This window comes from Nocardia sp. NPDC055321 (assembly GCF_053645575.1).
This window is the reverse complement of record NZ_JBSHMS010000023.1, coordinates 1-57,671: the sequence shown is the minus strand read 5'-3', so window position 1 is coordinate 57,671 and position 57,671 is coordinate 1. Positions and strand designations below refer to the sequence as shown.

Here is a 57,671-nt window from a genome sequence, read left to right as displayed (position 1 = left end):
CGGCTGCTGCAGTCCTCCTCGGTGAGCTTCGACGCCTCGCTCCTGGACATCTTCGTCACCCTGGTGCTCGGCGCGCAGCTCGTCGTCCCCAAACCCGATGCCTTCCGCGACATTCGCTACCTCGCCGATCTCATCGCCCGCCACCGCGTGACGGTGCTGCACCTGATCCCCTCCATGCTGAGCACGCTGCTGCTGTTGCCCGAGGTGAGCGAATGGCGTGCCCTGCGCCAGGTTCCGGTGGGCGGCGAGGCGCTGTCCGGCGAGGTCGCCGACCGGTTCGCCACCGTCTTCGACGCGGAACTGCGGAACCACTACGGCCCCACCGAGGCCGTGGTCTGCGCGACCCACATGCCGGTCGAGGGCCCGCAGGGCACGGGCATCGTGCCCATCGGCGTGCCGAACCAGAACGTGCACGCCTATGTCCTGGACGCGGCGCTCGGTCTGGTGCCCGCCGGTGTCGTGGGCGAAATCTATCTGGGGGGTGCGCAATTGGCGCGCGGCTACCTGGGCCGTCCCGGCGCCACCGCCGAGCGATTCGTCGCCGACCCGTTCACCCCGGGCGCGCGCCTGTACCGCACCGGGGATCTGGCCCGCCGCAACGAGTTCGGCGAGATCGAGTTCGTGGGCCGGGCCGACGAGCAGGTCAAGGTCCGCGGCTACCGCATCGAACCGGGCGAGGTCGAAGCCGCGCTGACCTCGCATCCCACGGTCGGGCACTGCGTGGTGACGGTGATCCGGGATCCGGCCGACGGACCGTCGCTCGCGGCCTACCTGGTCCCCGCGGCCGGGCGGGTCGTCTCGGTCGACGCGGTCCTCGCCCACGCCGCGACCGTGCTCCCGGACTACATGCTGCCCACCGCCTTCGCGGTCATCGACGAGATTCCGCTGACGGTCAACGGCAAGCTCGACCGGCGGGCGCTGCCCGCACCGGTGACCGCCGCCGCCCACCGTTCGCACCGCGCCCCGGCCACCGCCACCGAGCGCCGGGTGTGCGAGATCTACGGTCAGCTCTTCGAACGCCGGGGCGTCGGCGCGGACGACTCGTTCTTCGATCTGGGTGGTCATTCGCTGCTGGCGGCCCGGCTGGTCGCGCGGATTCGCGCGGAGTTCGGCGTGGAGTTCGAGGTCCGGGTCATCTTCGACGCGCCGACTGTCGCCGAACTGGCGGCCCTGCTGGTCGCGCACTTCCGTACCGAGTTCGACATCGATCTCGACGCCGCGGCGGCGCGCGACGGCGCCGCCGCGGCGATCCCGAGGCCGACCGGCACACCGAACACCGGAACCTCGGCGTGCGCGCCCTGAGCGCCGCACGCTGACAGACCCCGGGTCGCCGCCACCGGCTGGGGCGGCGGCGACCCGGGCCTGGACGCTCAGTGCGTGATGAGCTGCCAGTCGTCGGGCAGATGCGACGCCGTCACCCGATCGCCCTCCACCGCCAGGTCGATCAGCGCGCCGCCGAGCCGCAGATCGGTGAGCTCGATCCGCCCCCAGCGCGCGGGCAGATGCGGCAGCACCGTCAGCGAGCGGCGCGGCACGTCCGGATCCAACCCGAGGAACGAGCGCACCAGCAGCAGCGGCGCGGCGCTGGCCCATGCCTGCGGGGAGCAGGAGGTGGGATAGGGCACCGGCGCGGCGAACTTGGAACGCGGGAAACCGCAGAACAATTCGGGCAGCCGGCCGCCGAACGCGGCCGCCGCGTCCCACAGTCCGTCGGCCAGTCGGGTGGCCAGGTCGATGGCTCCCGGGATGTGCCGGTACTTCAGCAGCCCGGCGACCCCGATCGCGGTGTCGTGCGGCCACACCGACCCGTTGTGATAGCTCATCGGGTTGTACGCGCCCATCCGGGAAGACAGTGTGCGCAGGCCGAATCCGCTGTCCATGTCCCCGGCGGCGAGCCGCTCGATCACAATGGCCGCGTGCTCGTCCGAGACGATGCCGGACCACAGACAGTGCCCGATATTGCTGGTGAGCGCGTCCAGCCGGCGTTTGTTGCCGTCCAGGGCCACGGCGAACCAGCCCTTCTCGGGCAGCCAGAACGCCTCGGCGAACTTGGTGCGCAACTCCGCGGCCCGATCCCGTAGGTGTCCGGATGTGGTTGTGTCACCGAACTCCTCGGCCAGATCCGCGCGCGCCAGCAGGGCGGCGTACACGTAACCCTGCACCTCGCACAGCGCGATCGGCGGTTCGGGCAGGTGACCGAGCACGTCGTTGATGCCGTCGAAACTGTCCTTCCAGCCCTGGTTGATCAGGCCCCGGTCGGTGGCGCGCCGATACTCCACGAAGCCGTCGCCGTCCCGATCGCCGTAGTCGGCGATCCAGGCCAGGGCCGCGTCGGCGGCGGGCAGCAGCGCGCGCACCGCCTCCACGTCCGCGCCCCATCGTCGAGCCTGCGCCAGCAGCATGACGAAAAGCGGTGTCGCGTCGATGGTTCCGTAGTAGGTCTCGCCGCCGAGCACCTGCCCGCTGGCCGGCCCGCGCCGCATCTCGTGCATGATGCGCCCGGGCTGCTCCTCGGTGAGCGGATCCTGTTTCGTCCCTTGCATTTCCGCGAGCTGCTGCATGGTGCCCACCGCGAGTCCGACGTCCAGCGGCAGCGCCATCCACGCGGTCAGCAGCGAATCGCGGCCGAACAGCGTCATGAACCACGGCGCGCCCGCGGCCACGAAGGGCCGCCCGCCGCGGGTCTCGTCGTGGATCTGCAGTGCGCCCAAATCGCTTTCGGTGCGGCGCAACACCCGGGCCAGATGTGGATCGGAGGCGGTGACGTTGGTGGCGGTATCGCGCCACGCCGCGATCTTGCGACTGGGCTCGCTGAGTTCGTACTGCTCACCCGTGCGCGGCGGCGAGTGCACCGACTGGCCGCCGTGCGTCGGCTGGGCCAGGATCTCGGTCTGCCAGCTCCCACCGGCCGGGACCACCACCCGCCACGACAGCGAACCGGGCAGCACCACCGGGGTTTCCGAGGACGAGACCGCCAGCCCGCGGGTCCGGTCCGCGCGATCGTTCAGCAGCAACTCCACGTCGGCGACCATGATCTCGGCCCGCGCGCTGGCGGTGCGGCCCTCCTTGACCGCGAACAGGTCGACGAAGTCGGCGTCGATGTGCAATTGCAGGTCCAGGGCGGTGGTTTCGCGCCCCAGGTTCTCCACCGTGATCGTTTCCCGGAGCCCGTCGGCGACCAGGCGCTCCCGGACCACCAGCACGGTGCTGTCGGCGGCGCCGGCCCGCGGGGGCCGGCGCAGTATGAACCGGGCGGTGAAGGCCTCCGGGTTCAGCACCGAGAGTGGTTCGGGCCGTTGCCCGTCCAGGCGCAACTCCCAGCGGGAGAGCACCCGGGCGTCGCGGTAGAACAGGCCGTACGGGGTGCCCGGTTCCACGTCGCCGAGCCGGTCCGATAGACAGAAGGTGCTGCTCTCCACCAGGGTTACCGCACCGCTGAGTCCGCCCAGCGCCGAGGGTTCACCGGTGTTCAGAGCGGCCGGGGCCTCTCCGTTCATAAGAGCCTTCCTGTGTCGTGTCCACGCCCGGCCCGGGTGGCGTCACCGATTCGGCGGCATGGATTGTGGTGCGGCATCGGCGGATCGGGCGTGCACGACGGGGATCCGGTTGCCGCGGTGGTGGTCACGGGCGCGCAGCACGCGGTGATAGATCTCCTCGTACCCCCGGCCCAGGGTGTCCGCCCCGAAGTGCGCGGCCACGTGATCGCGCATGGCCCGCGGATCGTAGGTCCGCACTTCCTTGATGGCGGTGGGGAGTTCGCTCGGATCGTCGCAGACGCGCCCCGTGACGCCGTCCACGATGACCTCGGCGACCGCGCCTCCGCGCAGGGCGACCACGGGCGTGCCGCAGACCATCGCCTCGATCATGACCATGCCGAACGGTTCCTCCCAGCGGACCGGGAACAGCAGGCAACTCGCCCCGGCCAGCAGTGTGCGTTTGGCGGCGGCGTCGGCCATTCCGAACATGCGATCGCGTTCGGTGAGCAATGGCCTTACCGCACTGTCGAAATACCTCATCTCGGGCGGTTCGGCGCACTTTCCGGCGAGGATCAGCGGGATGTCGGCGGCGTGCGCGGCCTCCAGTGCCAGATGCGGCGCCTTCTCCTCGGTGAACCGGCCCAGGAACAGAGCGTAGTCCTGTTTCTCGGGCTGGAAGGGCCAATCCGGGACACGGAGCGCATTGTGCACGCGTCCAACCCAATTCAGGTCCGGCGCCAGCACGCGCTGTCGATCGCTGATGGCCACCAGGTGCGCGTCCGAGCCGAGCGCGCGATAGTACGGGTACGGATCACCGGTGACCGGACCGTGGACGGTCACCACGGTCGGCAGCCCGAGCGCGCCGTAGGCGGGCATGTTCAGCGGTCCGGCGAAGGTGTGGTCGTGCACCAGGTCCAAGCCCTCCAGCAGCGCGAGTTCCTCGATGGCGTGCCGAACCTTCAACGCGTGCAGCACTTCCGGGAAGGGATTGCCCAGGCCGTCCGATTGGATCTCGTCCCACAGCGAGACCAGCCTGCCGCGGGTGCCGTTCACGCCCGCGCCGAACAGCGTCACCCGGTGCCCGCGATCGCTGAGCGCGTCGACCAGATCGGCGACCACCGCTTCCACGCCGCCGTACGCCTTGGGTGGTATGTCGAAATACGGTGGGACCACCATGGCGATGCGGAGCTGTTCCCTGTCGGGGAGCGGGAATTCGAATGCGGCAGTTGCCGGGCCGGGCGTCACGTACTCCGTGCGCATAGCCCCTCCTTCCAGAACGCGAGCGTCGACGCCCGGTGTGCGCGGGGCATCGAGACAGGTGATCGTGGTCCGGGAAGACGGCGCGACGACTACAGCACCATTGGTGGGGTCGTCACCGTCGGTCGTTCACGGTGAGACCAGGATCGAAAGGTCCGCCGGTTCGCGTCGTCGCGACGGGCGGCCACTGAGTGATTTCCACAATATCGCCGGAGATCACACATTTCGGGCAGATCGTAATGTTCCGCCGTTTATTCGGAGAAAGTTCAGGCGGCGAAGTCGACGGGATCGCTCGGGTCGTCCAGGTCGAATTCGGAAACATGTGCGGCATTGGTAGATTCGGCCACGTCGAAGACGAGCCAGCCGTCGGCGTTCCAGTGACCGCGCGCACCGGTCGGGTAGATTCGGCCATCGGGGGCAAAGGGATCCGCGAGTGCGGCGATGCCGGAATCGGCCGCCAGCGCCGCGCCGCCGAGGTACACGTCCCCGGTCACGCCCGGCCCGACCAGGCCCAGCGCCGCGTCGAGCACCAGCACCCGCGCGCCCGGAATGGGGCGCAGCCGTCCGGTGCCGTCCAGCGGGCCGCGCGCGGCGACACCCGCGTATTCCGGTGCGGTGTACGCGAACCCGGCCACCGATCCCGGCGCGATGGAGCCGAGCAGGCCGGAAAGAATTGCCGGGCAGCCGGTTCCGGTGATGTCCCAGCGCCGCACGGTCGGCAGCGCCGGCGCGGGGCGGTCGGCGAGCGCGGCCAGGGTGTGCGCCTCGGCCACCACGTGGGTGGCGGCGCAGGTCGAGATGAGTTCGGCCAGGGCGATCGGATCGTTGCGCTGGGCGGCGGTCGCCAGCACGAGGGTGGCGCCGTCGGCGAGTGCCGCCAGCAGTTCCACCGCGGCGTCGGCGCAATCCCAGGTCGTGGCGAACAGGCGTACGTCGGCCGAACCGTAGGCGGGATCCACCCGCACCGAACGACAGTCCGCGACCACGGCCCGCCGATCGTCGGCGGCGGCGGCCAGCGCGGCGGGGGTCAGCGTGATGCCGGGGGAGTCGAGGATCAGCGGCGAGTCGGTGGCGGCGGCGTCCGCGATATCGCGGAACAGCCGGGCCAGGCCGTCGAGCGAGGGGCCCGCGCTGCCGAGCGCGCTGCCGTCGAGGCAGCCATACAACTCGGCGTAGGTCAGGATGTGCCCGCCGTAGCGGACCGCGGTGCGCACCATGGGTACCCGGCGGCCGGAGTCGATCAGCTTCGTCACCGGCGGCACGTCGTAGAGCTCGACGCCGTTGGCCCACTCGTCCACGAGCCGGTGCCGCTGGACAGCGGTCAGCGCCGGCACCACTTGCTCCATCGCAATCACCCTCGGGACAAATATCTTGATCAACAACTGCACAACGACTGCGCAACTACTTATGCAACCCTAACCTAACGGTTGTGGAACACGATAGGCACACCTAACGAGAATCGAACCGGCAACATGCCGCCGTATCCGGATTGATAATTAGGCTAGGCTCACCTCCGGCTCTCCCGTGCGGGATTGAGCTTTTCTACTAGGAGAGGTCCATCGATGAAGTCGGTCCGCAGTTCACGCGGTTGGACGCGGGCGGCCGTCGCCGCCCTCGCCGGCGCACTCACCCTCGGATTGGCCGCCTGCGGTAGCGGGTCGGACGAAGCCGGTGGCGGTGGCGAACCCGTCACCATCGCCCACGCCCAGGGCGAGACCACCATCAACGGTGTTCCCGAGCGCGTCGTCACCCTCGGCAACCAGTGGCTCGATTCCGCCCAGGTGCTCGGCGTGCAGCCGGTCGGCTACATCGACAACGTGGCCGTGATCGGCAAGGGCGTCACCCCCTGGGAGCCGGAGTCGCTGAAGCAGGCCAAGGCCCTGGACACCACCGGCAACGTGGTCGAGCAGGTCGCGGCGCTGGCCCCGGACCTCATCCTGGTCGACGCGTTCCTCGCCGACGCCAAGATGTACGGCGATCTGTCCAAGGTCGCCCCGACCATCCCGAGCCTGTCCAAGGACGCCGTCGGCGCCTGGCCGGATCAGGTGCGCGCCCTCGGCAAGGTGCTGCACAAGGACGAGGCCGCGGAGAAGGTCGTCACCGATCTCAACGCGCGCATCGAGGCCATCGGCAAGAAGAACCCGACCCTGGCCGGTAAGACCTTCGTCAGCAGCTGGCTCGCGAGCCCGGCGCAGCTGATGGTGCTCACCGATGCCAAGGATCCCTCCGCCGCGCTGTTCACCCAGCAGGGCATGACCGTTCCGGCCGGGCTCGCCGCCCAGGGCGGCACCGGCGGTCGCCTGTCGCTCTCGCCCGAGCGCCTCGACGAGCTGAACGCCGATCTCGTGCTGGCCGGCTACTCGCCCGGCATGGACGAGAAGTGGAAGCAGCTCCCGGGTTACAACGAGCTGCCGTCGGTGAAGAAGAACTCCCTGGTCTTCCTGACCGTGCAGGAGATCACCGCGGTGAACCAGCCGACCCCGCTGTCCCTGCCCTACGTGCTGGACAAGCTGGAGCCCGCCTTCGCGAACGCCGCCAAGTAGGCGCCGCCCGCGTAAGGTTCGACGCCATCGCTTGACGGACTGCAGTTCTGTCGATACCGCTCGAACACACCCGCAACGCGCTGTGTGCAGGCGCCACCCGACTTCCGATCCCGGGTGGCGCCCTGTCGTTTGAATCCGCCGTGCCGGGCCAAGTTCACCGGCCTGATCGCGATGCAGCGCCGAGCCCTCGAGACCCTCGGGGCTCCCGCGATGGTGCGCGAACTCTCCGGCGGCCCACCCTCTTCCGAGGTCACCGCCCTGCTCGGTCACCTCGCCGCCGACGGTCCTCGTAGCTCACGCGCTACTTCGTGCTTTACATCCAACGAGTTTGTCTATGCTGGCCAGAGCGGCAATGCGGAGGAAGCTGCCACGCTGCTGGCTAGATACCTGTCTAGCTCGATACGCATCGGGACACTCGCCAGGCCGAGGAGGAGCTGTGAGCGCCGCACTCGATTTCAACTCGGCATTCGGCCACGGCCCCTACACTGCTGACGACCTGCACAATGGCCCGGACGAGGGTAAGGGCTTCGAGCTGTGGAACGGGTGGCTGATCGAGAAGATGTCGCCGTCTGGGCGTCACAATCGAGTGAGTCGGGGGCTGCGGCAGCTCTTCATCGGCGCCGCACAGCGTGCCGGCGCCGAGGTCTTCGTCGACGGCGGCGAATACGAGTTCCAGCTGCCCGTGGGTATCCGCAAGCCCGACGTCTTCATCCTCGACCGAGCAGCCGAGCGTGCGGCGGTGGAAGCCGACGACGTGTACTTCGATCCGGCCGACCTGTTCCTCGTCGCCGAGGTCGTCTCCCGTCGCAGCGGGAGCGAGGTGCACGACCGCAAGGTCAAGCGTGACGAGTACGCGGCGGTGGGCATCCCGCACTACTGGATCGTCGACTTCCGCCCCGAACTTCGCATCGAAGCCCTGGACCTCGTTCGCGGCGCCTACGGCAACAGTCGGGTTGTGACAGGCGACGAACTCCTCACGGTCCATCGGCCTTTCGACATTTCCATCACTCCGAACGCCCTGCTGAACCTCGGTCTCTAACCATGTCGTACGTGGCTGGGAACATCGGGGCATGAAGGTAGTCGGGGATGATGTTCGGGCGGCGGCGCTGGCGCTGCCGCAGGTTCGGGAACTGTTCGAGTGGGAGATGCCGACGTTCCGGGTGGCGAAGAAGCTCTTTCTGACGCTGCCGGACGGGGAGACGTCGATGGCCGTCAAATGTCCCATCGCCGAGCGGAACGAGCTGGTGCTGGCCGAGCCGAAGAAGTTCTGGGTCGCCGCGCACGAGGCGGGCGGGGCATGGGTCCGGGTCCGGCTCGAAGCGCTGGACGACCTCGACGAACTGGCGGCCATCGTGCTCGATTCCTGGCGGCAGGCCGCCGCGCCGAAGCTGCTGGAGGAACTCGCCGAACGGTGAGAACGCGATACGGCACCCGAGCCGCGGCCCGGGTGCCGTCGATCCGCCGGGCAGTCGCCTAGAGCGCGACGCGCTTGTCCGGCGCCAGGAACAGTTTGTCGCTCTCCACCACCCCGAAGGTGGTGTAGAACTCGGGCAGGTTCCGCACGATCTGGTTGCAGCGGAACTCGTTGGGGGAGTGGGTGTCGGTGAGCAGCTCCGCGGTGATCTCGGGGGTCTGGACCTGCCGCCAGCCGCGCGCGTACGACAGGAACAGATCCCGGAAATCGGGATCGGCGTTGCCGTCACGCTGCTCGGCCACCCGGTAGGCGGCCAGCGCGATCTGCAATCCGCGCAGATCGGCCAGGTTCTCACCGAGCGTCAGCTTGCCGTCGACGTGCTCGGGCGGTTCCAGCCCCTCGGGCACCAGCACGTTGTACTGGTCCACCAGCTTCTGCGCGGTCGCGTCGAACGCCGCGCGGTCGGCCGCGGTCCACCAGTCCCGCAGATTGCCGTCGCCGTCGTACTTGGAACCCTGATCGTCGAAGCCGTGCCCGATCTCGTGCCCGATCGTGGTGCCGATCCCGCCGTAATTCACCGCGCGCGTGGCATGCACATCGAAATTGGGCGACTGCAAATACGCTGCGGGGAAAGCGATTTCATTGTTCGGCGGCGAATAGTAGGCATTCACCGTCTGCGGGCTCATGCCCCATTCGTCCTTGTCGACGGGCTTGCCGAGCCGATCGTTGGCCCGGCGGGATTCGAAGGCCGACATAGCGAGCATGGATTCGACGAGTTTGCCCCGGGTGATGGTGAGCTTGGAGTAGTCCTCCCACTTGTCCGGGTATCCGATCTTGACCCGCATCTTGTCCAGCTTGGCCAGCGCGGCGTCCTTGGTGGCCTGGGTCATCCACGTCGAGTTCCGGAAGTCCTCGCGGTAGGCGGCGAACAGATCGTCCACCATCCGCTTGATCTCGTCCTTGGCCTCGGGCGGGAAGTGCTTCTCCACGTACAGCTTTCCGAGCTGCTCGCCGAGCATGTCGTTGACCGCGGACACCCCGTACTTCCAGCGCTCGGGCCGCTCCTGCTGCCCGGCCATGACGGTGCCGAAGAAATCGAAGTTGGCGTCGTTGATCCGCTGCGGCAGGTACTTCGCGAAGCCGCGCACCAGCGAGATCTTCAAATACTCACGCCAGACCGCGATGTCGACCTCGCTCCACAGTCGCGCCGCCGCCGGAATGTACGACGGCTGCCCGACCACGATGTCCGCGAACAGCTCCTTGGGCCGGTCGGAGTTGCCCAGCAGCCACGGCTCCCAGTCGAAACCCTTACCCAGCTCGGTCAATTGGGTCCAGGTCATGCGGTTGTACGTGGCGTTGGCATCGCGCATGCGCACGCGATCCCAGTGCTCGGCCGCGATCCGGGTCTCGAGGTCGAACACCCGCTGCGCGATGCCGGCCGCGTCCGCGAAACCCGCTCCGGCCGCGATCTTCTCGAGGTAGACCCGGTAGGCCGCGCGCTTCTCCGCGTGCTCGGGCTTGCTGTAGTAGTCCTGCTCCAGCCCGATCCCGGACTGCCAGACCGAGGGAATGTAGCTGTCGGAATCCTTGCGATCGATGCCGATGCTCAGCGAGACCAGCCCGCCCAGCGGCAATTCCCCCATGACCCTGGCCAATTCGGGCTTGCCCGGCGCCTTGTCGATCTTCTCGAACAACCCCTGCAGCGGCGTCATGCCGAGCTGTTCGATGGTGTCCCAGTCCACGCGCGCGTCGTACAGGTCGCGAATCTGCTGCGCCTCGGACCCCGGCTCCGGGTCGGAGATGCCGTCGATGATGGCCCGCAACTGATCCTGGGTGCGTTCGGCGATCTCCCCGGTGGTGCCGTACGCGACCTTGTCCGGCGGCAGCTTGTACTCGCGCAGCCACTTACCGTTGACATGCCGGTACAGATCGTCCTGCGCCCGCACCGCCGTATCGGCCCCGGACAGATCCGGCCCCGTCAGCGCGCGCGGCGCCTCGTCCTTCGAACACGAAGCGAGCGCGGCCGCGGCCGGAACCAGCCCCAGGGCGATGAGAAAAGCACGGCGGTCGATCCGCGCCGGACCCGACGAACTCACGTGTGGAACCCTCCCGGTAGCCGAAATTGCTGGCTCGAGGCTACCGGGGATACGGGAACCGCGTCAGAGAGTCACGCGCCGGTCGGGCGCCAGGTACAGCTGGTCGCCCTCGTGCACGCCGTAGGTGTCGTAGAACTCGGCGAGATTGCGCACCACCTGATTGCACCGGAATTCGGCGGGGGAGTGCGGATCGTTCGCGATCTGATTCTCCAGCGCCTCGGTCGTCATATCGGTGCGCCAGGTCCGCCCCCACGACTCGAACATGGGCCGGAAGTCCGGATCGTCCTTACCGTCGCGCTGTTGAACCAGCCGATAGGCCGCCAGCGAGATCTCGAGCCCGCGCAGATCCGCCAGATTCTCGCCGACGGTCAGCTCGCCGTTCACATGCTGATCCGCGGGCAGGCCCTGCGGCACCAGCGCGTTGTACTGCTCGATGAGCTGCTTCGTCTTGGCCTCGAACGCGGCCTTGTCCTCCGGCGTCCACCAGTCCTTCAGGTTGCCGTCGCCGTCGTACTTGGAGCCCTGATCGTCGAACCCGTGCCCGATCTCGTGTCCGATGACCGCTCCGCCGGCGCCGTAGTTCACCGCGGCCTGCGCGTCGGGGTCGAAGAACGGCGGCTGCAGGAACGCCGCGGGGAACACGATCTCGTTGACGGCCGGGTTGTAGTAGGCGTTCACCGTCTGCGGCGGCATGCCCCACTCGGTCTTGTCGACCTTCGTGCCGAGCCGGTCGAACATGCGGCGTGCGTCGAATTCGTTTGCCGCGATCAGGGATTCGATGAGCTTTCCGCGCGTGACGGTGAGCTTGGAATAGTCCTCCCACTTGTCCGGGTACCCGATCTTGGCGTCGATCTTGTCGAGTTTGACGATGGCGGCCTCGCGGGTCGGCGGCGACATCCAGCCGGAATTACGGAAGTTCTCGCGGTAGGCGGCCTTGAGGTCGTCCACCATCTCCAGCGCCCGCTGCTTGGCCGAGGGCGGAAAGTGCTTGTCCACGTACAGTTTTCCGAGTGCCTCGCCGACCGTGCTGTTGACGGTGGAGATTCCGGACTTCCACAGCTCCGGCCGCTGCCGCAACCCCGCCATCTGTTTGCCGAAGAAGTCGAAGTATGGATCGGAGACGTTCTTGGGCAGGTAGTTGGCGAACTCGCGAACCAGCCCCAGCTTCAGATAGTCCTTCCAGAGCGGCAATTCGGTCTCGGCCCACAGGTCCGCGGCGCCGGTCACGAAGGACGGCTCGCCCACGTTCACCGTGGCGAACAACTCCTTCGGCCGCTGCGTGCTGCCGACAAGCCAGGTGTCCCAATCGAATCGAGGTCCGAGCGCGACCATGTCCGACCAGCTCATCGGGTTGTTCGTGGCGTCGGTGTCGCGGGTGCGCACGTTGTCCCAGTGGAATCCGGCGATGCGCGTCTCGAGGTCCACCACCCGGTCGGCGAGGGCGTCCGGGTCGGCGAATCCCGCGCCGGCCGCCATCGCGCGCATGCAGGTCCGGTACCCCGCGAGCTGTTCGGCGTTCTCGGGCCTGCGGTAGTACTGCTCGCCCAGGCCGAGTCCCGACTGCACGACGTACGGCTGATAGGCGTTGGAGTTCGACGGATTCGCCCCGACCCCCAGCCCGATCAGCCCGACCCCCGGCAGGCCGCCCATGACCTCCGCCAGTTCGGGCTTGCCCGCGGCCTGATCGATCCGGTCGAACAGCCCGCGCAGCGGCGTCATGCCGAGCTTCTCGATCTCGGTCAGATCCATGCGCCCGTCGTACAGGTCCCGGATCCGCTGCTCGTCGCTGCCCGCACGCGGGGTGTGAATGCCCTCCACGATCTCCCGCAGCTGCTCCTCGACCCGGTCGTTGACCTCGTCGAACGTCCCGAACGAAACCTTGTCCGGCGGCAGCTGGTACTCGTCGAGCCATTTGCCGTTGACGAACCGGTACAGATCGTCCTGCGGCCGGACGGCCGGGTTCGACCCCGACATATCCGGCCCGGCCAGCGTCTTCTTCTGGTCGTCGGGCGAACACGCGGGCAGCAGCGCCGTCGCCGGCAGCACCCCCAGCGCGATCAGGAACCTACGGCGATCGAGAGCGAAGGGGCGCTCATCACTCAACGCGAATCTCCTCTACCGGGGAAAACGGCCATTGCTGAGACGTTGCCGAACCGACGCTAGTGGCTGACCCTGAGTGCGAGCTGAATCGTCGATCCCCCGGCTTGTCCCGGAACCCCCTACCCGATTTCACTCCCACCTGCGGCTTGGCTACACTTGACCGGTTGCCTGCGGGACCTGTACCCGCAATCCGGCCGCGAACCCCCAGTGGTCGATCGGGTTTCCGATCGCAGAACCGCAGGTAGGCGCGCGTTCGGTGGGTAACTGACCATGCTCGTCGGGTCGGCAATCCGGCGCGCATTTCGTCCAGGTCTAGGAGGAGCTGAAGTGATTCAGCAGGAGTCGCGACTGCGCGTCGCCGACAACACGGGTGCCAAGGAGATTCTCTGCATCCGCGTTCTCGGTGGTTCGGCGCGTCGCTATGCCGGTATCGGCGACATCATCGTCGCCACCGTGAAGGACGCCATCCCCGGTGGCAACGTCAAGAAGGGCGAGGTCGTCAAGGCCGTCGTCGTGCGCACCGTCAAGGAGCGTCGTCGCCCGGACGGCTCGTACATCAAGTTCGACGAGAACGCCGCGGTGCTGATCAAGCCGGACAACGATCCGCGCGGCACCCGCATCTTCGGCCCGGTCGGCCGTGAGCTGCGTGAGAAGAAGTTCATGAAGATCGTTTCGCTCGCTCCGGAGGTGCTCTGACCATGAAGGTGCACAAGGGCGACACCGTGATCGTCATCTCGGGTAAGGACAAGGGCGCCAAGGGCAAGGTCATCACGGCCTACCCGGCGACCGGCAAGGTCCTGGTCGAGGGCGTCAACCGGATCAAGAAGCACGTCGCGAATTCCGCGAACCAGCGTGGCGCCAGCTCGGGCGGCATCGTCACCCAGGAAGCGCCGATCCAGGCCTCCAACGTGATGGTTGTCGACTCCGACGGCCAGCCGACCCGCGTGGGTTACCGCACGGATGAGAACGGCAAGCGCGTTCGCATCTCCCGTCGCAACGGGAAGGACATCTGAGATGACTTCTACCGATAACAAGGTGCAGCCGCGCCTGAAGGCGCGCTACCGCGCCGAGATCAAGGACGCGCTGCAGAGCGAGTTCAACTACGACAACGTGATGCAGATCCCGGGTGTCGTGAAGGTCGTCGTGAACATGGGTGTCGGCGACGCCGCCCGTGACGCGAAGCTGATCAACGGTGCGGTCGCCGACCTCACCCTGATCACCGGCCAGAAGCCCGAGATCCGCAAGGCCACCAAGTCGATCGCGCAGTTCAAGCTGCGTGAGGGCATGCCGATCGGCGCGAAGGTCACCCTCCGCGGCGACCGCATGTGGGAGTTCCTGGATCGCCTGATCTCCATCGCGCTGCCCCGTATCCGCGACTTCCGCGGCCTGTCGCCGAAGCAGTTCGACGGCAACGGCAACTACACCTTCGGCCTCTCGGAGCAGTCGATGTTCCACGAGATCGACGTGGACAAGATCGACCGTCCGCGTGGTATGGACATCACCGTGGTGACGACCGCGACCAACAACGAAGAAGGTCGCGCCCTGCTCAAGCACCTCGGCTTCCCGTTCAAGGAGAACTGAGAATGGCCAAGAAAGCCCTCGTCAACAAGGCCAACGCCAAGCCGAAGTTCGCGGTGCGCGCCTACACCCGTTGCCAGCGCTGCGGTCGCCCGCACGCTGTCTACCGCAAGTTCGGCCTGTGCCGCATCTGCCTGCGCGAGATGGCCCACCGCGGCGAACTCCCGGGCGTGCACAAGTCGTCCTGGTGACGTAGTCCCTTCGGGGACAGCACATCTGAATCAGCGAAAGCCCTCCCGAGTCCGCTCGGGAGGGCTTTCGCCGTGCTGGTGGAATCACACCGCGATCAGCGTGAGCAATGGCTCCAGCCCTTTGGAATCGTCGGCTTACTCATCGAGTCGCTCTTCGCTGAAGGCGGCGTCGATCTCCGCCCGCTCTTCCACTCCGCTGCCGCTGCGCCCGATGCGCGCCAGCACGGCCTCGAGTTCGGTGACCGTGAGGTCTCGGGTCGGGACGATCGGCCGCAGCTCGCCGACCGGCCGTCCGTTGCGGGTGATAACGAAGTCCTCACCGGCTGCCAGGGCGTCCAGCACGCCGGCACTGCCCGTGCGCAGCTCGGCTTGGGTGATAGTGCGGGTCATCCCACCAGGATGGGTCGGGATGCCGAAGCGCTCGCCGTATTCGAAGAATATTGACCAGGTGAGTCTTGGTCTGCGTTGATCGTCCCGCCGGGACAGATATCACGTATATTCGAAGTAGATATCTCATATATCAAGGAGGTCGGGCCGTGTCCAAACTGCTGATCGACGTCGATGACGAGGCTCTCGCCGAGGCGCAGCGTCTGCTCGGAACCGCGACCAAGAAGGACACCGTGAACGCCGCCCTCATCGAGGTCGCGCGGCGGATCAAACGCGCCAAGGCGCTCGCCGAACTAGCCGAGATGGGGGAGCGGGGTGACTTCGACATCCTGCTGGAGAAGGGCGCCCGCCCATGATCCAGTATTTGATCGATACCTCCGCGTTGGCGCGGCTGCTCACGAACCCGTCGATTCGCAAGGCCTGGCAGGAGCCGATCACCGCGGGCGTGGTGGCCATCTGTGATGTCGCCGAAGTCGAATTCCTCTTCAGCGCAACTTCATTGGCGGATCGACTGCGCAAGAAAGAGCTCTTGACCGAACTGTTCGGATGGGTGGTCGTGCCCGAAGATGCGTGGTCCAGGGCCCATCGAGTCCAGCAGTCCCTCACCGAACAGGGCCACCATCGCAGCGCAGGCGTCGCCGACCTGCTGGTGGCGGTCACCGCCGCCGCGAACAACCTGACCATCCTCCACTACGACCGCGATTTCGACACCGTCGCCGGCGTGACGGGCCAAGCCACGCAATGGATCGCGGCCCCGGGCTCCGTCTCCTGACCTGGGAGCCGAGCCGGAAGGGTGGCCGCAGCGAACGATCGAACTCAGAACGCAAGCTCGGACCAGGGAATGCGGATGGGGAACGGATAGTCGAATTCGATTCCGTCCGTGTCGGATCGGGTCCACTCGCCCGCGAGGATGTAGTTCGCCGGCCGCAACGGGCGAACGCCATCGACCAGCCGGCCCGGTTCGAGTTCGAGTGCGTGGGCTTGGACTCGGGCGATCGCGCTGGTGTCCGGGTCGAGTGAAACCTCCCAGTACCAAGGGATTCCGGCGCTGGCGTAGCGAGCCTTCTTCGCGCCCATCTCTGGTGGAGTGTTGGACGGGAAAGGACCTCGCCCGCCAGGAGCGTGTTCGCGGCCCGTATGTCCTGGTACGGCGACGAAAGGCACTGGAAGATCAGGAAGTCCGGTGTGAGGAAGTTGGACTTTCCGGTTCCGTCCAGGAATACGTTGTTCTTCGAACCCAAGCGCCAGCACTGTTCAGGGTGTTCCGACATCCATTCGCGCGCGCAACGCTCCAGCGCGTTCGTGATGCGACGGGTGAACGTCTGATGCTCGACCGGTTCACGGTGTAGCCCAGATGACCCTGCCATCCCACAGCTCGATTTGTTCGGCGACCTCTTCGGGGAGTTGGCCGAGTTCCTCCCACGTCAGGAACTCTGGAACGTCGGGATGGTTCCCGCCGGAAGCTGCCATTTCAGCAGCGTAGATCGACATGACCGCCTGCTCGCGGAGTCCGACGATGGGGACGGTTTCGTCCGGATTCCGGCTGCCCTGCCGTCCCGTCGAGCCTCTGGCCGGTGGTTGTCACTCCACCGCGGTTGGATACGAGGGATCCCCGCTGCGTCGCTGGTGCCAAGTGGTCAACCTTCCCGGCGTGTGCCGCAAACCTCGCGATTCAGTCATCGGCCTATGCTCTCCTCCGACGAGAGGAGAGACATATGCGTATCGGCATTCTGCTCAACGAGGGCCGTGGCCCCGACGCTCTGGCGCGCCTCACCGACGAGGTCGCCGAAGCCGCCGCGGACGGCTTCGCCTCGGCTTGGTTGCCGCACATCTTCGGCCTGGACGCGCTCACCGCCCTCGCGGTCGCGGGCAGCCGGGTCCCCGGCATCGAGCTGGGCCCCGCGGTCGTCCCCACCTACCCGCGCCACCCGGCCGCGCTCGCCCAGCAGGCCCGCACCACCGCCCTGGCCCTGGGCCCGAACCGCCTGACCCTCGGCATCGGCCTGTCCCACAAGATCGTCATCGAGAACATGTTCGGCCTCGACTACGACCGCCCAGCCCGCCACATGCGCGAGTACCTCGAGGTCCTGACCCCGCTGCTGTCCGGCCAGCCCGTCTCCTTCGAGGGCGAGACCCTCCGCGCGAACGTGGCCCTGTCCACCCCCGCCGAAGGCGAAATCCCGGTCCTACTGGCGGCTCTCGGCCCGCACATGCTCAAACTCGCGGGCCGCGCGACAGCGGGCACCATCCTCTGGATGACGGGCCCCACCACGATCGCCGACCACATCGCTCCCCTGATCAGCGAAGCCGCCGCCACCGCGAACCGCCCCGCCCCCCGAATCGTCTGCAACCTCCCCATCTGCGTAACCGACGACCCGGCCCCCGCCCGCGAGGCTGCGGGCAAGGCGTTCGCCGTCTACAACACCCTCCCTTCCTACCGCGCGATGATGGACCGCGAAGGCGCTTCCGGCCCAGCCGATCTCGCGGTGATCGGCACCGAGGAGGAGGTGGCGACCCAGCTCGCGGCAATCTCCGCGGCCGGCGCAACGGATTTCGTCGCCAGCGTCTACACCCGCGCCGATACCCGGACCCGGAAGTTCCTCTCCGCCTACGCATCCGACACGAAGGCGTAGTCCCGGACCGACCCTCGCCCCTGCCGCCACCGGATCGCGCGGCAGGGGCGATGTGCTGTCCCGGTCCGCTCCGAAGCCACGTCCCGGGGTCCGAGCACTGCCCGAACCCCGGGGGTGCGAAGTATGAACCTGCTGGCCACGGCATATTTCCGAGGCTGTAAGTTGTCAGAGCTTCGACGCATGACCAGAGACGGGGAGGGATCGTGGCACCTGACGCAGACGCGTCCGGCGGGGAGTTCCAGGTAGTCCCCTCCGAAGTAACCGACGCGGGCAGATACCTGCAACTCACCGCCGAAGAGCTGATCACCGGCGTCCGCTCCCTGGACACCGACGTCACCGCCCTGCTGACGACGTGGAAAGGCAGCTCCGCCGATCACTACCGCCACGGCTGGGACGAGGTCCGCGAAGGCGCGACCGAGATTCTCGAGGCCCTCGCCGCGATGGCCGACCTCCTGGGTGTCTCCGCCACCACGTACACGGATGTCGACGAAGCGAACGCGGGCTCCCTCCTGAATCTGCCCTGACCCACGCCACGAGCCGGAAACCCACCGCGCCGAATCGCCAACAACCGCGCGCCCGAACCGCCACACTTCACAACCACCAGGGGAAACAGTGACCAGCTCCCAAGCCTTCCAGGCCGACCTGTCCGAGCTGGAACACATCGCCACCCGCGTCTCCGCCTTCGCCGCGTTCCTCACCGACAGCCTGTCCGGCCTGGAACAACGCATCGGTACGGTCCAGCAGACCTGGACCGGCCCCGCCGCCGTCGCTCAGTCCGCCGCCTTCGAGAAATGGCTGGCCGGAGCCGCTGACGTCGCCACCGGCATAGCGGACATGAAACAGGCTGCAACCGAAGCCCACTCCCGCTACTCCACCGCTGTCGCCACGAATCTGGCGATGCTGGGCCGGGGATGACAGACCCGCCGTGACCACTTTCAACGTCGACCCCGAGGTCTATGCGACGTCGGCGACCACCCTCAATACGGCCGCGTCGGATTTTCACAAGGTCGTCCAGTCACAGCGCGAAGCACTCGCCGGCACCGAGGACATGGGCGGCACGGTCGGCGCCTGCGGCGAATGGGCCGCGTCCTACGACATCGTCGCCTGGGACGCGTACAGCCTGGCGAGTTCCCTGATCCAGGCCATCGACAACTACGCGGGCATCCTGCAGCAGGCGGGATACAACTACGCCCTGGCCGACTACAGGGACGGCACCGGCAGAGATGCACCGGCGGCACCCGCTGCTCTTCCGATGGCCTGGAGCACCTGCCCCGTACCGCCGCCGTCCGCCGGCGGCCCCGGAAGCGGCTTGGCCGATGACGGTTTCGAACTCGCAAGTCAGGCGGGAGTGCCGATTCCGGACGGTGATCCGGACAAACTACAGAAGGCCGCCGATGCCTGGGCTGCACTTGCGGGCCACGACAGCATTGTCGGATTGTCCGCGAGAATCGACGCCGTAGCGAAGAGCTTCGAAGTCGTTACGTCGCCGGACGTATCGTTCATCGATGAGGACCTCCGCGAATTGAGAGACGCGGCGGAGAGCATCTGCACCACGTTCGGTGATATCGCGCAGTCCTGTCGTGATCAGAAGGCCGCGGTCGAGGACATGCGTTCTCGGCTGAAAAGCCTTCTGACAGAACTTGCCCGGGACGTCGCGCAAGAAGTGGCGGTCAGTCTCGTATTCTCCGCAGCCGCCGGCGTTCTGACCGCTGGATTCGGAGCTGCCGCTGTCGCAGCCTATCGAGTGGGCAAGATCGCGCAGAAAGTGCGGGCATACGCGTCGAGGATCAAGCACATCGTCGACACCGTCAAACTCCTGGACAAGGTGAAGGTGAAGAACCCGCCGACCACAATCCGGGGAAAACTGCAGCGCTTGATCGACCTCACCAAGAAGGCACGTCAGCTCGGAATGCCCGAGCGCCCGAAGCATGTTCCCTCCGACTGGGAAGTCCGCCTGGCCAACAATGGTGAAGGTTGGGTGTGGCAGAAGCCGGGTTCTGTCAAGGACGCTAATATGTTCCGCGACGCTCTGCCCACGGACAGGTACCCCAACGGGTATGTGCGCTTCTACAACGAGCAGGGCCAGGCAATCGATCTGGATGGCAAGCCGACTGGCAAAGCGGCCACACACATACCCAAGAATGCCGATGGAACGTATCCGAAACCCCCGGGCTGGTGAGTATGGAGCTGAAGATCATTGGACATCGTGTTTCGGCGGTGAATGTCGGATACACGGTGACCATTGAGCTGGGACCGCATGCGGAGTTCGACGTGAAGATCGAGAGCGACCTGATATTTCGTACCCCGGCTGGTGAATCTCGTCGTATCGCGTCCGATGACTTCTCCTCGATCAGCTCCGAACTCGACGCGCTCGTGGGGTCGACGATCGTGAGCGCCAACGCCGATGAGAGTCAGGGGCTGACCGTCCGAGTGGACACGGGTGCCGAGCTGCACGTCCCTGTCGATCCCGACTTCGAGGCGTGGACCGTGGTGGGGGTCGACGGTTCTCGGGTCATTTCACTGCCGGGCGGCGGTTTTGCGATCTGGGACGCGCGGACCTAAGGCTGTGAGCCACCCCCGGATTCGCGACTACACCGACTACCCCGAACTGGCGGGTCTGTATCTCAAGGACAGTTATGTGCTCGGCATATTCGAACTGCCGAACGAAGTTCGGTTCGACCTCGAAGCCGTACTCACCCGGCAGCATCCCGCATACCACGACCCCCTGCCCGGCGAGCAATACTGCTATGCCAAGGGGAATCTGGTCTTCGCCGAAGTCACCGAGGTGCAGTGGCTGTCCCGATCCGGCCGGCAGTTCACCGATGCGACCGGCGAAGTGGATCTCGGCAATATCGACGCACTCAGCAATGACGACGGAGTCTTCGCGGTGGAGGGTGATTGGGGCCGGGTCCGCATCCGCAGCGATTCCGCTCCCCGCTTCGATCTCTCGTGAATCTCCCGCAGCGCCGCAGCCGTTCCTTGGGACGCACCCATCGCGCGCGCCGACAGGCAGCAACTATTCAGTTGACCATCAGTTGGAATCCCCCTCTCGCTCAGCTGATCTCCCTGATACTGGGGTGATGGCACAGCCGGGTGATAGTCGATCCAACGGGAACTCGGAGCCCACGAGCGCGGGGCAGCGGGCGGGTGGGGGAGCGAAGGCGCTCGGAATCATCGTGGTCGGAGCCGGTATCGCGGGACTCGCTGCCGCGCAGGCGCTTCGCAAGCTCGGCCACGCAGTCACGATCGTCGAGGCCCGGGACCGGATCGGCGGGCGGATCTGGACCGACGCCGAGGGCGTCGACCTGGGCGCGCACTGGATCCATGGCACCGAGGGGAACCCGCTCACCGAGCTGGTGGAGCGGCTCGAGATACCGTTCAGCTACGTCGGCGGGGACAGCTCGTACACGGGTGGATTCGACAGCCTGACCCTGTTCGGCCCGGAGGGCGTCGTCACGACCCCGACGGCGAAGAGCCGCACCCTCGCCCTGGCGGACCAGGTCCTGCACGAACTCGAGCAGCGGGCCGAGATCGCCCGCCGGCGTGGACATCCGGACATGTCCCTGGCCAGCGTCCTCGACGAGATCCTCGCCGCGGGCGAGCATTCCGCGCAGGACGAGCAGGCCATCCGGTACCACCTGAACGTGATTCTGCGCGAAGACGTCGCCGAGGACCCCGACCGCCTGTCCTTCAAGTACTGGGAGGACGGCTACCGCGTCTACGGCTACGGCGACAGCGTCTTACACGGCGGATACCACTCGGTCATCGCCTCCCTCGCCGACGGCGCGACGGTCGAACTCGGCACCCCGGTAAGGCGAATCGCGTTGAGCGACAGCCACGTACGTGTCATCACCGACAGCAAAGTCCATGAAGCCGACAAGGTCCTGATCACCGTCCCGCTCGGCGTCCTGAAGTCCGGAGACGTGCTGTTCGACCCGCCCCTGCCGGACCGCAAACAGCAGGCCCTGGCCCGCCTCGGTTTCGGCACCCTCAACAAGATCGCCCTGCACTACGACGAAAGATTTTGGCCCGCAGAGCAATACGTCTTCGGCTACCTCTGCCGCGAAACCGCGAGCTATCCCACCGTCGTGATCAGCATGTGGAAATCGCACGGCAGGCCGATCCTGGTCCTGCTGCTGGGCGCGTCCCTGGGCAGGGACATGGAATCCTGGCCCGACGCACAGGTACACGACTACGCGACCACGGTCGTGAACGACATCTTCGGCGCGAATACCCCAGCACCGAAACACATTTCACGCACCGCCTGGAACTCGGACCCCTACGCCCGCGGCGCCTACGCCTGCATCGGCGTCGACGCCTCCCCACGCGATCTCGACACCCTCGCCGAACCCGTCGCCGACCGCCTCTACTTCGCCGGCGAAGCCACCAACAGCTACCACTGGGGCTGCGTGCACAGCGCCTACGAGTCCGGTCTGCGCGAAGCCGCCCGCATCACCGGCGACTCCTCGCTCTACAGCCCGCCCGCCACCGAAACCGCCCGCCGCCAGCGCCGCGACATCGAACGCATGAAACGCTTCGCCCGCATGCGGATCGGCCATCTGAGCCACGCCCGGATCCGCGAGCGCATGGCCTGCCTCGCCGACGGCGTCGATCCCTTCGGCGTCCGCCTCTTCGCGCCCCTGGTCGACACCGACCTGGAAACCCTCGCCTCGATGTTCGACGAAATCGCCTACGACCCTGGCGATTCCATCTGCCGCGAGGACGACGCCGCCCACGGCGTCTACGTCATCGCCGAGGGTGAGGTGGAAGTCGACTTCGGCGGGGTCTACGAACGCGCGATCATGTCCCGCGGCGCGGTCCTGGGCGGCCACGACCTATTCATCGACGCCAGAACCGCGACGGTCACCGCGACGACCCGCGTCCGCCTCTACTACCTCGACCACTACCGCTACAAAACGTTCCTCTACGCCTTCCCCGATGTCATGATGATGATGCTCACCGACTTCGTCACCCGCTGGGAACAGCTCGAGGACGTGCTGGGCGCGGCAACCCTGGCCGGCGCGCGCCGGATCATCCAGAGCCGCCGGGCCCCCACCCCCGAGTCCTGACCGCGCGGGCGAAGCGGCGGGCCCGAACGCCGGGGGTTCCGATGATTCGACGCGCGGTCATGGCCGTACTACCGCTGCTGTTCGTAACCGGTTGCGGGGGAGGAGAACCCGAGCCGAGCTTCTGGCTCACCGCCCCCGGCAACGACGATCAGCGCCTGGAGGCGATGCGCCGCACGCGCGCGATAGACCCCTGCGCCCTGCTGCCACGCGCGCAGCTGGAGAAACTCGGCACCCTGCTCTCGGTCTCGACCAAGGGCCCGGAATCCTGTGCGGCCGTGCTGGATTCCACCGACCGAAACACCGGTACGGCCCTGACCTGGTCGGCGTTCGTCGGCACGACCACCTCCGACGGCCGCATCACCCGGACCACCGTCGCGGACGTCCCGGTGGAACTCCTGGACGCCGACCTCCCCGCGAATTTCGAGTACAGCCGCGACTGCATCGCGAAGGCGCAGTTCCCCGCCGGCGTGACCCTGCGGCTCCAGGTGCGGACCCCGTCCGCCGGAAATCCCTGCGACCTGGCCACCCGGCAACTGGCCCCCGCCATCGCCGAATGGCAGCGCGAACCGGCCCAGGGCACCTCGCCCGACACCGTCCGCACGGTCCTCACCGGCGTCGACCCCTGCGATGTCCTGTCCGCACTCGGCGTCGACCCCGCGACCGCGGACCGCAGCCTGCGCAGCTGCGAGTTCACCTACCGGGACACCCCGATCGCCCTGCACTACGACTACATGGAACGCGGCCTGGTCACCGGCACCGAGCCCGTCGATCTGAACAGCAGGCATGCCGTCTATCGCGAAGCCCCCGACACGCCCGAGCTCTACACCATCTATTCCGCCGTCGTCGGTCCCGAGATCAACCCCTCGACCGCCGACCCGCTGGTCGGTCCCCTCGTCCCCTCGATCCTCATCTCCGGCCCGGACGACGAAGTGGTGCGCGAGGTTCTGCGCCGAACCCTCACCCTGTTCCCCTGAATCGCCGCCGACCCCGATGACGGCCGTCATCGGCCCCGACACCTACCCGTCGACCGCTGATCTGCTCTTCGGCCCCCGCGTACCCACGGTGAGCGTGACCGGCAAGCACGACGAGGTTCTCACCGAAGTCCTGCGTCGCACGCTGACCCTGCTCCCCTGACGCGCGGACGAGCGGCGCTGCGACACACCCGGCCCCAGCCCACTCTTTCGGTCCGTGCCAGCCCCACGAAGTACGGCTATGTGGAGCATGTGATTTTCACTACTGTTCTCGGCGTCGGCCGCTCGGCCGCACGCGCGAACAGGGGAGTGTCATGATCAACCGGGCAGCGAAAACCTTTGCGGCGGTGGGCCTGGCGGCCTTCCTGGCCCCGGCCCTGCTCGCCCCGCCTGCCTCGGCGAAGGTCTTCTCGATCAGCGCCAGCGGCGGCCGCGAGTACGCGGCCTGCACCGTCGAAGCAGGTGGCTGTGGCATTTCAGTCATTCTCTCGGGCGCTGACCGCGCCGAGCCGGTCACCGTCAAGATCAATGACACCGTCCTGGCGGTATGCACCCCCTTTCTCGACGAGGACTACGGATACTGCAATCTGGGCTGGAACCCGCCCGCCAACGGCAAATACACCATCTCCGCGTCCCAGGGCGGACAGACGAAAACGGCGGTGCTGAACGTCCCGGGTAATGTCGGAACCGGTGTGATGCCCGGATCGGCGGACCCCGTGTCCTGGCTGGGTGGCGTCCTGACCGGCTCGGTGGGCTAGACCTCGGCCGGTGCCGCCGCTTTCAGCTTCCCCACCCCGATTTGGCGTGCTCAGAGCGCTTGTCTACACTGAACCGGTTGCCTGGGCACACCTATGTCCGCACGCGTCGTCGTAGCGGCGTTGCTCCAGGTGGCAAGCGAATGATCCGGTCGGGCAATCCCGGCTGGACCGCCCCGAATTGTCGTAGGCCCACGACCGCCGATCTCAGACGGTGCTGGATGGGAACCGCGGCGAGAAAGGTAACGGTCAACCCATGACCATGACTGATCCAATCGCAGACTTCTTGACCCGTCTGCGCAACGCCAACTCGGCGTACCACGATCAGGTGAAGGCGCCCCACTCGAAGATCAAGGTGAACATCGCCGAGATCCTCAAGCGTGAGGGCTACATCGCCGATTACCGCATCGAAGACGCTCAGGTCGGCAAGGCCATCGTCGTCGACCTCAAGTACGGCCCGAGCCGTGAGCGCAGCCTGCAGGGCGTGCGTCGCGTCTCGAAGCCCGGTCTGCGTGTGTACGCGAAGTCCACCAACCTGCCCAAGGTTCTCGGCGGCCTCGGCGTGGCGATCATCTCCACGTCCGCTGGTCTGCTCACGGACCGTCAGGCCAAGCAGCAGAGTGTAGGCGGGGAAGTCCTCGCCTACGTCTGGTAAGGGAGGTAGGAACAATGTCGCGTATCGGTAAGAAGCCGATCCCGGTTCCCGCCGGCGTCGAGGTGTCCATCGACGGCCAGAACATCGCGGTCAAGGGTCCCAAGGGCACCCTGTCGCATGTCGTCGCCGAGCCGATCACCGTCGCCCGCGCAGAGTCCGGCGAGCTCGAGGTCGTTCGTCCGAACGACGAGCGTCAGAATCGCGCCCTTCACGGCCTGACCCGCACCTTGGTCTCCAACATGATCGAGGGCGTCACCAAGGGCTACGAGAAGAAGATGGAGATCTTCGGCGTCGGTTACCGCGTGCAGGCCAAGGGTTCGAACCTCGAGTTCGCCCTGGGCTACAGCCACCCGGTGCCGATCGAGGCTCCCGAGGGCATCACCTTCGCGGTCGAGGCTCCCACCAAGTTCTCGGTGTCGGGTATCGACAAGCAGAAGGTCGGCCAGATTGCCGCGGTGATCCACGGCCTGCGCAAGCCCGACCCGTACAAGGGCAAGGGCATCCGCTACGCCGGCGAGGTCGTTCGCCGCAAGGTCGGAAAGACGGGTAAGTAAGCCATGGCACAAACTGAGAACCAGAAGCTCCGGCGCAAGCCGAAGGGCACGGATGCCTCGACTCGCCGTCGTCTGTCGAAGACGCGTCGTCACTTCCGTCTGCGCAAGAAGATCGAAGGCACCACCGTGCGTCCGCGCCTGGTGGTCAACCGCTCCTCGCGCCACATCCACGCTCAGCTGATCGACGACTCGGTGGGCAAGACCATCGCGTACGCGTCGACCATCGAGGCCGATGTGCGCGCCGTCGAGGGTGACAAGTCCGCCAAGGGCGCCAAGGTCGGCGAGCTCATCGCCGCCCGCGCCAAGGCTGCCGGCATCGAGGCGGTCGTGTTCGACCGTGGTGGTCACGACTACCACGGCCGTATCGCGGCGCTCGCGGATGCCGCCCGTGAAGGTGGGCTGAAGTTCTGATGATCAACACTGCAAACGGAAGGAACGTCTGATGCCGGGACGTCAGCGGCGTGACGGCGGAAACAACGGTCCCGCCGGACAGAACAACGGACCTGGCGGCAACGACCGCGACAACCGCGGCCGTGGCCGCGGCGACCGTCGCGATCAGCAGCAGGCCGAGAAGAGCAACCAGCTCGAGCGCGTAGTCGCGATCAACCGCGTCTCCAAGGTCGTGAAGGGTGGTCGTCGCTTCAGCTTCACCGCCCTCGTGATCGTCGGTGACGGCAACGGTCTGGTCGGCGTCGGCTACGGCAAGGCCAAGGAAGTTCCCGCGGCCATCCAGAAGGGTGTCGAGGAGGCTCGCAAGAGCTTCTTCCGCGTCCCGATGATCGGCTCCACCATCACTCACCCGGTTCAGGGTGAGGCGGCGGCCGGTGTCGTCATGCTGCGTCCGGCGTCGCCCGGTACCGGTGTGATCGCCGGTGGCGCGGCTCGTGCCGTGCTGGAGTGCGCTGGTATCCACGACATTCTGGCCAAGTCGCTCGGTAGCGACAACGCCATCAACGTCGTGCACGCCACCGTTGCTGCCCTCAAGATGCTGCAGCGTCCCGAAGAGGTTGCCGCCCGTCGCGGTCTCCCCATCGAGGATGTGGCTCCTGCGGGCATGCTGCGTGCACGTGCGGGACAGGGAGTCTGACATGGCAGATCTCAAAGTGACCCAGACCAAGAGCTCCATTGGCGCCCTGCGTAACCAGCGCGAGTCGCTGCGGACCCTCGGCCTGCGTGGCATTCGCCAGACTGTCGTCCGCGAGGACAACGCGCAGAACCGCGGTCTGATCAACGTCGTGCGCCACCTCGTTCAGGTTGAGGAGGTTTAAGCATGACCATCAAGCTGCATCACCTGCGTCCTGCCCCCGGTTCCAAGACCGAGAAGACCCGTGTGGGTCGCGGTGAGGGTTCCAAGGGCAAGACCGCGGGCCGCGGTACCAAGGGTACGAAGGCTCGCAAGAACGTTCCGGTCCGCTTCGAGGGCGGGCAGATGCCGATCCACATGCGTCTGCCCAAGCTGAAGGGCTTCAAGAACCCGTTCCGCACCGAGTACCAGGTCGTGAACGTGTCCGACATCGCCCGTCTGTTCCCCGAGGGCGGCACCATCGGCAAGGCGGAGCTCGTCGCCTCCGGTCTCGTTCGCAAGAACGAGCTCGTGAAGGTGCTCGGCGAGGGCGAAATCGGTGTGGCCGTTCAGGTCTCCGCCGACAAGTTCTCCGGCTCGGCCACCGAGAAGATCACCGCCGCCGGTGGCACCGCCACCGTTCTCGGCTGACGGTAATCTGAAATCAGCGACACCGGGTGAGCGCAGAGCTCACCCGGTGTCACTGTTAGAGTTCAAGTGTTGTCTGCCAACACTGTCATGGGGATTCGGCGTTCCGTCGTTGTAGCCATGGCCTGACCCATGTCGTTCGCCAGGAGGATCTGTGCTTTCCGCCTTCGTGTCGGCTTTCAGGACCCCGGACTTACGGCGGAAGATTCTCTTCACGCTGGGGCTGATCGCGCTCTACCGGATTGGCGCTGCGCTGCCCTCCCCGGGTGTCGATTACCAGAGCATCCAGAAGTGTGTGGAGTTGGTGAACGGCGGCGACTCCGCCGGCATCTACCAGCTCATCAACCTCTTCTCCGGTGGTGCGCTGTTGCAACTCTCGGTGTTCGCGATCGGCATCATGCCGTACATCACGGCGAGCATCATCATCCAACTTCTTACGGTCGTCATTCCGCGGTTCGAGGAACTGCGAAAAGAAGGCCAAGCGGGTCAGAGCAAAATGACCCAATACACCCGATACCTCTCGATCGCCCTGGCGGTCCTGCAGGCGACGGGTCTGGTGGCGCTCGCAGCGCGCGGTCAGCTGCTGCGCGGGTGCCCCGAGGACATCCTGGCCGATACCTCCATCTTCGGCATGATCATCATCGTGCTGGTCATGACCGCGGGCGCCGCCCTGGTCATGTGGTTCGGCGAGCAGATCACCGAGCGCGGTGTCGGTAACGGCATGTCGCTGTTGATCTTCGCCGGTATCGCGGCGCGCATCCCGGCCGAGGGCAAGATGATCCTCGACAGCCGCGGCTGGGGCGTGGTCGGCATGGTCGCCGCCGCCGCGCTGGTCGTGATCGTGGGTGTCATCTTCGTCGAGCAGGGTCAGCGCCGGATCCCGGTGCAGTACGCCAAGCGCGTGGTGGGTCGCAAGATGTACGGCGGCTCGTCGACCTATCTGCCGCTGAAGGTGAATCAGGCGGGCGTCATCCCCGTCATCTTCGCCTCGTCGCTGTTGTATCTGCCCAACCTGCTCGCTCAGCTCACCCAGGACACCTCCGGTGGCGAGATGTCCAAGTGGCAGGAGCTGATCCAGAAGTACCTGGTCAACCCGAGCAACCCGGTCTACGTCGGCATCTACTTCGCGTTGATCGTGTTCTTCACCTACTTCTACGTCGCGATCACCTTCAATCCGGAGGAGCGCGCGGACGAGATGAAGAAGTTCGGCGGCTTCATCCCGGGCTACCGCCCCGGCAAGCCGACGGCCGACTACCTGAACTACGTGCTGAGCCGGATCACCCTGCCCGGGTCGATCTACCTCGGCGCGGTCGCCGTGCTCCCGAACCTGTTGCTGGGCATCGGCGCCGACAGCGGTGTGCAGAACCTGCCCTTCGGCGGTACCGCGGTGCTGATCATTGTGAGCGTGGGCCTCGATACCGTGAAACAGATCGAGAGCCAGTTGATGAATCGAAATTACGAAGGGTTCCTCAAGTGAGAGTTGTTCTGCTCGGACCGCCGGGTGCCGGCAAAGGCACGCAGGCCGTCCTGCTGTCGGAAAAGCTTGGTGTACCGCACATCTCCACCGGGGATCTGTTCCGTGCGAACATCGGCCAGCAGACCGCGCTGGGCCGCGAGGCGCAGAAGTACATGGACGCCGGGGATCTGGTTCCCAGCGATGTGACCAACCGCATGGTCGAGGCTCGCATCGCCGAGCCGGACGCCACCAATGGCTTCGTGCTGGACGGCTACCCGCGCACGGTGGATCAGGCCGACGCCCTGGAGAAGATGCTGAAGGAGTCGGGCCATTCGCTCGACGCCGTGCTCTGCTTCGTGGTGGCCGAGGACGTCGTGGTCGAGCGCATGCTGGCGCGCGGCCGCGGTGACGACACCGAGGAGACCATCCGCAACCGCATGCGCGTCTACCGCGAGGAGACCGAGCCGCTGCTGGACCACTACGACGGTCTCGTCGTGTCGGTCGAGGGCATCGGCGAGATCGCCGACGTGAACGCGCGAGCGCTGTCGGCGCTGGGTCGCTGAATGGTCTTCGGCCGCAAGAACAAGAAGGTGGTGCCGTTCCGCACCGCCGGTGAGTTGGACGCGATGGCGGCGGCCGGCGAAATCGTCGGCCGCGCGCTGGTGGCGGTGCGCAATGCCGCCAAGCCCGGGGTCTCGACCCTGGAGCTGGACGAGGTCGCCGAGCAGCTCATCCGCGAAGCCGGAGCGATCCCGTCCTTCAAGGGCTACAACGGCTTTCCGGGTTCGATCTGCTCGTCGGTGAACGACCGCGTCGTGCACGGCATCCCGACCAAGGACGACGTCCTGGCCGAGGGTGATCTGGTGTCCATCGACTGCGGCGCGATTCTCGATGGCTGGCACGGTGATTCGGCGTGGACGTTCGGCGTCGGCACGATCATCGAGGCCGATCGCCTGCTGAGCGAGGCGACCCGGATGTCGATGGAGGCCGGCATCGCGGCGATGATCGCAGGCAACCGCCTGACCGACGTCTCGCACGCGATCGAGCTGGGCACCCGCGCGGCCGAGGTCGAGCACGGCCGCTCCTACGGGATCGTGGACGGCTACGGCGGTCACGCGATCGGTCGCAAGATGCACATGGATCCGTTCCTGCCGAACGAGGGCGCTCCCGGCAAGGGTCCGCAACTGGTGGTCGGCTCGGTGCTGGCGATCGAGCCGATGCTCACCCTCGGCACGACGGAAACCGTGACCCTCGAGGATGATTGGACCGTGGTGACCAGCGACGGCACCCGTGCCGCGCATTGGGAGCACACGGTCGCGGTGACCGAGGATGGCCCGAGAATCCTGACGCTCCGGCCGGAGTAGATCGAACCTGTTCGCGAACGCCGCGACCCGATTCCGGGTCGCGGCGTTCGGCGTTTCACCCCTTGCTCAGGTGTCGGCCGAATCCCGGTTTGCCCGGTGTGTTGCTCGCCATTAGTTTGAGGCGAGAACGAGTTCTACCGAGGAGGGGTATGTCCCGACGATCCATGCGCGGGCATAGCGGAGACGATGCACGAGGCGAAGTTCAGGGCACCGCGCCCGAGCAGGACCTGGGTGCGCACCGCACCACGTACGTTGCTCGGAAATTGCAGGATCGGCTCGATCTGTTCGAGCACGGCGCGACCTATGTGAACGGCGCGGAACCGACTGTGACGCGAGTGGTGCGTTACGACTCGGCGCTGCTGTGGCAGCAGATAACTCAGGTTCGGGACGATCGCGGCCCGCACACCGACTACCGCTACCTGATCACCGATACCGAGGGCTTCGAGATCGAACTGACTCAGGCGATGCCGGGTGTGCGGGAGTGGGGTCCCGAGCTGGCCCGGGCTATCGCCACCCATCAGGCACCCGGGGCGCTCGAATCCCTGCGTGCCGGTGGACGTGTCGAGTTCGGGGACTGGTGGATGAGCTCGGCGGAGTTCGGTGCGGGCACGAAAAGCTTTGCCCTGCAGGATGTCCACGCTTACCGCCTGGTGCAGGGTGTGGTCACGGTTGAGGCAGGGGCCAGTACGCGTCTCAACCGGCATGTGCACGAGATCCCGAATTTCCTTGTGTTTCAGTACCTGTTGCGCGAGTTGCGCCCGGATCTGCCGGAAAGCGCGGGTTCCGCCTTCAACTCGGTGTTGTCGGTACGTGGGATGAACAAGGTCTTCGCAGCCGTGGCGGTGGCTGGATTCGCCTTCGCCTGCCTGACGAGCTGGCCCGTCGACAAGTCCGAACTGTGCAGTCGGCTGGCGAGTCTGCAGCAGGCGGCCGGTGATCTCAACGATCCGCTGGAGAAATTGAGTGACGCGGCCGGGAACTTCCGAGGGGATCGACAGCACGCCATCCGGGTGGAGGGCGACAAGCTGAGCGGTCTCGAGAGCACGGGTTCCAGCAAATCCAGCGGTCTCCCGAGTGATGGCACGGATGTCATCTATATCGAGACCGCCGAACTCAACAAGGCGACCGTCACGATCCGCCGCACCTGCAACGCCGATCCGTTCTGAGGAGGGTGTCCATGAACCGCGATCCCCAAAGTCTCTTCTTCGCCGCGTCGACACTCGTGTTCGGTCTCCTGAGCTTGTTCCTGACCGCCAGTTGGGCGGTGCCGATCGTCGTATTGGTTTTGGGGACAGTAGGTCTCGTCGCGGCGCTGATCCGGCCGTCCCTCGGTATCGACTCGGAGCCCGAGGACCAGGAGGAGCAATGGGACGAGCCGGTGGAGCCTCCGCGTCGGAGGCGGTCCGCGGTGCGTCCGAGGTTGTTGAGTTCGGCCACCGAGGAGCGGCTGGCTCCGCCGGAATAGGGCGCACACGTTGGTGACACAAGTGAGAGTCCTCCGGCGAGGAGGCGTCGTGGGCTATCGCGTCCGAGGACGGTCCGGCCTGATGCGCCGCGGCGACATCGTCCCAATCGCCGCGCTTCCGTCTACGCGATCCGAATGTGTTTGACGCCCACCAGGGCTCGCCGCAGCCGCCCGCGCAGCGGCCCATCGGTGTTGGGTGTAAGCGTCACTCCGGCCGAGGCGGCGATCCGATCGGCGATCTCCGGTATGCCGATGTGATCGGTCTCGATGTGCTCCCCGAACTCGTTGCCGCGCAGCCTGTTCAGGCAGCGGTCGACCTGCGCGACCGCCCAGCTCTCGTTTTTCAGCCCGAACAGCTCCCGCTCCTTCAACCGCCGCAGCACCGTCGCCCGCTCGGCGAGCAACGCGAAATGCCGCACGTCGTGCCCGATCTCGCGCAGTCGCCCCACGGTCTCGGCAAAGTACGCGGGCTCGACCACCGTCATGGGCGCGATAACCACTCCGTCGTGCTTGTGCAACACCAGGTCCAGCACCTCGACGACCCCCTGCCGCCAAGCGGTCAAATCCTGAAAGTCCTCCCGCAACTCCCGCGGCATCGTCCGGTGCAGCCCGAACCCCACCATCTCGGGGTCGCACACGACACTTCCGGCCAGCCTCCGATGCAGCTCGAACGCGGTCTGCGTCTTGCCCCCGCCGAACGGCCCGTTGATCCAGATCAGCATCCCGCCACCCTAGGCGCGCTCCCGCCCGGCCCGCCGAAACTGCCGGTCACACGCTTCGCATGGGCGTCGCGCGCAGGACACGCTCGACCAGCCGACGTCCATCCTGATCCGTGTGGCGGGAGAAGTTCGAGACCGTCGCGGTCACCCTTCCAGCATCAGCGTGACCGGCCCGTCGTTGGCCAGTTCCACGTGCATGTGCGCCCCGAACCGCCCGGTGGAGACGGTCGCGCCCAACTCCCGCAGCGTCGCGGCGAAGAGCTCCACCAGCGGCTCGGCCACCGCCCCCGGCGCGGCCGCGTTCCAGGAAGGCCGACGCCCCTTCACGGTGTCGGCGTACAGCGTGAACTGGCTGATCACCAGGATCGGCGCGCCCAGGTCGGCGGCCGACCGCTCACCCTCGAGGATCCGCAGCCGGAAAAGCTTGTCCGCCAGCGCCTTCGCAGTGGCCTCGGTGTCGCTGTGCGTGACCCCGACCAACGCCACGAGCCCGTGTGGGACGCCAACAGCCCCGGGGTCGATCGCACCGACAACTTCCCCGTCAACGCTGACCCGCGCCGAGCTCACCCGCTGCACCAGTACTCGCACCCGCTGATCTTCGCAGCAGGCCAGGGCCTACTTCGGGGCAGGGTGGGACCCGAGTCGGCCGGCCGATCAGCGTGGCTGCCCCTACTTCTCGGGGCGGCGGAACGAATTTCCCTCTGCGCCATCGGTAGTTCACGAAAGTAGGCTGTGCTGGATCGAACTGTTGGAAACGGGCGGAGTGGCAGTAGATACCGATGGCACCTGACAACAAGGACAACACAGCGTGGGCCGGCCTGCGGAAGGCAGCCGAGGCTCCGGGCGGAGCGGTGAAGTTCCATCCGACGGCGGCGAAGGCGGGATTCAACGGGGCCACCACGCTGCTGACCGAGTTCCGGGCCTTCCGGGATATGGCGACGACCGGCAAGCTGAACAACATTCCGACGATCGGCACCGTCCCGATGCGCTCGGGTGAGCTGCTGGCGCTGGCCTACAGCAGGCAGGGTGGGTATCTGCTGGACCTGTTCGATATTCAGGTCGACACGCTCACCAACATGGCCGAGACCTTTCGGGCGGCGTCGAAGGCGTTCGCGGAGTCCGAGAAGACCTCCGTCGATGATTTCAACGCGATCAAGGACACGGCCATCCCCAAGGTCTCGGCGAACCTGGACACACCCAAACCCGCGGACTACAAGCTCTCCTACGACCCGCCGAAGCTGCCGGATCGGCTGAAGAACTACAAGGGGGACAAGGACACCGAGACGGTGTTCGCGGAAGAGAACGCCGATGCCATGCTCTGGAAGCCGCTCTACGACCTCGGGGTGGAACTTCAGCCGCAGACCTACCGCGCGGCGAGCAAGCTGTGGAACGACATCGCAGGACTCGTCGAGTCCAGGGTCAAGAACTTCACAACCATGATTCAGACGTGGGACAAGAACGACAACTGGCGGGGGAGCAGCGGCAATGCCGCGCGAGCCGCGATCAAGCAGTACGCGCTGGATGTAGATCCGTTCGTCGAGAAGATGCGAACCATGGGTGCGAGCCTGGACTACACCGATCAGTGGGTCGGCTGGACCAAACGGACGTGTCCCGATACACCGGAGAATCCCGCGGCGGGCTGCTACAAGCAGAAGCGGCTCGAAGATCACCAGCGGTACTTCGACCGCGACTACAACAAGCCGCTGCAGGAGACCGCGAAAGCGCTTCCGACCCTGGCGGTTCCACCCGCTCCGCCCGCAAAGCCGGAGCTTCCCGCCGACCCGAAGGACGACAAGACCACCAAGAAGCCCGGCGACGACGACAAGAAGACGGAGCCGACGACACCGACCGGCCCCGGTGGGGGTGGCAATCAGCAACAGCCGCAGCCCCAGCCTCAGCCCCAGCCGCAGCAGAAACAGCCGGACCCGAAGGACAAAGACAAAGACAAGGACAAGCCGCAGGACAAGGACAAGCCCCAGGACCAAGACAAACCGCAGGACAAGCCCGGTGGAATGCCGACCCAGCCGGGTGGCCAGGGTCAACAGCCAGGAGCGGGAATCGGTGGCACCGGCTCGGGCTCGATCGGCGGCGCCACCGGAGCGGGCTCTTCCGGAGCGGGATCCAGCGGGTCGAACAGTAGTCAGGGCCTGTCGCAGATCACGAGCGCGCTCAGTGCGCTGGTCAGTGCGGGATCCACTGCGCTGCAACAGCTACCGTCCTTGCTCACACAGCTCGACACCGCGTTGAAGTCCGGCGACAACACGACGCTGGCCCAATTGCTCGGTGTGCCGGAAGACAAGGTCACTGCGGCGCTCGCCCAGATTCAGCAGTCTCCCGACAAACTGGCCGACCTGTCTCAGCTATTGGGTCTGACGCCGGCGCCCGAGGTTGCCGTGCCCGTCGCCGGTCTGCCCACGGAGAACACCCCTTCGGGTGCCGCGCTCGTGACGCCGGTCGTCGGTGCCGCCAGCGCTGATCCCGCCGCCGCGCTGACCAACCTGTTCGCGCGAGCCGGCCTCGATACCTCTCCGGTGTCGCCCGTTCTCGGCGTGAGCGCAGGGTTCTCCGAGGGTGCGCTGGTCGATTCGGTCACGGCGGGTGCGGACGCCGAGCCGGCCCCGGTTGACTTCCTCGAACCGCTCGTCCACGCCATTGATCCGCAAGCCGGTCGACCGGCGGAACCGAATCCGGTGGTAGAAGCGTGAAGTGGGAATTCACCGACGTCGAGTTCAAGGTACTGTGCAATCGGCACTGGTCCGACTCGATGCTGCCACCGTTCACCTATGTCAGTCGCACACCGAGTCTCGCGGATTATCAGCGTGAGCTGGCAGCGGCGGGCGCGCGGCTCGACGAGCGGCTCGGCAGCAGTTTCGACGCGATGATCGACACCATCGCGCGCCCGGAATTGCTCTACGTCCTACAGGGTTGGTGCGACAGCGATTTCGAGAATCCGGAGAAGTGGATTCGCGCCCGTGCTCTGCGTAGTGGGCTGCGTGCTTGCATCATCACGATGAAGCCGGGCGAAACCGACATGCACAGTGGTGGTTTCACGGTCGTCGAATGCACGCCCGAGCAGATCCCGGCAATGATGATCGCGTTGCTCCCCGATGTCGGCCCGGGACGGCTCTCGGAGATTCAGCTCGTGACCGAGCCCCCGGCCGACGATCCGGATCCGGACTCGCAATCCTTCGCGTTCGACAGTTTCGACGATTCCGTCGAAACCCGAAGCATGGCTTTCCTGTCCACGCCCGCGGAACTGACCGGGACGTTCTTGGTGGGCCAGGGGCGTTCCAAGTTCGGCCCGCGCGGCAGGATGGAGAGAATACTGCTGCTCCGTGATATCGCGGGTGACGGCCGGTACCTGACCGATCTGGACGCCCCGGTTCGGACCGCGGTCGGTGTGACAACTCAGAAGTTCGTGGAGCGGATCGGACGCTGTGTCGGTGACGTGCTGGCCCACATGGAAAATCAGGATGACCGAGCCGAGGAGTGGCAGGACGGGGATGCCCGCAGCTGGGCCTTCTGAATCGGAACGTCTTCCCCGGGCGTGATGAACAACGGAGAGTGCCGATTCCCCGGGAACGGCACTCTCCGTTCACTTTCCAGCAAAGATCCGGTTGCTCGGGCCTGACAGTCTCACCCGTGTGAACGACCGGCTGAAGACGTACACGGACCTGCTGAACACCGCCGCCGGCAAGACCGGCAAGGTGCGCGACGGCATCGAGAAGGTCGTCGACACACTGGTATCCAGCGCCGACGGCCGCGGCCGGCCCTGGGGCGATGACACCCTGGGTCGGAACTTCTTCGACGGCGACAACGGCTACGACAAGTCGAGCCAGAACATCATCAAGGGCGCGGGCAACATGGCGGGCACCTTCGACAACTTCTCCAAGGGCCAGACCAAGGCCGCCGAGAAGCTGGCGGGCATGGACGAATCCAACGGCAGTCAGTTCAAGTAGGCGCCGACCATGAGCAACGAGTTCGCCAAGGCCGACCTGTCCGACATCCTGGAGGATTTCGCGGGGCAGATGCGCACGATCACCGGTCTGCAGCGTCAGCGGGCGGTGCTCACCGCGTCGGCGACCGTGCGCAAGCGCGTCACGGTTACCGTGAACGCCGACGGCACGGTCATCGAGGTCAAATTCGCGTCGGACATAGCGGATCTCGACTACCCGGAGATCGCCGCCGCTGTCGCCGAGGCCGCGCAGCAGGCCGCCGCCGACGTGGCTCGCAAGGGCAGGGAGCTCATGGCCCCGGTGTCGCAGAACCGCAATCGACTGCCCAAGCTCAGCGATCTCGTGCCGGGCATGCCGGACCTGAGCCGCGAGCTGGCGATCCCGGAGCCGCCGGTGGTCTCCACCGCGCCGCCCAAGTCGCCGGAACGTATTGCCGCGCAGGCGGATCTGGAATCTGAGCCGCCGCGTCGATCCGGTGGGGCCACCGATTCAGGATGGTGACCGCGCGCGCCGAGGCGGCTAGCGCACCATGATCTACCTGCCCTCGGAACTCGAATGGCTGGGCTGGATCGTCGGCATGGAATGGCCCGACGGCAACGAAGACCAGATGTGGAATCTGGCCCAGGACTGGCGCACCGCCGCCGACGGGCTACGCGGCCTGCTCGACGAGGTCGGTGACGCGCGCTACGCCACCCTGGCCTCCTACCCGGACGGCAAGGGTTCGGAGAAGATGGCCGAGGCCTTCGATCTGTTGAGCGGCAAGACCGACGCCGACGACAGCACCTCGATTCCCGACCTGGCCAAGTATTTCGACTCCATCGGCGAATCGGCGCAGGACACCGGCACCGAGATCGAATACACCAAGCTGATGTTCTATTCGTCGCTGGGCCTGCTCGCGGCGGAACTCATTGCGGCGTGGGTGTTTCCACCGACCGCACCGGCGGTGGAGGCGGCGGCCATCGCGCTCACCCGCGTGGCGGTGCGCATCATCGGCGCCCGGGCGGTCGCCGCCATCGCGCGCTTCGCCGCGAAGATGGCGGGCTCCGCGCTCGCGAAATTCCTGCTCCGCCACGTGGCCATCGATTTCACGCTCGGCACGGTCCAGGAAATCGGCATTCAGCAGTACCAGGTGTCCAAGGGCTCCCGTAAGGAGATCAACTGGACCCAGGTCGGCGTCACCGCCATCAGCTCGGCCGCGGGTGGCGCGGCGGCGGGCCCGTTCGGCGGCTGGCTCGGCAACAACCTGGCCCGCCGCGGTCTGGACGGCATCGGCGGTGCGGGTCTGTCCAGCATCGGCGCGGGATTGGCCGGTGCCGGAGCGGGTTTCGTGGCGGCCACGGGCGCCCAGTTCGGTTTCGACGTGGCGCAGCACGGCTGGGATCAGGCCGTCGAGAATCTCTCGAACACCCAGTGGGATTGGCGCATGCTCACCGCCGGCGCGTCCAACGGCGCCATGTCCGGCATGAATCACCATGCCGCTCACAACTTCTGGAACTCCCGCGGCGGCGACGGCAGCAGCGACCCGCCCGCGCCCCCGCGCGCCCCCGACGTCGATCCGCCGACTCCGGGTTTGGACCCGGCCACCGGTCCGACGGGCGAGGATCCGAGCACGCGTCCGACCACTGAAGGTCAGGATCCCAGCACCCGCCCGACGACGGATGGTCAGGACCCGAGTACTCGCCCGACGACCGATGGCCAGGACCCGAGCACTCGCCCCACGAACGACGGCGAGAACAACCGCGCCGGCGACCCGGCCGCCGACGAGCCCACCCGCGGCGAGGATCGAACCCGCCCCGGAGCCCACGACACCAACGACCTCCGAGGTGCGCCACAGACTTCCGAGTCGAACGCCCCACGCGCCTCGATGCCCGACCCGACCACGAACCCGGCGCTGACTCCTGCAGCACCGACAGCGGCGGGCCCGACCACCACTCCCACGGCCGCGGCTCCCACCGCGGCGGCTCCGTCCCACAGCGCTCCCTCCTCAACCCCCGCGAGCCACAGCCCGAGCTCACCCGCCTCGAGCGCTCCACAATCGTCCGCACCCCGCGCGGATGCCCCCGCCAACCCTGGCGGGTCGACCGACAGTCGCGCGGGCATGGACGGTTCGTCCGCCCACCCTGATGCGGAATCCTCCCGCGCGGACGTCCCAGAGTCCGCCGGTCCGTCCGCCGACAACCCGTCCGACCCGTCCGCCGAATCCCCCCGCGCGGGCCTCTCCGACGATGCCGCACCCCCGGCGGCCGAGGTGTCCGCCGCCCCCTCGGACGCCCCACCGACCCACACGACCGATCCGTCGACCCACGACGCGTTCACCCCCGTGAGCGCCGATGCTCCGCATCCGACCTCGACGCCCTTCACCACCCCCGACGCGTCGCCAGCCAATTCGGATACGCAGACCTCCCTGGACCATTCGAAGGATTCCGCCCCCGCGACAACTCCGGCCGCCGCCCCGATGTCGCCATCCGCCGCGACGCCCACACCCGCCGCCGCCCCCGCGCCGACTACTTCACCGACGTCGACAACCTCGCCCTCGCCCGCGTCCACGACCTCGCCCGCGTCGACCGCGACACCCGGCGACCACCGCGCCCCCGCCGCGCCCTTGCGCCCGGACCTTGGTCCCGCGCCCCGCCCCGACGCCGCACCCCTCGCCGATGTCACCTCGCGTGCCGATGTCGCCCCGGGCGCCGGCGACCCTTCTCGCAGCGATGCGGACACCACTCCGCGTGCCAACACGGCTCCGGACGCGGGCGAATCCCCCCGTGCCGACGCCGACAGCACCCCGCGCGCTGACCTCGCCCCGACGCGCGACGACGGTCCGCACGCCGACGCCACTTCAGATGCCGGCGTCCCCCGAACCGATTCGGACCCGGGCGCGCGGCCGGACTCCGCTCTCATTGCCGATTCCGGCCCTCGAGTCGACTCCGACGCCACAGCGCGTCACGACGTTGCCGATACTCTGCCCGCCGATTCCCGCCCCGGGGCGGACTCGCGCGTGGCGGAAAGCGCTGCTGCGCGTCGCGATCCCGGTTCCCGCGCCGATGACCAGTCGGAGCCGTCTCAGCCCGGCGACGCCAGCACGGACGGCCCCCGTCCCGACAACGTCATCCCGTTCCCCGTGGACGCGTCCGCACCCCCGCAGCGCGACGGACGCGAGCGGCCCGCGCCCATCGCGGCCCGCCGCTCTGGCGGGGATCACTCGGCGGAGGCACCCGGACCCCGGCCCGAAAACGGGGGAGCCGCACGGGATCCGGAGGCACAGGCCGCCCACGACGCGGCGGTGAACTCGGCACTCTACGGCGACGACGGGCCGCCGGTCGATGACTGGTCGAACCGCACGCCGGAGCAGATCTCCGACGTGCTGCGCACGGTGCACGGCATCACGACCTTCGGCTTCGACTCGAACGTGCACCCGGAAGTGTTGCGGGAGTTCGCCCGTGCGGTCGACGACATCGTCACCAGGTACGGCGCGATCGACCTGCGCGAGGTCTCCATCCAGGGCATGGACGACCCGGACAACTACGCCGAGGCGTGGTCGGCAAGGGGTGCGGACGGCAGCATCGTCACCGAACGCCTGGTGTTGAACGCCGACTGGATGACCACGCCCGAACGCTTCGCGAACGCCGTGGCCGAAGACGAGGCGGCGGGCGACCTGGTGCCGAATTCTTCTGCCCGGCCGGTGTTTTCGACGGTCGCGCACGAGCTCGGACACGCCCTGGACTTCGCCGGGTATCTGGACGCCCGCGCACAGGCGCTGGACGCGCTGGTGGACCACTACGAGGCCACCTACAACATCCAGGATTGGACCGACGCCGAGAACGCGCGCTTCCAGGAGTGGCTGCACCAGCTCAGTGATTACGGCTTCGACGACAACGGCACGTTCGACGCCACAGAAGCCCTGGCCGAGGCTTTCACCGATGTCGAACTGAACGGTGAGGACGCGAGTGAACCCGCCCAGGTTCTCTACGACCTCCTGACCGGTATCGCCGACGACGCGACCAGCACCCGCGACCCCGAAGTCCCGCGCCCCGAGGTGCTGGACGCGGGTGACGAGTCGCCCAAGCGCGGCCGGAACCCCGGCGCCGACGATTCGACCGGCCGCCCCGACGGCGACGACTCGACGGGCAAACCGGCTGCGGATCAACCAGGTTCGGATGCTCCGGCCGACAGGCCCGGCGCCGATGACCCCGCGAACAAGCCGGAATCGGAGGATTCGGCAGGCGAGTCCGACGCCGATGCTTCGGCCGTCCCTCCGAACCCGGACGCCACGCCGACCCAGGAAATCCAGCCCCCGACCACTGCCGAAGCGATCGATCGGGCCAATGCGCTGATCGCCGAATCGGAGTCGCGCCTGGACGACATGCAGCGCCGGCTGGACGACGGCTTCGCGGCCCTGGATCGCCTGGTCGAACGTGGCCTGGACGCGGCGTCCCGCGGCGAGGAGCCCAACCTCGCCGACGCCATGGATCGCGCCGGCGATGTCCTCGACGAGTCCGTCAACCGCATGGACGAGCTGGCGCGCCGCATCGACGACGGACTCGCCGCGATTCGCGAGGCCATCGACGCCGGCTTCGCCAGGACCCCCGAAACGCCGGGGCAGGAACGCAATTCGGACGGCTCGTTCCAGCGGCCCGAAGCGGATGCGCCTGCGGATCGCCGCAACGACGACGGTTCGTGGCAGCGCCCCGACGCCGAAGCCCCCGGCGACCGCCGTGCCGATGACGGTTCGTGGCAGCAGCGTCCCGAGGCGAAAACCCCTGTCGCAGAACGCAACCCCGACGGCTCCTGGCAGCGCCCGGGCGACCCGCCCGGCATGCTCCGCGAGCCCGACGGCACATGGCGCCCCGACACCCGCAATCCGGACGGCTCCTGGCAGTCCCCGGTCTCGGACACCACGCGCACGGACATCCCGATCTCCGACGCCACCCGCCCGGATCTCCCCGCAGCCGATGTAACCCGCCCGGATATCCCCGCGAATGCCACGCGGCCCGATATCCCGAGCACCCCCACGCGCCCGGATCTCCCCACCCCGGAACCGACCCGCGCCGATGCAACCCGCCCCGATCTCCCCGCCCACGCGACCCGCCCGGACCTCGCCGACGCGACCCGCACCGACATCACCAGGCAGAACACCCTGCCGCTGGACATGCGCCCCGAAATTCCCACGGCGCCGCTGCCCGCCCGCCCGGAACCGGCCGGCCTGGCCGATCGACTGCGCCGCCTGCGCGACGAGCTCCTCGACTTCCTGCGTCAGCACGCGCAGATCCTGCGCCATCCGTCCGGCAACTTCAACGACGCATTCGGTTCGTCGTTCGCCTGGGAGGGCCTCACGGTGCTGGCCGGCGGCACCGCGCGACTGGACTCCGAGGACAGTCTCATCCGGGTGGTCAAGGAGGTCATCGAGCTTTTCAAGAAGCGCGGTCGCGTCGCGGAGTTCCTGCGCGGTATCAAGGCCGATCGTGCGGACGACTTCGAGATCCCGGTCAACGAGGACGGCACACCGAATCGCTTCTGGGAGAACGAAGCCGATCCGGAACTGGCCGGCCAGGTCGACATTCCCGAGCGCCTGCGGCAGCACTGGGAGTATCTGGATTCGCGCCTGCCCGAGTCGCGACAGCCCGAGGTCACCCAAGATCTGCTGGACCCCCGCGAGCGTGCGCAACGCCGGGTCGACATGGTCGACGAGCTCGAGGATCTCGCCCGCCGCTATGTGGCCGAGAACGAGCGCGTCCCGTTCAGCGACAAGCTGCCCCTGGACGGCGAGGGCCGTGTCACCGAGGACCCAGGCCAGCGCTTTCTGCGTGAGCTGCTCGGCCCCGACCGGGTCACGTTCCTGGACAACCAGGGCGTCAACAACGGCAACGAGTCACCCGACCCCGGTGGCCCCCTCGGCGACGAGTACCGCGAGGCAGGTCAGCGCCGCCGCGAACTGGTGGAGGACCTCGGCATTCTCGCCGACCAGTTCGACATCACCTTCGCCGATCTGGTCGACGACCTCGAGGGCACCGTCGCCCGCCTGCGAGCCGAGGCCCTCCTGGAACAACTCCGCGTCGAAAGCACCTACGGCTCTCCGCCGACCCGCCTGGATGAGACCCCGCCCTTCGGCACCCCGCTCCCGCCCGCCGCAGGCCCGCACCCGTCACCCGAAACCCGCACGGATACAACGAACCCCGACGGAATCGATCCATGGGCGACCCGTCCGGGCGACTCGGATCCCGCCGCCACTCGCCCCGATGGTTTCGATCCGAGCGCGACGCGTCCGGATGGGTGGGATCCCGGTGTCACTCGCCCCGATGGTGTCGACCCGAACGCGACCCGTCCGGATGGGTGGGATCCCAGTGTCACTCGCCTCGACGGTGTCGACCCGAACGCGACCCGTCCGGATGGGTTGGATCCCAGCGTTACGCGCCCTGATGGTGTCGATCCGAATCAGACCCGTCCCGATGCGACGGCAGGCAAGCCCGTCGCCGATGTTTCGGCCGTCCCGCCGAACCCGGACGCCACGACGACTCAGGAAATTCAGCCCCCGACCACGGCCGAAGCGATCGAACGCGCGAATGCGCTGATCGCCGAATCGGAGTCGCGTCTGGACGACATGCAGCGCCGGCTGGACGACGGCTTCGCGGCCCTGGATCGGCTGGTCGAACGCGGCCTGGACGCGCCCGCCCGCGGCGAGGAACCCAACCTCGCCGACGCCGTGGACCGTGCGGGCGACGTGCTCGACGATGCCGTCCGGCGACTGGACGAGCTACAGCGCCGGATAGACGACGGCCTCGGCGCCATCAGCGACGCTATCGACGCCGGTTTCGCCCGCACCCCGGAATCCCCAGGTGGAGAACGAAACCCTGACGGATCGTTCCAACACCCGGATCCGTCCCGTGTCGACGGCGCCGCCCCTCTCGATCGTTCGGACTCGGAGACGCCCGGCGATCGCCTGAGCGAGGATGGCTCCCGGCAACGCCCCGACTCGGAACCTCCGGTGGCCGAACGTAATCCGGATGGTTCGTGGCGGCGTCCGGGCGATCCGCCGGGCATGCTGCGGGACGCCGACGGCAAGTGGCGCCCGGACGTTCGCAACCCCGATGGCTCCTGGCGATCTTCGGGGCCGGAGACGACGCGCACCGACATCCCCCGGTCCGACAGCACGCGTACGGATACGACCCGGCCGGACATTCCGGTCGCCGAGCAGACCCGTCCTGATCTGGCCGCGACCACCCGCCCGGATCTCGCCGCGGTGACTCGGCCGGACCTCGCCGCGACGACTCGCCCCGACTTCGCGGGTACAACCCGCCCGGATGCCGCGTCCTCGACCCGCACGGATATCACCCGGCAGCAGACGCTTCCGCTCGATGTGCGTCCCGAACTGCCCACCGCCCCGCTGCCGGTCCGGCCCGACGCGCCGAGCCTCCTCGAACGGCTGCGGCAGATCCGCGACGAGATTCGCGATCTGCTCCGCGATCACGCGAACATCCTGCGGCACCCGTCGGGATCGAACAACGACAGCTTCGGTGCTTCCTTCGCGTGGGAGGGTCTCACCGCCCTGTTCGGCGGCAGAGCGCAACTCGACAGCCCGGACGCTCTCATCCGGATAATCAAGGAAATCGTCGACCTCTACAAGGGGCGCGGCCGAATCTGGGAGTTCTGGCGCGGCGTCAAGGCCAATCGCGCGGACGATTTCACGATCCCGGTGAACGAGGACGGAACTCAGAATCGCTACTGGGAGACCGAGGCCGACCCGGACCTGCTCGCTCAGGTCGAGGTCCCCGAGCGCCTGCGGCAGAACTGGGATTGGCTGGATGCCCGCCTGCCGGATACCCCGCCGGCCGATGTGACCCAGGACCTGCTGGATCCCCGCGAACGCGCACAGCGCCGAGTCGACGCGGTGGACGAGCTGGAAGCCCTTGCCCGTCGCTATGTGGCGGAGAACGAACGCGTCCCCTTCAGCGACCAGCTGCCCCTGGACGCCGCCGGCCGCGTGACCGAAGACGTCGGCCAGCGCTACCTGCGCGAACTGCTGGGCCCCGACGCGGTCACCTTCCTGGACAACCAGGGCGTCAACAACGGCAACGAACGCCCCTCCCTGGACGGGCCCCTCGGCGACGAGTACCGCGCGGCCGGGCAGCGTCGCCGCGAGCTGGTGGAGGACCTCGGCATCCTCGCCGACCAGTTCGACATCACCTTCGCCGATCTGGTCGGCGATCTCGAGGGCACCATCGCTCGCCTGCGCGCCGAGGCCCTGCTGGAACAACTCCGCGTCGAAAGCAGCTACGGCTCCCCGCCGACTCGCCTCGATACGACCCGGCCCTTCGGCACCCCGCTCCCGCACGCTGCCGCTGAAACTCGCACCGACGCGACAACTTCCGATGTCCCCGGCCCCCGGGAGACCCGCCCCGACGGCGTCGATCCGAATGCGACGCGCCCGGATGGCGTGGACTCGCCCACGACTCGTACCGATGGATTCGATCCCGCTGCCACTCGTCCCGATGGTTTCGACCCGAACGAGACCCGCTCCGACAACGCGGCCCCGCAGACCACCCGCCCGGACACCGCCGACCCGAACGCCACCCGCCCCGACGCCATCGATCCGAACAGGACCCGTTCTGACGGAACCGATTCGAGCGTGACCCGCCCCGACGGCATCGACCTGAACGCCACCCGCCTCGACAGCGCCGATTCGAGCGTGACCCGTCCCGTAGGCGTCGACCCGAAGGCGACCCGCTCCATCGGTCTCGAACCACCCCGCCGCCAGGCATCCGACGACGATCCCGACGGCCCTGAGTTCTTCGACGGCAGCGACTGGGGTTCGGACCCGAACCCCGCCGGCGATTCGCCGATGCCGAACCACGCCGACCCCGCCCCGCATCCGGACGTGGTGCACGCCGACGCCACCGACACCCAACCCGGTCACGATCCGTCGAACGACACCGTGCCCGACGCGGATTGGTCCCCCCGCCCCGACGACGACTGGTCCAGACGCGACCGCGTGGAAATCGCCGACCGGCTCACCGAGATCCTCTCGGACCGCCGCACCGACGGCGTCCCGATCCAGGTGATCGGCTTCGATAACGCGAACGTTCCCACCGAGGTGATGCGCGAATACGCCCGCGCCATCGAGGAAATGCTGACCCGGTATCCCACGGTCGACCTGCGCGGCGTCTCGATCGAGCCGATCGCCGACGACAAGGTCTACGCGGAAGCCGCACCGGCCCGCGATGATTCGGGCCGCTGGTACACCGAACGCCTGGTCCTCAACGAGCGGTTCGCGACCTTCCCCGTGGAGTTCCAGTCCAGTCTGGCCCGCGACGAGGCCCGCGGTGGCATGGTCCCCGGCTCCGGCGCCCGCCCCGTCTACTCGACGATCCTGCACGAGTTCGGCCACGCCCTGGACTTCGAAGGCCAAATGCACGCCAGGGAACGGGCTTTCGACGCCCTGGCAGACCACTTCGAAGCGACCCGCGGCGGTATGGACGTGGACGCGTTCCACGCCTGGATCACCGAGCTCAGCGGCTACAGCTTCCGCGAGGACGGCAGCTTCTACGCGACCGAGGCTCTCGCCGAAGCGTTCGCCGATGTGGAATCCAACGGCGACAACGCTTCCGAAGCGGCGAAAGTCCTGTACTGGTCTCTCCTGGACGCTGCCGCCGACCAGTCGCCCAACCCTCGACTGCACACCGATGGCGTGCACGACTCGGCGACCCGCCCCGATACCGAACAGATCAGCAGGTCGGAGGCGAGCCCGCGCCCCGACCCGGGCTCCCCGGCGCGCCCGGACTCCGCGGCGGCAGCCCGCCCGGACGCCGTCGATCCCCGCCCGGACGCGAACCCCCGGCCGAACCCGGATCCCGACCCCGTCGACACCCGGCCCGGCGCGGACGAGCGGCCCCGCGATACCCCGGATCCCGCGCGCCGCGAATCGATGCCCGATCGGCCGAACGATCGATTGGAACCCGCCGGCCCGCCACCGGAGCGCCCCGACGCCGACCGGGTCACACCGGAGCAATCCGTCCTGCGTGATCTCGCGTATGGATCGGACAGCACGAACGACTCGTGGGTCCAACATCGCCCGGATCCGCAGTTGCTCAATGTGGCAGAGACTTTGGCGCGAACCGACGACGGCCGTGCCGTACTCGAATCGCTCCGGGAGGCCGATGTCACCCTGCGCCTGATCGACAGCGATGGCGGTCCGCAGGGCGATTCCTTCGATCCGGTGGCGCGCGAGCTGCTCATCGATATCCACGGTCGTGACGAGTTGGCGCAGGCCGCCGCGATCGCCGCGGCGTCGGTGCACGTGGACGCCGCGCTCAACGCTCCCGAATCGGTCGACGCGTCGCCGCGGACGGCCGCGGAATCCTTCGCACGGCAGGCGGATGTTCTTTCCGCCCTGCGGGAGGAGGGCTTGGAGACCCGCAGCCCGCTGCTCGACGTCGCGGGCGTCGAGTTCGAGGAGCTGGTCCGGCGCACCTACCTGGACGCGCGGGACGCGGCGCTGCGCGACGCACTCGCGGCCGATCTGCCCGAACCGGATGCCCGGCGGCTGGCGCGGGAAGCAGGCATCGACGCCCTGCTCGCCGATCCGCTCTTCAGCGGCCCCGAGACAGCTGATCGCCCAGCCGGTCTCGCGACGCGATACGACGACCTGCCCTCGCATCGGGCGGAGAGTCCACTCCCGAACCCGGAGATCGACCCCCGGACCCTGCGGGACGCCGCCGCGGCTTCCGAGGCCCTGCGAACCGCTGCACAGGGTTACGACCCCGGGACACCCATCAGCCGCTGGGCGCTCGACACCTTGAACCGGAACGGCGTCGACCTTCGCTTCAGCGACGATCCGGGCGCACAAGTGACGGAGTCCGCCGATGGCAGTCCTCAGCGAGGCGAGTCGACCGGCTACCAACCCGCGACGAATACCGTTGTGCTGTCGCACTCCTCATCGCTCGCCGACAATGTGGCCGAGCTCGTCCGAGCGGCTTCCCTGCTCGAATCAATGGCAGGAGCGGATGTTCCGCGCGAGCGCAACGCCCTGAGCCGCGACGAGTACATACGCACCATGCTGACCCGGCAGGCGGAGAGCCTCGCGCTCGCCTTCGAACACCTGCGGGCGGCGGAGGCGGCATCGCCGGGAGACCGCGCGCGGGTGCCCGATCCGCTCGAAAGGACCTTCCGCGAAGCGCGCGATCGAGCACTGCGCACTGCGCGCGGCGCCTACGCGGGCAACAACGCGATCACCCCGCGCATGCTCGAGGCCGCAGCGTATCGAGCGGGCGTGCGGGCGATCGCACCCGTGCTGCTCTCCGACGGTCCTCGCGTCGCGGGCAACGACCTGGGTACGCACTACGGGGCGGAATGGGATAGGGCACACGGCATTCAGCCGGGCTCCGAGGCCCCGGCGGGACTGCGGCCCGACCATGATTCCCGGCGCACGCACGAGCTCCGGGCCGAGGACTACGCCCTGGACATCGAGCAGTTGCGCGGACTTCGCGACCTGGGACTCCCGATCCCGGTCGGGCCCGCCGAGCGGGTGTACACCGACGCCTACGACCGTGCGCTGCACCGCTCCAATGCCGATGACCCGCAGCGGGTTGCGGCGAACGCCGGGCGAGATGCCTTGCGCCGCTATCTCGATCGCACCGGTCTGCGTGACGCAGAGGTGCTGTTCGACGTCGTGCGCGCGTACGGCGAGAACGGTGAAGCACGCTGGGGTCAGCCGGATTCGGACCACCCCGTCCGTGATGTCGGCGAGCCCGGCGACCGGCAACCCGCGCGCCCGGTCGCGGAGCAACCGCGACTGTCCGAGGCGGAGTCTCGCGCACTCTCCCGCCTGGCATCGGATACCGAGCTGCGGCGGCATTCGCATATGCCCGGTCATCGATTGAGCGATCACGTCGTGCAGCTCACCAACTCCAGCCGTGCCGAAGCGCGCCTTGTGGTTTTCGCGACCGACGGGGAACACATGCGGGTGTTGCGGGAGCTCGGTGAAGCCGACAACCGCTACGCGGAAGCGCTCTGGGATGGTCGGCGACAGCTCGACTACCGACTCGTCACCCCGGACGGTGCGGGTGGCGTCCGGGTGGAGCACCTGTCGCCGGATGCCGCGGAAGGGTCGATGCGTCGTCCGACCCTCGACGAGGCCGTCGGGGAGATGCTCACGCGTTACCTCGGGTACCGCGCGGAGGGTGGCACCGAGCTGGGCTTCCGGGAGTGGATGGCGCAGCTCGGCGCCGGGAGTTTCCGAACCTCGTGGGTCGAGGACGGCTCCGGTACGCGGCGGCAGGTTCCGGTGGAACTGATGGACGACTTCCTCACCCACGGCAATCGGACAGCGCATCGCGAGGACGGCATCACCCACCCCCATCCGGCGGCGGTGGCCCGAGATCTGATGACCCGGCAGCTGCCCATGCCGCCGGTGCAGCGGCCGGGCGAGGAACTGGACGCGCACCGCCGCTCGGATCCCGATCGCTACCACGACTTCTCTTTCACCGCCGGTCCTTTCGAGCTGCGCCTGTGGCTGGAGCGTGATGGACAGGGCGGTTGGCGCATCCCGCCGCCGACCGGGCAGGGCGGAATATCCGACGCGCTGGCCCGCCGGTTCGGTCACCTCACCGGCCCCTCGCCCGAGGCCCTGGGCGCGCGCATCACTCGGACACTCTTCGACGGCTCCGCGCCGCTGGGTCCCGAGGAGGCAGCGGAGCGTCCGCGGAACCTGTGGCAGCGCATGACCGATCGCCTGACCGGCCGCGGCGCCGAGCCCACATCCGCCGACGGGTTGGACGCCCTCCGGCCGAACCGCGCGGACCTGCCCGACGAGCCGGCGCAGCGCCGCGCGACTCCCGAAGAGCCGTCCGCCCGGGATCAGCTCGACCCGACGCGGTCGGAAGCATCCGACAGGCAGGTTCCGGACCGGTCGCAGGCCGATCCGGCCAACCGTTCGGACGCCGACTCGATCGACCGCTCGTCCGCGGACGACTCCGCACGCGATTGGTCACCGCGCCCAGACGACGAGTGGTCCACCCGGGATCGCGGCCAGATCGCCGACCAGCTCGCGGAAATCCTGTCCGCGGGCCGCCCCGACGACGTCGAGATCCAGATACTCGGCTTCGACAACCCGGATGTTCCCACCGAGGTTTTGCGCGAGTTCGCGCGGGCCATCGACGATATGCTCCGGCTCCACCCGGACGTCGAGGTGAATGCCCTGGCGATCGGCGACCTGCCCGCGCGCACCTATGCCGAGACCCAGGCCGGCGGCCGCGACAATCGCTGGCTCACCGATGCCATAGTCCTCAACGAGCATTTCGCCACCAACCCGGATGAATTCGCCCGCAGTGTGGCCCGGAGCGTGGAGGTCGGCGGCCTGGTTCCGGGATCGGATACCCGCCCGATCTACACGACGATCATCCACGAGTTCGCGCACGCACTGGATTTCGGCGGCCAGATGCGGGCCCGCTTCGACGCCTTCGACCTGCTGCTCGACGAGTACATCTCCCGGCGCGGCACCGACGCGGGCTTCGAGGACTGGGTCTACGACGGTCTGAGCCGCTACAGCTTCGACCGCGAGGGCATGTTCGATATGCCCGAGGCGCTCGCGGAGGCGTTCACCGATGTGCGCCTCAACGGCCGTGACGCCAGTGAACCCGCCCAGATCCTGCACCGAATCCTGCTGGACGCCTTCGACGCCGGCCGGGTGGCGCGGGACAATCCAGCCCCTGGCAACGCGGACGCTCCTGCTCGTCCTGCCGAGAACGAGAACTCGGACTCCACGCGAACTCATTCGGAGACAACCGATTCCGCTGTGCGCCCGGGCTTCAACCCGGATGGAACTCTCCAGCCACCCGAGCCCGTGAGTCCGCCGGCACGGCCCGGCTTCAATCCGGACGGCACGCTCCAGCCGCCGGACCCGGCGAGTCCGCCCGTGCGCCCCGGCTTCAATCCCGATGGGACGCTGCAGCCGCCCCGCCAAGCCTTCGGAGACGATGGCGCGCAGCCTGATTCGGGCCGCCAGGATTCGGCCGACAACGGTTCGACCACCCCCCGGCAGCCGGATGAGGACACCGCCGAGCTCCTGCCCGTCACCCCCGAGCCGGGCTCCGAGGGCTGGTTCGAGCGCATGCAGCAGGAGCAAGCCGACTGGCTCGCCCGCATGGAAGCCAAGCTCCTCGACTGGCTGGCGATTTTCGACCAACTTGAAACCGGCTCGGACACAACGCCTCCCGAGACCTCAGCTGCCGGAGACGGTCAGCCTCCGAACGATGGCCCGCCCACGCGCCAGGCCGCCGATGACGAGGACCCCGACGCGTGGCTCGATCGCATTTGGCGCGAGCACGACGCCTGGCTGGCTCGCATGTGGCGCGAACACGACGCCTGGCTGGCTCGCATGGACGCCGACCGCGCCGAATGGCTCGCGAGCTTCGACCTCCCCGAGTCGACCCGGAACAACCCGGACGCCCCGCCGAGCACCCGTGAACCGGCCTCGACGGTCCCCGGCGAGCCGCCCGATGCGGGCCCGCCCCTGCGCCCGGCGTCCGATCCCGACGATCCGGACGCGTGGTTCGACCGCGAGCGCGCCTCCCAGGCCGACTGGCTCGCGCGCATGGCCACCCAGCGCGCGGAGTGGCTGCACCGCATGGCCGACACCTGCACCCCCGGAAGCCCCGAGGAGTGGTCCGCCCGCTTCCGCGCCGACGCCGCGACCTGGGACGCCCAGATCGCCGCCGACCGTGCCGACTGGCTCTGGGATATGGCAGGCGGCCGCCCCGAGGTCGCAGCGACCCCCGAGTCCGGTGGGCCCAATCCCGCCGATCCGGTGACGACTCCGGAGCAGTCAACGACGCCCGACCCGTCGACGGTTTCCGATCCCGCGACAACCCGGCCCGAGGCGACCACCCGAAACCCGGCCACGATCCCGGACGGCTACACCCCCACGGTGCCCGATCTTCCCGTGGCGCAGGCACCGGGCGATCCGGCCACGACGCTCGGCGATCCCGACCCGAACTACACACCGACCCAGCCCGACATCCCGGGCATACACGAGGCCGAGACCCAGCCGATTCCGTTGGGGGAGCAGCCAACCGGGCCGGAGATCACTCCCGCCCCCGTCAACCCCATGCTCGCCTCACCGGCGCTGCGCGCACTCGCCGAACACCTCCTGCAACCGGGCGTGCGCGGCGCACCACCGGCCCGCACCCCCGAGCAGCAGGCCTACGTCGACCGCCTCGCCCACACCCCCGGCCTGCGCCAGGCCCTGGCAGGACACCCCGACGCCCTCGCCACCTTCCGCGAGATTGCCGAAATGGCCCGCGCACGAGGCTTGTTCGGCGACCCGGAGAACGGCGTCCCGCCCACCCCCATGGGCCCCGACGACTTCCGCCCCCTCACCGCCGACGAGCGCTACGCGGGCGAACAGTACTGGCGCACCGAAGCCGACCCCGACCAACTGGCCGCGATAGAAGCCGAGATCCGTGCCGCCGGCCTCGAAGACCGCCTGGCTCGAGCTGCCGAGGCCGAAGACGCCGCCTCCCGCCCGCCCCTCCCCGCCACCGAACCCACCCCGGCCCTGCCCCAGAGTTCCGCACCCGGGCCGGCCCACCCGTCAAACCCCGCCCCCGCCACGACGCGCCCTGACAACCCAGCGACCAGCCGTCCCGCGCCGCCGGCCACGACTCGCCCCGACAACCCCGCAACCACACGTCCGGCCAACCCAGCAACGACCCGCCCGGACGATCCGGCCGCCACCCGTCCGGATGAGACAACGACTCGCGTCGAGAACCCCGCTGCGACCCGTGGTGACGATCCGTCGACAACACGCCCGGACGACCCGGCTGTCACCCGCCCTGACAACCTTTCGACCACGCGCGCCGAGAGCCCAGCTGCCACGCGTGGGGATGACCCGGCGGCTACTCTTCCGGTCAATCCGGCCGTCACGCGCCCGGACAACCTGGCGACCACTCGCGCCGAGACCCCGGCTCCGCCGCGCGGGGATGACTCGTCGACGACCCGCCCGGACAACCAGACTGTCACCCGCCCGGATGACGCGTCGACCACCCGCGTCGAGAACCCCGCTGCCACCCGCGGCGACGACCAGTCGACAACCCGGCCCGACAACCCCGCTTCCGCAACGCGTCCCGACAACCCGGGCCCCCTCACCCGCCCCGACGCCCCCACTCGTTCCGAGCCGCGCATCCTCTCCCTCCCCGAGCTGCGCGCCGAGATCGCCGCCCGCCTCAACCTCTCCGAAGCCGATCTCACCCCCGCCCGCATGTCCGAGCTCGCCGGCGACCTGCAGTACCGAAACGTCTTGCGCGCCGGTGCGATCGAGGCGCTCGCCGACGCGATCCGGCGGCACGACGCCACCGACGATCCCGCCCATCGTGCCGAGCACGCCCGCACCCGAGACGACTGGGCGCGCCTGCTCAACGTGGACCCGGACGCGCTGCGCACCGACAGCGCCAGCGTCCTGGACGAACTGCGAGCCGAAACCTACCGCCGCGCAGCCGATGTCGCCGACCTGCTCGCCATCACGCACTACACCCCCGATCCGGCGGACGGCACCCGCATCGTGCTGGAGGCCGATGGCGAACGCATCCACGTGCGCATCACCGACGGCCCGGACGGCCGCGTGGTGGAGCAGGTTCCGCGCCCCGGCCTCCCGGCCGAGCCTGGCACGGGCAGCGCGGTCGAACGCCGTCCGCGCCCCGGCTTCTTCCGCAGGCAGTGGGAGAAGCTCAAGGCCGGATTCCCGGTATTCACACCGAAATACCCGTCCGGCTCGGGTCAGGACGGTCAGGTGCAGGTCCAGCTCGCCGTGGAGTTGGGGCACCTGCTCGACAACGGCGTGCTGATGGGACTCGAGAACGGCTTCAACCCGATTCGCCTGTGGAAGGAGATCGCCACCCAGTGGCAGGTCCGCGAGCGCCTCCCGCTCCTGAACCGCCTCACCGCCCGCATCGCGGCGATCTCCCCGGACGCGCTCCCCATGCGCACCCGAGACGGCGACCTGTACGAGCCGTGGTTCACCGAAGCCGACCCGGTGCTGCGCGCCGAGATCGAGGAGAGCCTGCGCCTGGCGGGCATGCCGGTCGGCGAGGAGCAGCTGGAAAACGTTCCACAGCACGAGAATCTGGCCGAGCGCCCCGAAATCCCCGAACCGCCGGCGCACACCTGGAGCCCGGACCTGCCGCAGCCCCTTGCGGACGCGGTCGACGCGCGCGACGCCGCCCTGACCGACCTGATCCGCATGGCACGCGAGCAGGGCATCGACCTGACCGGCGCCGACGCGGCGAGTCTGCGCCGCGCGGTCGACGAGGCGACCTACGAGCTCATGCGCCGCGCCGGAGCCATCGAGGGCCTGCGCGACGCCGCCACCCGCTACAACACCGAAGACGGCCGGGTTCCCTACACCCGCGAGATCAACTTCTCGGACAACGATCCCCTCGGCCGCTACCTGCGCGAGGTCCGCGCCGCCAACGAGGCGATCCTGGCCGACGAACGCGCCGAGGCGGCCCGCGCCCGGGCGCGCACGCCCCTCGAAGCCGACTACCTGGAGTACCGCGCCCGCCGCCCGCGCCCGACCTTCCTGGACGCGGTCGGGGTCAACAACGGCGGTGAGCCCGCGCGCGATTTCGACAACGCCGAGGAGGAACTGAGCAGCGAGCGCTCGGGTCGCCTCTTCGAAGCCGCGCTCATGCGCGACCAGATCCGCGACGAGCGCTCGAACTGGGCGCAGCTGCTGGCCGTGGACCTGGATGCGCTGTCCCCGGACAATCTCGCGCACACCATCGGCGATATGCGCGTGGATGTTCGCGACAGCGCCGACCGGCTCGGCGCCTTCGCCGACGCGGTCGACAACTTCCTGCGCCTGGACGACACCGCCCGCGATCAGGCGATCCAGCTGGGGGAGGGCACCGCCCGCGACTGGGTGGACGCGAACGGCGGCGTCATGGTCGATCGCGGTGTCGGCATCCTCCCGGGTGAACCCGGCGGCCCGCAGCGACTGGTCGTCATCCGCGGCGACTCCGATCACGACGTGCGCCTGGCCGACGCCCTGGCCGCCAACCCGCACCTCGGCGAGATGCTCAATCGCGGTGAGCTGCAACTGGATTACCGCATCGTCGGATTCGACGACCAGGGCGCCGTCACGGTCATCGACGTGGTTCCGCCGCAGGTGCGTTTCCACGATGTGGAGGCCGATGGCGACCGGCTGCCGCTCACGGTCCTGCGCGACGGAGTCGAGCCGTGGCGCATCGTGCAGGGCACGCTTCCGGAGCCGGACGCGCCGGTGCGCACCGAGCCGGATACCGCACCGGCGGCGCCCCGCGACCCGGATGTCGTTCGCGCGGAACGCAATGAGGTGGCCGCGCGCCTGTCGGTCTACCAGATGGACCTGGGTCCGGAGTACCTCCGCGACACCATCGACGCCCTGCGCCACGACAACGCCCTGCGCGCGGCGCAGATCGAAGGCATGGCGGATTTCATCCGTACCAGCGACGCCATCGACAACTTCCACGACCTCGATCGACATCTGGCGAACCTGGCCAACCGCTTCGGGCTGGACCCCACCGAGCTGACGGCCCGGAACCTGGCCGAGGCCATGGCCGATCCCGATGTGCGCGCGGTACGGCGACTGCAGGCGATCGAGGACCTGCTCAACTACGCGAAAGTGCTTCGGGACGGCACGGATTCGGCCGCCGTGCTGGCCGCCCGCGACGAGCTGGCCCGCCGCCTCGGGGTGCAGCCGGAGGACCTGTACGCGTCCAAGCACGTCAAGGACCCGGTCAGCGGCGAAATCGTCGGCTACCGGCCGGATCCCAAGAGCGTCAAGCCCGCCTCGCTGCTGCGGGCCATCAACGACCTACTGTACCGGTCGGGCGATCGTCCGGAACTGCTTGCGGCGCTGGCGGATTACATCGACACGCTCGGCCGGCTCGACCCCTACCGCGAGGCGATGCGGTACGACCCCGCCACCGATCCGCGCGCCGCCGACGGCGAACTCCCGATTCACGATCGCGACGCACCCGCGCTGCTGCGCGCGCTCATGAGCGAATCCATCGGCGAGCCGCCGATTTCCGACAACCCGTCCCAGGCCGCGAGCGTCTGGTCGCGCCTGCTCGGCGTCGACCTGAGTGATGATGCCGCGGTCGTCGACATCTACACCAAGCGGATGGTGGACCTGCACGAGCTGCTCTCGCCACGGCAGTTCGCCCATGTGCTGAACACGCTGCGTGACGGCGATATTCAGGCGGCGCACGACCGCTACGCCGACAGCGCGCGCGAAGGGCAGCGCCTGCTCACCCCCGAGCAACTGGCCGAGGTGGTGCAGCGGCTCCGCGACGCACGCTACTCCGACGTGTACGACCTGTACCGCGACGGCAAGATCGACAAGCACGAACGGCTCGAGCCCGCGAAGTTCGCCGAGCAGATCGAGACGCTGCGGCGTGAGATACGAGAACGTGAAGCCGACATCGACCTGCTCGAGCGGCTCGCGGCGGAGCACGGCGCGCTGACAGACCCGCCGGAACCCACCGCTCCGCCGCGCGATTCGCGCGATGTCGCCACCGATCTCGCCCAGGCGCGGCGCGATCTCGACCAGGCGCGCGCCGAGCTGGACTACACCCGCGATCGCCTGCCGCTGCGTCAGGACCGGCCGCTCACCGACGCGGATCTGACCCGCGAACGCCTGCCCGGCACCGTGGACTACCTGAACACCCGGAGCGAGGACGAGATAGGCGCGCCCGCGGTCGCCGACCAGCGCGTTCTGGACCTGCGCGACGCCGCCGAGCAGCACCACCGCGCCGAGGACCGAGTCGCCCGGCTTGAAGACGCCATGCGCGAGGCACTGCTGCGCGAGGCGGGTCCGGACGATTCGCCCGCGGACGCTTGGCGACGTGAACTCGACAGCGCCAGAGCCGAACTCGAAGCAGCGCTGGACGAGCTGCCCGGCAACAGCACGATGACCCCCGATCGCGCCGCCGAGATGATCGAGCGCCTGAACCGAATCCCCCTGGATCAGACGGACATCTGGACCGATGAGCTGCTCGCGGTCCGCGATGCCGCCGACCGCTACACCCAGGCACAGGATTTCCTGGCCCGCGCCGAGGCGGACGAGCTCGCCGCGTCCCGCGCGGCCGAGACTCCGGCCGACACGGCCCGCCGCGAACTCTCGACCGCCCGCCTGGATCTACTCGCCGCCGAAGCCCAGCGGGACGCGGCCCTGATCGGCCGCCCCGAGTCCGCTGCCGACCTGACCCGCGAGTGGGTCACCGCGACCCGAGAAGCGCTGTCCACCAACGATCCCCGTACCCTGACACCGGCTGACCGCGCCCGCCTGGACCTCGCCGACGCGGCCGCCCGCCAGCACGACGCCGCCGACCGCGTCGCCCGCTGGGAAACCGAACAGTCCCGCCTGGCTTCCCAGGCCGCCGCCGCGACGGACACCCCCCACACGGCCGCCGAACGTTCCCGCGAGGCCGCCGAGTCGGCCCTGAACGACGCGATCACCAACTTCCGCCGCAATACCGGCCTGAACGTGGCCCCCTCCGACCTGACCCCCACCCTCCTGAACACCACCCTCGATGACCTGGCCTCCCAAACGATCCGAGGCATAACCCCCCACAGCTTCGATTCCTTTACCACCCTCCGCGCCGCCGCCGAGTCCCTCCACCGCGCAACAGCTTTCGCCGACTGGGTGGCAGCGAACCTGCCCGACCCGGCGACCCCGACTCCGCCCGAAACGACAACCACCCCCGGCCGGGCGGAGCCGGCGACCGATCGTGATCCTGCGGAGGTCGCACCGACCCGCGATCCGGCAGAAGTCGGGCCGACTCGTGATCCGGTGGAAACCATGACTTCGGAACGCGACAACTCGGAGAACACCGAAGCGACGGATCAAGGCACGACTACGCCGGAAAGCTTCGATCCCTCAAACAAACCCGGCTCCGACGACGACCCTGACACCGGCGATTCCGGCCCCACGCCCGCCAAGCCCGGCGGCCCCACCGCCCCACCGACAACCCCCGCGTCGTCTGCCCCGCTCCCCACCCCCGAGCCCCCCACGCGCCCGGTACCCCAGACCCCGGGCCCGGTCGCGGACCCCGCCTCCCACCCGACAACGCCACCCCCACCCGCCTATCCGCCCCGCCCGGTAGTCCCCCCGGTGCCGTCGGCCCCGCCCCGCCCCGTCGGCCCGCCCATGCCGACGAACCCCCCGAAGCCCGCGCATCCGCCGATGCCGTCGGAGCCTCCGCGTCCGGCTTATCCGCCGATGCCGTCGGAGCCCCCGCGTCCGGCTTATCCGCCGATGCCGTCGGAACCGCCGCGTCCGGCTTATCCGCCGAT

General features: G+C 68.1%; 45 protein-coding genes and 1 pseudogene (1 of these 46 running past the window's edge). 36 read left to right on the top strand and 10 right to left on the bottom strand.

What is annotated here, in order from left to right:
- A pseudogene (locus ACWIGI_RS31230) lies at positions 1–1,215 on the top strand (non-ribosomal peptide synthetase) (its annotated part extends 2,040 nt beyond the left edge of the window); the annotation flags it as partial.
- A 155-nt stretch (positions 1,216–1,370) separates the two neighbouring features.
- Here ACWIGI_RS31230 and ACWIGI_RS31225 read toward each other — a convergent pair.
- The 3 genes from ACWIGI_RS31225 to ACWIGI_RS31215 form a co-directional block, all read right to left on the bottom strand.
- Positions 1,371–3,497 (bottom strand): amylo-alpha-1,6-glucosidase, encoded by a 2,127-nt coding sequence (locus ACWIGI_RS31225; RefSeq protein WP_454206378.1) that lies wholly within the window; start codon positions 3,495–3,497, stop codon positions 1,371–1,373.
- Between the two features lie 42 nt (positions 3,498–3,539).
- Complete coding sequence (locus tag ACWIGI_RS31220; RefSeq protein ID WP_454206437.1) at positions 3,540–4,652, bottom strand: glycosyltransferase family 4 protein; 1,113 nt, start codon at positions 4,650–4,652, stop codon at positions 3,540–3,542.
- A gap of 347 nt (positions 4,653–4,999) precedes the next feature.
- Positions 5,000–6,079 carry an AMP-binding protein gene (locus ACWIGI_RS31215; protein WP_454206376.1) on the bottom strand — a complete coding sequence of 360 codons (1,080 nt, stop codon included), beginning with the start codon at positions 6,077–6,079 and terminating at the stop codon, positions 5,000–5,002.
- Between the two features lie 216 nt (positions 6,080–6,295).
- Here ACWIGI_RS31215 and ACWIGI_RS31210 point away from each other — a divergent pair, with 216 nt between their 5' ends.
- The 3 genes from ACWIGI_RS31210 (at position 6,296) to ACWIGI_RS31200 (ending at position 8,691) form a co-directional block, all read left to right on the top strand.
- The gene (locus tag ACWIGI_RS31210) at positions 6,296–7,276 is read left to right on the top strand and encodes an ABC transporter substrate-binding protein (RefSeq protein ID WP_454206374.1); all 981 of its coding nucleotides are present in this window, start codon (positions 6,296–6,298) and stop codon (positions 7,274–7,276) included.
- 436 nt (positions 7,277–7,712) lie between these two features.
- The gene (locus tag ACWIGI_RS31205; RefSeq protein ID WP_454206372.1) at positions 7,713–8,315 is read left to right on the top strand and encodes a Uma2 family endonuclease; all 603 of its coding nucleotides are present in this window, start codon (positions 7,713–7,715) and stop codon (positions 8,313–8,315) included.
- 31 nt (positions 8,316–8,346) lie between these two features.
- Positions 8,347–8,691, top strand: a complete 345-nt coding sequence (locus ACWIGI_RS31200; RefSeq protein ID WP_454206370.1) for an MmcQ/YjbR family DNA-binding protein — start codon at positions 8,347–8,349, stop codon at positions 8,689–8,691.
- 58 nt (positions 8,692–8,749) lie between these two features.
- On the opposite strand, the gene ACWIGI_RS31195 is transcribed toward ACWIGI_RS31200, so the two are convergent.
- Together ACWIGI_RS31195 and ACWIGI_RS31190 are read right to left on the bottom strand one after the other, a co-directional pair.
- Positions 8,750–10,786 carry a M13 family metallopeptidase gene (locus ACWIGI_RS31195; RefSeq protein WP_454206368.1) on the bottom strand — a complete coding sequence of 679 codons (2,037 nt, stop codon included), beginning with the start codon at positions 10,784–10,786 and terminating at the stop codon, positions 8,750–8,752.
- Positions 10,787–10,849: 63 nt separating this feature from the next.
- Positions 10,850–12,889, bottom strand: a complete 2,040-nt coding sequence (locus ACWIGI_RS31190; RefSeq protein WP_454206367.1) for a M13 family metallopeptidase — start codon at positions 12,887–12,889, stop codon at positions 10,850–10,852.
- A gap of 324 nt (positions 12,890–13,213) precedes the next feature.
- Here ACWIGI_RS31190 and rplN point away from each other — a divergent pair, with 324 nt between their 5' ends.
- The 4 genes from rplN to ACWIGI_RS31170 are packed head-to-tail and all read left to right on the top strand — an operon-like array spanning position 13,214 to position 14,655.
- On the top strand, positions 13,214–13,582 hold the full coding sequence (gene rplN / locus ACWIGI_RS31185) for a 50S ribosomal protein L14 (protein ID WP_354986627.1): 369 nt from the start codon (positions 13,214–13,216) through the stop codon (positions 13,580–13,582).
- Positions 13,583–13,584: 2 nt separating this feature from the next.
- Complete coding sequence (gene rplX, locus ACWIGI_RS31180; protein WP_454206365.1) at positions 13,585–13,899, top strand: 50S ribosomal protein L24; 315 nt, start codon at positions 13,585–13,587, stop codon at positions 13,897–13,899.
- 1 nt (position 13,900) lies between these two features.
- The gene (gene rplE, locus ACWIGI_RS31175; protein ID WP_067543789.1) at positions 13,901–14,467 is read left to right on the top strand and encodes a 50S ribosomal protein L5; all 567 of its coding nucleotides are present in this window, start codon (positions 13,901–13,903) and stop codon (positions 14,465–14,467) included.
- A 2-nt stretch (positions 14,468–14,469) separates the two neighbouring features.
- Positions 14,470–14,655 (top strand): type Z 30S ribosomal protein S14, encoded by a 186-nt coding sequence (locus ACWIGI_RS31170; protein WP_067695781.1) that lies wholly within the window; start codon positions 14,470–14,472, stop codon positions 14,653–14,655.
- 135 nt (positions 14,656–14,790) lie between these two features.
- On the opposite strand, the gene ACWIGI_RS31165 is transcribed toward ACWIGI_RS31170, so the two are convergent.
- Positions 14,791–15,045: a type II toxin-antitoxin system Phd/YefM family antitoxin gene (locus tag ACWIGI_RS31165; protein ID WP_454206363.1), complete on the bottom strand. Its 255-nt coding sequence runs from the start codon at positions 15,043–15,045 to the stop codon at positions 14,791–14,793.
- A gap of 146 nt (positions 15,046–15,191) precedes the next feature.
- On the opposite strand from ACWIGI_RS31165, the gene ACWIGI_RS31160 reads away from it, so the two are divergent.
- Complete coding sequence (locus tag ACWIGI_RS31160) at positions 15,192–15,398, top strand: type II toxin-antitoxin system VapB family antitoxin (protein WP_454206361.1); 207 nt, start codon at positions 15,192–15,194, stop codon at positions 15,396–15,398.
- Positions 15,399–15,406: 8 nt separating this feature from the next.
- A complete protein-coding gene (locus ACWIGI_RS31155; RefSeq protein WP_454206359.1) occupies positions 15,407–15,814 on the top strand; it encodes a PIN domain-containing protein in 408 nt (135 codons plus the stop codon).
- A 44-nt stretch (positions 15,815–15,858) separates the two neighbouring features.
- Here the strand turns inward: ACWIGI_RS31155 and ACWIGI_RS31150 are convergent, their stop codons facing one another.
- Together ACWIGI_RS31150 and ACWIGI_RS31145 are read right to left on the bottom strand one after the other, a co-directional pair.
- A complete protein-coding gene (locus ACWIGI_RS31150; RefSeq protein ID WP_454206357.1) occupies positions 15,859–16,119 on the bottom strand; it encodes a hypothetical protein in 261 nt (86 codons plus the stop codon).
- 261 nt (positions 16,120–16,380) lie between these two features.
- Positions 16,381–16,533, bottom strand: coding sequence for a hypothetical protein (locus tag ACWIGI_RS31145; protein ID WP_454206355.1), 153 nt, complete (start codon positions 16,531–16,533; stop codon positions 16,381–16,383).
- 224 nt (positions 16,534–16,757) lie between these two features.
- On the opposite strand from ACWIGI_RS31145, the gene ACWIGI_RS31140 reads away from it, so the two are divergent.
- The 21 genes from ACWIGI_RS31140 (at position 16,758) to ACWIGI_RS31040 (ending at position 31,675) form a co-directional block, all read left to right on the top strand.
- The gene (locus ACWIGI_RS31140; RefSeq protein ID WP_454206353.1) at positions 16,758–17,675 is read left to right on the top strand and encodes an LLM class F420-dependent oxidoreductase; all 918 of its coding nucleotides are present in this window, start codon (positions 16,758–16,760) and stop codon (positions 17,673–17,675) included.
- 203 nt (positions 17,676–17,878) lie between these two features.
- Positions 17,879–18,199, top strand: coding sequence for a WXG100 family type VII secretion target (locus ACWIGI_RS31135; protein WP_454206352.1), 321 nt, complete (start codon positions 17,879–17,881; stop codon positions 18,197–18,199).
- An 88-nt stretch (positions 18,200–18,287) separates the two neighbouring features.
- Positions 18,288–18,590, top strand: a complete 303-nt coding sequence (locus ACWIGI_RS31130; protein ID WP_454206350.1) for a WXG100 family type VII secretion target — start codon at positions 18,288–18,290, stop codon at positions 18,588–18,590.
- 10 nt (positions 18,591–18,600) lie between these two features.
- The gene (locus ACWIGI_RS31125; protein WP_454206349.1) at positions 18,601–19,854 is read left to right on the top strand and encodes a hypothetical protein; all 1,254 of its coding nucleotides are present in this window, start codon (positions 18,601–18,603) and stop codon (positions 19,852–19,854) included.
- Between the two features lie 2 nt (positions 19,855–19,856).
- Positions 19,857–20,237 carry a DUF6188 family protein gene (locus tag ACWIGI_RS31120; protein WP_454206347.1) on the top strand — a complete coding sequence of 127 codons (381 nt, stop codon included), beginning with the start codon at positions 19,857–19,859 and terminating at the stop codon, positions 20,235–20,237.
- A gap of 4 nt (positions 20,238–20,241) precedes the next feature.
- Positions 20,242–20,628: a hypothetical protein gene (locus ACWIGI_RS31115; protein WP_454206345.1), complete on the top strand. Its 387-nt coding sequence runs from the start codon at positions 20,242–20,244 to the stop codon at positions 20,626–20,628.
- Between the two features lie 127 nt (positions 20,629–20,755).
- A complete protein-coding gene (locus ACWIGI_RS31110) occupies positions 20,756–22,744 on the top strand; it encodes an FAD-dependent oxidoreductase (protein WP_454206344.1) in 1,989 nt (662 codons plus the stop codon).
- A gap of 41 nt (positions 22,745–22,785) precedes the next feature.
- A complete protein-coding gene (locus tag ACWIGI_RS31105; protein WP_454206343.1) occupies positions 22,786–23,718 on the top strand; it encodes a hypothetical protein in 933 nt (310 codons plus the stop codon).
- Positions 23,719–23,734: 16 nt separating this feature from the next.
- A complete protein-coding gene (locus tag ACWIGI_RS31100) occupies positions 23,735–23,878 on the top strand; it encodes a hypothetical protein (protein WP_454206341.1) in 144 nt (47 codons plus the stop codon).
- 151 nt (positions 23,879–24,029) lie between these two features.
- Positions 24,030–24,473, top strand: coding sequence for a hypothetical protein (locus tag ACWIGI_RS31095; RefSeq protein WP_454206340.1), 444 nt, complete (start codon positions 24,030–24,032; stop codon positions 24,471–24,473).
- 253 nt (positions 24,474–24,726) lie between these two features.
- Positions 24,727–25,125: a 30S ribosomal protein S8 gene (gene rpsH, locus ACWIGI_RS31090; RefSeq protein ID WP_454206338.1), complete on the top strand. Its 399-nt coding sequence runs from the start codon at positions 24,727–24,729 to the stop codon at positions 25,123–25,125.
- 14 nt (positions 25,126–25,139) lie between these two features.
- Complete coding sequence (gene rplF / locus ACWIGI_RS31085) at positions 25,140–25,679, top strand: 50S ribosomal protein L6 (protein WP_454206337.1); 540 nt, start codon at positions 25,140–25,142, stop codon at positions 25,677–25,679.
- A 3-nt stretch (positions 25,680–25,682) separates the two neighbouring features.
- Complete coding sequence (gene rplR, locus ACWIGI_RS31080) at positions 25,683–26,090, top strand: 50S ribosomal protein L18 (RefSeq protein WP_454206335.1); 408 nt, start codon at positions 25,683–25,685, stop codon at positions 26,088–26,090.
- A gap of 31 nt (positions 26,091–26,121) precedes the next feature.
- Positions 26,122–26,766, top strand: a complete 645-nt coding sequence (gene rpsE, locus ACWIGI_RS31075; RefSeq protein WP_354986614.1) for a 30S ribosomal protein S5 — start codon at positions 26,122–26,124, stop codon at positions 26,764–26,766.
- Position 26,767: 1 nt separating this feature from the next.
- Positions 26,768–26,947: a 50S ribosomal protein L30 gene (gene rpmD, locus ACWIGI_RS31070; RefSeq protein WP_153809684.1), complete on the top strand. Its 180-nt coding sequence runs from the start codon at positions 26,768–26,770 to the stop codon at positions 26,945–26,947.
- Between the two features lie 2 nt (positions 26,948–26,949).
- On the top strand, positions 26,950–27,393 hold the full coding sequence (gene rplO / locus ACWIGI_RS31065; RefSeq protein WP_454206333.1) for a 50S ribosomal protein L15: 444 nt from the start codon (positions 26,950–26,952) through the stop codon (positions 27,391–27,393).
- Positions 27,394–27,544: 151 nt separating this feature from the next.
- A complete protein-coding gene (gene secY, locus ACWIGI_RS31060) occupies positions 27,545–28,867 on the top strand; it encodes a preprotein translocase subunit SecY (RefSeq protein ID WP_454206331.1) in 1,323 nt (440 codons plus the stop codon).
- The gene (locus ACWIGI_RS31055; RefSeq protein ID WP_454206329.1) at positions 28,864–29,409 is read left to right on the top strand and encodes an adenylate kinase; all 546 of its coding nucleotides are present in this window, start codon (positions 28,864–28,866) and stop codon (positions 29,407–29,409) included. Before secY ends, ACWIGI_RS31055 begins: the two co-directional genes overlap by 4 nt.
- Complete coding sequence (map, locus tag ACWIGI_RS31050; RefSeq protein ID WP_454206327.1) at positions 29,410–30,210, top strand: type I methionyl aminopeptidase; 801 nt, start codon at positions 29,410–29,412, stop codon at positions 30,208–30,210.
- A gap of 164 nt (positions 30,211–30,374) precedes the next feature.
- Positions 30,375–31,376, top strand: a complete 1,002-nt coding sequence (locus tag ACWIGI_RS31045; protein ID WP_454206326.1) for a DUF6585 family protein — start codon at positions 30,375–30,377, stop codon at positions 31,374–31,376.
- 11 nt (positions 31,377–31,387) lie between these two features.
- The gene (locus tag ACWIGI_RS31040) at positions 31,388–31,675 is read left to right on the top strand and encodes a hypothetical protein (RefSeq protein WP_454206324.1); all 288 of its coding nucleotides are present in this window, start codon (positions 31,388–31,390) and stop codon (positions 31,673–31,675) included.
- 122 nt (positions 31,676–31,797) lie between these two features.
- Here the strand turns inward: ACWIGI_RS31040 and ACWIGI_RS31035 are convergent, their stop codons facing one another.
- Positions 31,798–32,397 (bottom strand): AAA family ATPase, encoded by a 600-nt coding sequence (locus ACWIGI_RS31035; RefSeq protein ID WP_454206322.1) that lies wholly within the window; start codon positions 32,395–32,397, stop codon positions 31,798–31,800.
- Positions 32,398–32,538: 141 nt separating this feature from the next.
- Positions 32,539–32,982 (bottom strand): D-aminoacyl-tRNA deacylase, encoded by a 444-nt coding sequence (dtd, locus tag ACWIGI_RS31030; protein WP_454206320.1) that lies wholly within the window; start codon positions 32,980–32,982, stop codon positions 32,539–32,541.
- A 191-nt stretch (positions 32,983–33,173) separates the two neighbouring features.
- On the opposite strand from dtd, the gene ACWIGI_RS31025 reads away from it, so the two are divergent.
- From ACWIGI_RS31025 to ACWIGI_RS31005, 5 genes are all read left to right on the top strand, one after another.
- Complete coding sequence (locus ACWIGI_RS31025; RefSeq protein WP_454206318.1) at positions 33,174–35,099, top strand: hypothetical protein; 1,926 nt, start codon at positions 33,174–33,176, stop codon at positions 35,097–35,099.
- On the top strand, positions 35,096–35,920 hold the full coding sequence (locus tag ACWIGI_RS31020) for an ESX secretion-associated protein EspG (protein ID WP_454206316.1): 825 nt from the start codon (positions 35,096–35,098) through the stop codon (positions 35,918–35,920). Before ACWIGI_RS31025 ends, ACWIGI_RS31020 begins: the two co-directional genes overlap by 4 nt.
- 118 nt (positions 35,921–36,038) lie before the next feature.
- Positions 36,039–36,353, top strand: coding sequence for a hypothetical protein (locus ACWIGI_RS31015; RefSeq protein WP_454206314.1), 315 nt, complete (start codon positions 36,039–36,041; stop codon positions 36,351–36,353).
- Positions 36,354–36,362: 9 nt separating this feature from the next.
- Positions 36,363–36,851, top strand: coding sequence for a YbaB/EbfC family nucleoid-associated protein (locus tag ACWIGI_RS31010; RefSeq protein WP_454206313.1), 489 nt, complete (start codon positions 36,363–36,365; stop codon positions 36,849–36,851).
- A gap of 28 nt (positions 36,852–36,879) precedes the next feature.
- Positions 36,880–57,671: WXG100-like domain-containing protein (locus ACWIGI_RS31005; protein ID WP_454206311.1), on the top strand; the 20,792-nt coding region annotated here is incomplete at its 3' end.

Excerpts from the sequence above, each read along its gene's own strand:
- ACWIGI_RS31210 (WP_454206374.1), top strand. The coding sequence starts at position 6,296 with ATGAAGTCGGTCCGCAGTTCACGCGGTTGGACGCGGGCGGCCGTCGCC.
- ACWIGI_RS31095 (WP_454206340.1), top strand. The coding sequence starts at position 24,030 with ATGATCAACCGGGCAGCGAAAACCTTTGCGGCGGTGGGCCTGGCGGCC.
- ACWIGI_RS31110 (WP_454206344.1), top strand. The coding sequence starts at position 20,756 with ATGGCACAGCCGGGTGATAGTCGATCCAACGGGAACTCGGAGCCCACG.
- ACWIGI_RS31045 (WP_454206326.1), top strand. The coding sequence starts at position 30,375 with ATGCGCGGGCATAGCGGAGACGATGCACGAGGCGAAGTTCAGGGCACC.
- map (WP_454206327.1), top strand. The coding sequence starts at position 29,410 with ATGGTCTTCGGCCGCAAGAACAAGAAGGTGGTGCCGTTCCGCACCGCC.
- ACWIGI_RS31140 (WP_454206353.1), top strand. The coding sequence starts at position 16,758 with ATGCGTATCGGCATTCTGCTCAACGAGGGCCGTGGCCCCGACGCTCTG.
- ACWIGI_RS31150 (WP_454206357.1), bottom strand. The coding sequence starts at position 16,119 with ATGGGCGCGAAGAAGGCTCGCTACGCCAGCGCCGGAATCCCTTGGTAC.
- rpsH (WP_454206338.1), top strand. The coding sequence starts at position 24,727 with ATGACCATGACTGATCCAATCGCAGACTTCTTGACCCGTCTGCGCAAC.
- ACWIGI_RS31040 (WP_454206324.1), top strand. The coding sequence starts at position 31,388 with ATGAACCGCGATCCCCAAAGTCTCTTCTTCGCCGCGTCGACACTCGTG.
- rplX (WP_454206365.1), top strand. The coding sequence starts at position 13,585 with ATGAAGGTGCACAAGGGCGACACCGTGATCGTCATCTCGGGTAAGGAC.
- ACWIGI_RS31170 (WP_067695781.1), top strand. The coding sequence starts at position 14,470 with ATGGCCAAGAAAGCCCTCGTCAACAAGGCCAACGCCAAGCCGAAGTTC.
- ACWIGI_RS31035 (WP_454206322.1), bottom strand. The coding sequence starts at position 32,397 with ATGCTGATCTGGATCAACGGGCCGTTCGGCGGGGGCAAGACGCAGACC.
- rplE (WP_067543789.1), top strand. The coding sequence starts at position 13,901 with ATGACTTCTACCGATAACAAGGTGCAGCCGCGCCTGAAGGCGCGCTAC.
- ACWIGI_RS31100 (WP_454206341.1), top strand. The coding sequence starts at position 23,735 with ATGACGGCCGTCATCGGCCCCGACACCTACCCGTCGACCGCTGATCTG.
- rplR (WP_454206335.1), top strand. The coding sequence starts at position 25,683 with ATGGCACAAACTGAGAACCAGAAGCTCCGGCGCAAGCCGAAGGGCACG.
- rpmD (WP_153809684.1), top strand. The coding sequence starts at position 26,768 with ATGGCAGATCTCAAAGTGACCCAGACCAAGAGCTCCATTGGCGCCCTG.
- rplO (WP_454206333.1), top strand. The coding sequence starts at position 26,950 with ATGACCATCAAGCTGCATCACCTGCGTCCTGCCCCCGGTTCCAAGACC.
- rpsE (WP_354986614.1), top strand. The coding sequence starts at position 26,122 with ATGCCGGGACGTCAGCGGCGTGACGGCGGAAACAACGGTCCCGCCGGA.
- ACWIGI_RS31120 (WP_454206347.1), top strand. The coding sequence starts at position 19,857 with ATGGAGCTGAAGATCATTGGACATCGTGTTTCGGCGGTGAATGTCGGA.
- ACWIGI_RS31025 (WP_454206318.1), top strand. The coding sequence starts at position 33,174 with ATGGCACCTGACAACAAGGACAACACAGCGTGGGCCGGCCTGCGGAAG.
- ACWIGI_RS31105 (WP_454206343.1), top strand. The coding sequence starts at position 22,786 with ATGATTCGACGCGCGGTCATGGCCGTACTACCGCTGCTGTTCGTAACC.
- ACWIGI_RS31145 (WP_454206355.1), bottom strand. The coding sequence starts at position 16,533 with ATGTCGATCTACGCTGCTGAAATGGCAGCTTCCGGCGGGAACCATCCC.
- rplF (WP_454206337.1), top strand. The coding sequence starts at position 25,140 with ATGTCGCGTATCGGTAAGAAGCCGATCCCGGTTCCCGCCGGCGTCGAG.
- ACWIGI_RS31200 (WP_454206370.1), top strand. The coding sequence starts at position 8,347 with ATGAAGGTAGTCGGGGATGATGTTCGGGCGGCGGCGCTGGCGCTGCCG.
- ACWIGI_RS31220 (WP_454206437.1), bottom strand. The coding sequence starts at position 4,652 with ATGGTGGTCCCACCGTATTTCGACATACCACCCAAGGCGTACGGCGGC.
- ACWIGI_RS31215 (WP_454206376.1), bottom strand. The coding sequence starts at position 6,079 with ATGGAGCAAGTGGTGCCGGCGCTGACCGCTGTCCAGCGGCACCGGCTC.
- ACWIGI_RS31225 (WP_454206378.1), bottom strand. The coding sequence starts at position 3,497 with ATGAACGGAGAGGCCCCGGCCGCTCTGAACACCGGTGAACCCTCGGCG.
- ACWIGI_RS31165 (WP_454206363.1), bottom strand. The coding sequence starts at position 15,045 with ATGACCCGCACTATCACCCAAGCCGAGCTGCGCACGGGCAGTGCCGGC.
- ACWIGI_RS31010 (WP_454206313.1), top strand. The coding sequence starts at position 36,363 with ATGAGCAACGAGTTCGCCAAGGCCGACCTGTCCGACATCCTGGAGGAT.